Origin of the sequence: Colwellia sp. 5_MG-2023 (assembly GCF_030547795.1) — a bacterium.
In the GTDB taxonomy this organism is placed as follows: domain Bacteria; phylum Pseudomonadota; class Gammaproteobacteria; order Enterobacterales; family Alteromonadaceae; genus Colwellia.
The window spans coordinates 1-57,671 of sequence record NZ_JAUOPW010000013.1 but is presented as its reverse complement, the minus strand read 5'-3'; the positions used below and the strand labels follow the sequence as shown (position 1 = coordinate 57,671).

Below are 57,671 nucleotides of genomic sequence, written 5' to 3'. Positions count from 1 at the left end.
GCATTAATTGTGTTAATTCTTCATTTTTCTTACGATAGCGCATTCCTCCAATGTCAGCACTGGTAAGTAAATTTAAATCGTCAATTAATCGTTGAAGGTGTTTTACTTCATCATTTGCTGAAGCAATATTTTTTTTATTTAGTGGTCTAACTCCATCTAACATAGCTTCTAATTCACCACGTAAAATAGCTACAGGAGTACGCAATTCATGAGAAATATTAGCGAGCCAACGTTTTCGGGTAGTTTCATTCTCTGCCAAAGAATGTGCTAATTCATTATAGTCCCTACTTAATCTGCCAAGTTCATCTTCTCTGTTTAAGTTGATGGATTGCTGATAGTCACCTTGGGTGAGTTTATGCATACCTTGGGTAATTAATTTTAGAGGTTCAACTAAATGTCGCGTTAATGGTAGTGTTACTAAGGCAACTAGGCTCATAACAAATAATGCTATAATCCATAAGTAATATTGTTGCTGTTCAATAAAGTCGACTTCGTAACCTTGGGTAAGTTGATTACGTTTAGAAACAGCAAAATAGCCTACGATAGTATCATCAACGATTACTTCTGTTTTGCTGTATTCAATTTCCTCAATATATTTACCAACCACCAGGTTTTTATTATGATCAAGTAATGCATAAAATGCTTCATTTTCTCGGGGTGGTGGTGTTCTTCCCTCATGGAAGTCATTTCTAGGTGGCCGACCTTGTTCTTCTGCAGGACGCATTGGTGGCGGGCGACGAAAAGATAAATGTTCAGGTGAGCGACTTTTTTGTTTTGAGGTAAAGTTACTGTCAGCAAGTTGCTTGGAAACTAAGCGGATAAATTTACCATGACGTCCTTTCATGCTAAGCCAATTATTTTTTATCTGATATTCTTTAGCTAGCTCGATTACCACGGGCTCTAGCGCTTCTATTTCTTTGGTATTTACATAGTTAATCATGCCTTTACCAATGCTCCATTGCATCAGGAAGACTAATAAAGCGACGAGTAAAAAACTAAAGCTAAATAAAATCAAAAATAATTTATTTTGAATTTTCATTTGAAAATACGATCCTAGTCCAGTCGGGATAAATCAAGTGTAATATCGCAATATTCACACTTTTCAACAATGCTTAAGCATAACTAAACAATGTGCAAACTATGTGCATAAACCAGAAATAATGGAAGTAAAATAACAGAACCAATTTTTATGATTTTATTCGGCGCGTGTTACGTTATTTCTGCCATTGGATTTACCAAGATAAAGTGCTTTATCAGCACTTAACACGATTGAATCTACCGAGGTTTCTTGTGCTTGAGATACAGTGACAACACCTAATGTTAAGGTAATAAATGCGCTAGTTATTGATTTTTCGTGGACAATTTTCAGATTTTCTACTGCCGAGCATAAGCGCTCCGCAACAAGAGTTGATTCGGCTATTGAGGTATTTGGTAGAATAATGGCAAATTCTTCGCCACCATAACGGCAATTGGCGTCGGTAATACGGGCTACATTTTCAATAATGCATTGAGCTACTTGCTTAAGACACTCATCTCCTTTTTGATGTCCATAAAAATCATTAAAAAGTTTAAAGTGGTCTATATCAGCAATAATAAGCGAAAGCGGTTGTTTTTGACGGCGATGTCTACTTATCTCTTCAGTTAAGCGTTTATCAAAATACCGTCGATTATATAAACCGGTTAAGCCATCTTGATAGGTAAGTATTTCTAATTGCTTATTTACTGCTATAAGGTCTTTAGCTTGGGCATTCAATGACGCAGTTTTTTCCATGACTTGCTCCTCAAGTGCAACAACAAACTTTTTCTGTCTATCAATTTCTTTTTGTTGTAGTCGTGTTCTAAAATAAATAAAGATAAATATCGTTAGAATAGAAACTAATACGTATAGACTATAAGCCCACCACGTTTTCCAGGGAGGGGGAGATACAACGAGGTCAATGGACAATATTTTCTTGCCCCATTTACCGCTACTGTTTGTTGCTTTCACCAATAATTTATAGGTACCACCATCTAAATTGTTAAAAGAAACTACATTCCTATTGCCCATGTCAATCCAGTTTTCATCGTATCCTTCTAATTTATAGGCATACATATTTTTAGTGGGAGAAACAAAGTCTAATACCGAAAATTCAAAAGAGAAAAAATAATCAAGATAAGATAGTTGTATTTCACTGATATAAGCGTGAGGTGTATCAAGTTTGACAGGCTTACCCATTTTATTGAAACCAGTTAATACAATATTAAATTCATGATCATTTGTTTCAATAGGTGAGGTACTAAAAAATTCAACACCTCGTTGACTACTGGTAAAGAGAGTTTCATTAGCAGCTTTTACTAGACTACCAGGGTAATAATTTAGACCTAATAACCCACTATAGCGATCAAAGTTAGTTACCTCTTCGGTTTGCGGATTTAATTTTGAAATTCCTTTGTTAGTTGTTAGCCACAAATTGCCATTGTTATCGTCGGTAATTGCACGGATTAATGATGTGGGTAACCCATTTTTCTTACCAAAATGTTTAAACGTTTTAGTTTTAGAAGTATATAAATTAAGCCCTTTTTGTGTGGCAATCCACAATTTTCCATCTTGTGATTGATAGATATCTTGGACGATCTTCCCTAATAAACTACCTGTTTTATTTATATCATGCTTAAATATAGTAAACTTTTGATTCTCTTCATCCCAAAGGTTTAACCCATCACCAGTACCAACCCAGATCTTTTGTTCATTGTCTTTATATATTTTTAATACTTCTGGGTGAGATAGGCCCAAAGCGTCATCTAAGTGGGTGAAACTATTAGTTGATGGATTATAGTGATATATACCGTTTTTATATGTTCCTATCCAAATAATGCCATGGCGATCAATGTTAAGTGCTCGTATCTCTCGAAACTGTTTGTAATGTGGATCTGATGGAGGATATTTTACTAATTGAACTTGTTTAGTAATGAAGTTAAATTTAGCTAAGCCATCATCCTGTCCAAGCCATATACTGTTTACTCCATCTGAAACCATAATAGGCTTATCGAATAACCTATTTCCTTCATAGCTATTCTCATTACTAAAAATATTTGGTGATAATGTTTCTAACTTTTGTGATGATACGTGCCATTTATACAAGGCAGATAATGATGATGCAATTAACACATCGCCATTAGGATCAACAGTGATGCCATTAGGAGCTGTTAAATTATTACTATTAATATTTTTAAATTTTCGTTTTGGTATTATTTTGTAAATACCGTGATTCTCATTAGTAACCCATAATGTTCTGGAGCTATCTTCAAAAGCTATTCTTAAACCATGACTGTATTCAAGCTCAAATTTTTCAATGTGGGAACTTGAGTGTCGTTGATGAAATAAGCCTTTACTCGTCACAAACCAAATATTACCTTTATGGTCTTCAATCATTGAATTGACTTGACCTAAATTTTGATCGATTAACGTTTCTAATGAGCTAAAAGTACTATTTACTTTATCAAATATAAAGGGCCCTTTTTGAGTGCCAACATAAATTTTATTTTTTGACGTTTTTAAAATGCTTCTAATTTCGTTTGCGCCTGTAGGCGTTAAATTTTCTGGGTCTGGGAGGAAATGGGAAAAAGTATGGTTCCGCTTATTATATAAATTTAAGCCAAAGCTCGTCGCTATCCAAAGGCTATCACTATCGTTATCTTCAATATCCCATATTCTATTATGAGATAAACTTGATTCGGTGCCTTCAACTTTTTGAACGTGCTCAAAGCTATTACCGCCAAGATATTTATTCAAGCCATGTTCATAGGAGCCTAACCAAATAGTACCTTCTTGATCGTGATACAAGCTTTGTATGCGGTTAGATGAAATAGAATCAGCACGTTTTGCATCATGAATAAAATATTTAAATTCTCCGGTAGTAGGATCATACAGGTTAGCGCCACCTCCCCATGTACCGATCCATATCTTTCCTTCACGGTCTAACATCAGATTGCCAGCATAATTATGGGATAAACCAGTAGTACTAATACCGTCAGACTCAAAAAGAGTGACTTTACGGCCGTCGTAGCACATAACGCCATTTTCACCGGTACCAAACCAAAGTAACCCTTGAGTATCTTGAATAATGGAGTAGATTTCTGACGCAACAAAACCATCTTCTGCTGTTAACATTTCAACAGAGTATTCGTTAGTTAGTTGTGAAGGACGTTCATTACTGAAAGCAGGTAAAATAATGCCAGTAAGAAATATAATAAAACATGTAAATTTATTAAAAAACAATAAAATATATCCCCTAAACCTGAATGTGCTAACAATAAAGTGCGTTTAAAATATAATAATATTATCTTAGTGTATTTAACTGCGTATTTCTATCATCAATCAATATAAGGTTGCTGGTAAGTTAATATAATAATTGCTGATACTATTGTTAATGAGGAAACTTAGCTCTATTAATGTAGAGCTAAGCTTGCTTAGTAAAATAAACAGGAAATGATTAAACAGATAATTCTATACGCGGTTGTGCGTTTTCGCTACTGTCTATTTTAGGAGAACATAATAACAGCCTTGATGAAGCAATGCCGCCATGCTCTATAATATAATCTTTAAACGCGGCTTCTCGTTGCTCGGCAATTTCTTTGAGTTGATTAATATGTTTTGCATCTGTTATTTTGGTGCCAGCACTCAGATTAATATCGCCGGGGACACTAATACCACAAATATTTACTCGGGTTTTTTCTTTATCTTGCATTAAGGCGATAAAACCTTGTAAGTAGGCCTGTTGTGCTTCATTTGGTTCTATTTGTTTGGTTTGATATATTAAATCATCAAAACGTAATTTTAAGGCAAATTCACCTACGCTCATCGCAACAGAAACAACATTTGCATAAGGGACGAATGTCGTCATAACGTACTCTTTTGTAGCCATCCAAATAGCTTTTTGGGTTATTAAAGTGACGATACTACTCATACCAAAATTTGGATCTGAGGTTGAACCTGATAGCGGCACATCAAGCTCTACATCACCATGACCATCTTTAAGCATGCCAAGCGCCATATTAAAAGGTAATGCGCCTTGCTCAATCAGAGAGCCTGCTTCATCACTGCCTGCTACCGCTGTTTCTAAACTTCGTAATAGAATAAGGATCTTACCATTAAGCTCTTCCCCTGTTAGCGTCACATTAATATCAGTATTGAGTTGACCACTTTTTAGTTCCATATTTACTGCTTTTTTCATGTAGCGAGAAACTGCTGGTAATGAAAGTTCTTGTAAAGAGCCTTCTAAATGATGTTTTTGAGTTTGAGAAAAGGGCAGGGTGAACCCCTTAAAATCAAAGTGAGCATATTTATTAATGCGGCCTTTTAATTCGAATGGTGTTTGCTCTTCTTGTTTGCTAACTGCATTACTTAATGCACCTAGTGTTAGTGTGTCTATAATCACTTTACTTTGCATCATAGGTTCAACACTATTATCTAACAGTGTTAGCTGGTTATCATTTATTAATGAAAACTCGTTTAATGAAATAATAAAGGGAGCGTCTTGTGTTGGGTCTGCAACTTCAACAACGGCGACCATTTCTTCTTGCGCTTCATCTTTTTCAGATCCATCTTTTGCTATAGGTAATGACACTAAGTTAGCTAACGCACTTTCTTCATTTAAAATTAGGTTACTTTGTAAGCTATCTAAAATGATTGTATCGATAGAGAGTTGTTTGGCATTAGCAAATACATCTTTGACACTAAATTGTTTTAAAGTCACGATAGGGGGATGTACAGTATCTTCATTTTTTGACCCATAAATTTCGTCAACAATAAAATTTGCTATTTTTACTTGTGGCTCGCCGTTAGTTAAATAAAAGCTAATATCTTGTAATGCTAATTGCTTAATGTAAGCTAATTTTTGACTGGCTTTTTCATAATGCACCTCTGCATCATTCAGCGTTACTTGGCTCATACCACTTAACTCAGTAATTTCATCGCCACTGAGTGTCAGCAGTAGATCATCGATATTTGTTTCAAAGTTTTTAAGGGTAACAAATTGTTGTTGATAACCAACAATAAGGTCTGTGTTGCTAAGTTCAGCTTTATTCACATGTAATTTAACTATATCTGACGCGATAGTTAGCTTTTGCTGACTTGTAAAAGAAAGCAAACCACTTAATTCAGATAGTTCGGCGACGTAAGGTTGTACTTTTTGAATTGGGTAACCGTTGAGTGATAACTGACTATTTACTTCACCTTGTCCGTTATCAAACACTGCATCAGCTGTTAGTTCCAGTGCTGTGCCATCGACAACACTTTGCAGACTTAAGAGCGCCGTTTGAGATTTAAGATCAGCTTTTACTTGGCTAATTAATAGCTCATCGATGTTTATCTGGTGATTAATCTCGTTATTATTGAGTTCAATATTGACTGTATTTAATGATAATCGTGGCAATATTAGCTGAAATGGAAGTGGCTCTGATACAGTTTCAGGTGTTTTTTCTTCAGGTGTCGCATCACTTTCTTTATTTAAATCAATACCTGCAATGATTAGCTGAGAAGGCGTTTTTACAACGTTAAGATAAGCATCATTTAGTTCAAATTCACTAACGACAACCTCGTCGAATAATAAACGATATAAGGTTAAGCGAACGGTTAACTTATCTAAAGAAAATACTTTTTTTTCTTCATTACTAAATAATGCAAAATCTTTAATCGTTAATTGGCTTAAAAAGGGGTTGTAGTAAATGCTCGCTTCAGACGATAGTGTTAATCCCTGTTCTTGTAATACAGGTTCAATAAAATACTTACTAACAGGAGATGAAATACCCCAAATAATCAGATAGATACTTATAAAAATTGCGGGGATTATTTTTAGTGATTTATGTGAAAACAGTGATTTTTTTGGAGTAGAAGCAGGTGTGTTCATAGATAAGTAAATACGTCTTTGTTAATATATTTTTATTCAAAATAAGGAAGTTCAATAATAACAGATAAACCATTATCTGCGTTATTTTTAGCAAAAATTTCACCTTGATGTGTGATAATGGCTTGTTTCGCTATTGCTAAACCTAAGCCTGTTCCACCTGTCGCCCGATCTCTGGCAAGATTAACTCGATAAAATGGTGTGAACAGCTGCGTTAATGATTCTTCAGGTACACCATTACCCTTATCGCTAACGACTAAAATAACTTTTTGCTTTTCTATCGATAATTGAACGTTAATAGTACTTTGCTCTGGGCTATATTTCACCGCGTTGTTAAGTACGTTACTAATGGCACTTGTGAGTAAGGTTTGATCAGCTAATAACATTATTTTAGCGGGAGCATTATAGTTAATACTGATCGACTTTTTATCCGCAATAAATTGTTCATCGTTTATGATATTTTGTATTAGTGTTGAAAGGTTAACTTGTTCATACTCTGCTTTTTGCAAGGTATTCTCTAAGCGAGATAGCACTAATACATTTTCAATCATGTGATCTAATCTATCTATTTCTCGTTGACAACGTTGTAAATATTGCTCACGTGCTTGTGGCGTTGTTGATTCTTGTTGTGCTAACCCCAGAGCCATCTGAAGCCTTGTCATAGGTGATCGTAGTTCATGTGAAACATCACCTAATAAGCGTCTTTGTGAGCTTTGGTGTTGCTGTAATTGCTCTGCCATTTTATTAAAACTATTAGCTAATTGTTCTAACTCGCCGCTAAGCTGACCTACGCCTTCAACACGTGAATCAAAATCACCTTGGCCTAATCTTGTTGTCGCTTTTTTAATTAATCGAATAGGCTTACTAAATGAATGTGCTAGTAGCAAACAAAGTAAAAAGCTAATCAAGGTTGGCGTCACAATACGCAACCAGTAGGGAAGTGATTGAACAATTTGACTAATGTTTGGTTTGTGAACTTTACGCGAAATAAATAGTTGATAAGGTTGATTATTAATATTGATTAGTACGGGGCCTACTATTTCCGTATGCGAAAAAAAGCTAGTTGTGGGTTGCGTAAAAGTATTCTCGCTAAGGTAATCGGTTAATACGCGTTGAAAATTTTTCGGTAATGGGATAGCGCTAACAATCCTTGAATTACCATCGATACTTTTTAACCAAATATTAAATGGGGTTAGAGCAAGTCTTTTTTTTTGTAGCGTTAAGAATTGCTCAATATTTTCTGCTTTATTACGCTTGATACGTTTTGCCATTTTATTGAGCTGATAAAGTTCATCAGGTTTTGATTTATGACTAACTACTTCACGAATAACATCATTGGATAGCTGCTGTGAAATCCAGCGTGTGCTAATAATAGATGTAATTGCAATGAGCCAAAACCAGACAAATAGTTTAATGGTAAATGAAGATAATAAGGTTTTTATTTTAGAGGAGGCTTTGATTAGGGACATGTTAACTATCTTCACCTGTTAAGAATAAATACCCTGCACCGCGGACGGTTTTTATTTTTTCAGTGGTACAAAATGGTAGAAATTTTCTACGAATATTACCAATATGTACATCAATGCTACGATCAAATGGACTAAGCTTTCGGCTTAATACTTTTTCTGAAATAGTATCTTTAGAAATAATTTTGCCGTGATTTTCCAATAATAAGGTTAATATTTGGTATTCAGTACCTGTGAGTTCAATTGGGTTATCATGGCAAGAAGCTGCTCGGATCGCATGGTTTAGTGCTATATCATTTACGGTTAAAATAGATTTTTCTTGTTCGTGACCTGCTTCAAGGGGAGACTGGCCTTGTTGGCTCGCTAATTGAATCCGGCGTAAGATGGCATTTATACGTGCTAATAACTCTTGATGGTGAAAGGGCTTTGCTAGGTAATCATCAGCGCCTAATTCTAAGCCTCTAACTTTATCGTTATGATCGCCTTTAGCTGTTAACATTAAAACTGGCGTTTTATGCTCTTGACCCAGCGCCTTCAATACTTCAAAACCATTAAGTTTGGGCATCATTACATCAAGTAATATTAAATCGTATTGATTCGTGAATGCCTGCTCAAGTCCTGACTGACCGTCAAAGCAACAATGAACAAGGAAGTCCTGCTGAGCTAAATAATCGGCTAAAAGCTCTGCTAACTCATGATCATCATCAATTAATAATATGTGCTTTTTATTCAAGAGAATTTTTACCTTATGTTAGAAGTACAATCATTTTACCTTAATCATTATTAACTTGTACTTCATTGTGTAACCTTTACTTAATCTTTACATTGGCTTTGCGTTTCTTTGCATTGAATTACTTATACTAGCTTTCGTGAAATTTATTTAACCTTTGGAGCCAACAATGAATATTACTAAACCAATGAAAACTATTGTTTCTATTGCTGCAGTCTGTGCCGTATTAGCTTTTACCGGTATGTCTAACGCCAATGTATCATCAGAAGATAATGTGGAGACTAAATCACATAAACATTATCAAAAAAGTGAACGTCATCATAGAGGTAAAGATATGATGAAAAAAATGAGTAAATATCTTGGCCTTTCTGAAGAACAAAAAACTCAGATGAAAGCGATTAAAACTGCAGCTAAAGAGCAAGATGTTTCTTTACGAGCAGAAATAAAACAATTCAAAGAAGCTGAAAAACTATTGCTACAAGCAGAAAAATTTGATGAACAAACCTATATCGCTTTACATGACTCTTATAAAGAAACGTTTGCGCAAATGGCATTAGCCAAAGCAAAAACGAGAAATGCAATGTTTAATGTCTTAACGCCAGAGCAGCAAGTAAAGTGGGAGAGTAAGATGGAGCAAAGAAAAAGCAAGATGCAAAGAAAAGGAAAAAATAAAAAGGCAAAAAGTGAAGATGTTAGTGAAAGCTAACTATGTAAACTAAACGCAAACACCTTAGACATTTGGCTTTCTACCGGCTTCCCGTTAACTTTAGCGGGTAGAAATCGCCATTGTCTTATTGCTGAACGAATTGAATTTTTAAAATAACTGACTTTTTGTTGATTGATAAATTGAAGGTTTTTAACCTTACCATTAATGTCGATAGTAAAGTTCACTTCCACTTCAAGCTCAATACCTTTACGTTTGGCGATATTTGGATAAATAGGGTTTACAGATTTTAGTTTTTTCGCATTACGTCTAATTGGTGCAATAGTTATAACTTTATCTTCTGGTTCTATATGAGCACTAGCTGAAGTAACAGCTGTTTTACTGATAGCATGATTTAATAAGCTTGACTCTTTTGATGTCTCGTTCTTATCGGCATTAGTCGTAAACTCATTATTTAGCACCGAATTGTGCTGAGATTTTTTGCTGGCATGATTACTAATAAATGTATTCGATAAATGTGAGTCATCTCTTAATTGTATTAGCTCTTGTTGATAAGCGCTGTTAGACGTTGTTCGTTCAAATGCTTTTGTCACCATTAATGAATCATTGTTTACATTATTTTTACTTAATTGTTCAGGTTCAGTTGCAGTATTTTGCGATGAATTCTTTAGCTGAATAGGTTCATTGGAATTAGGCTGTAAATTATTTAAAGCTAATGAATTACGTTTAATAATATCCATGTCTGATTTTTTTTCTATTGGCCTATCCACAGATACTAAAGTCGTTAATATATTATTCGTTGATAGCTCTTTTTTACCTAATACCGTTTTAAAGGTGTTATCAGCAGGTTTATTAGGTGATGGTGTTGTAATACTAGGTAGATTTTCACTAAAAATAGGTGAGAGCAGTGTTACGTTATTGTTGAGCGTGTTTTGATTTTCTTCACTTTTGGTTGTTTGTTTCCACGGTGTTTCATCTGGCCAAAGGTCCAGCAGTGGCATAGTCAGTAATTGTTTGCTTGACAGCAATACTATCGAGAAAATAATGGTAGCACTAGCAAACCATTTACTGATGTTATTATTGGGAGCGCAATGATGGTCAACTAAACGAATAACACGTTGTTTTAAATCACCGCCTGACGCTGCCATGGCCATATTAGGTATCGTATTATTGTGAATTTTAGTACATAAAGAAGCGGTATCTGCTAATGTGTGTGCATAAGCTATTGCGTCACCGCAGTGTTGTACGGCAATATCATCGCTACAATATTCACGTTCGTTACGCATTTGTTTAGAAACCCATGATACCGCCGGGTGGAAAAACAATAATATCTCGACCAACGTCTGTAAAAAATTAACGAGGTAATCATGACGTCGAATATGGGCAAGTTCATGCAAAATCAACATTTCAAGTTGTGCATTATTTAAACCGCTGATCATTGAAGCAGGAATTAGTACAACAGGTTTAAGCCAGCCAATGGCCATTGGCACATCAACTTTTAATGAAATCAATAGTCGTGGCAATATGCGTAGACTGATTTGTTTTGCCAATTCATCAAAGCGCTTTTGTAACTTATCACTTGGCTCTACCGTACCTTGGAGCGGAAGTTTATTAACAGTAGATATTTCTATTAATAACTTACTTGCTAATAAGGTCACAGTTGCCAGCCATAAAATTGATAAATAAGGCAATAATATATTAAGGGTTTCTATTAACTCTTTATAATTAAATAGCGAATCAGGTTGTTCTAATTCTTGTATAAATTCATTTAACGCAAAAGAGTTAACAAAGAAGTGAGTTGACGAAACCTCTGTTTGATAAATAACAATAAAAGTTATCAGTGGTAGTAGTAAATTAATCAACATAGCAAATGCAGATAAGGCATAACGCAATTGAGGTTTACTATTATTGAAAATAAGTAATGCTGATTTTAGTACGATAGCCACTAATAACCCTTGCCACAAAAAGTGCAATAAGGTGAGTGCTAAACTAGTTAGCAATGGGCTAGTAAATACGTTATCTAACATTTTTATTGTTAAGCTATTACTGTTAAGTTTCTTTTTCTAAAGAATTTAGAAGTTGACGAATATCATTAATATCTTCTGCAGATGTTGATTCATCGATAGCGCGCATCACTAATTTAGAGGTTGAGCCGCCAAAAGCTTTGCTGATTAAGTCTTTTATTAACGATGATTGTGTATGCATTTCGCTATTTGCGGCAGCATAAACATGTGCTCTATTTGTTTCATCACGAGTTACTAATGATTTTTCATGCATTATTTGTAGTATTTTTAGTACGGTTGTATAACCAGTTTTATGTGTCTCAGTTACTTCTTCGTGAATTTGTCTGACGGTAGCAGGCCCCATTTGCCAAAGAATATTGAGTAATGATAACTCAGCTTCTGTTGGCTTCACTGCGGATTTTTCACGTGCCATGTTTCTTGCCCCAATTATTAATTTTATTTTATGCCCAGAGGGTTGGAATTTTAGTTGTAAAAGTGGTTACGAATATAATCGTAAAACTTGGTTGTTAATCCTATACTTTGTGGAATTAATGAGCAACCATTAATTTAAGCATCACTTTTTTCGACTAAATCTGCATAATGCTCACCTAATCTTGTCACGGTTTCAGGTCCAGCATTAGCGGCAAATTCAACCATGTTGGGGGCGAAGGTACTGACAACAGTAGAGCCTAACTTGAAACGGCCCATTTCATCACCTTTTTCAAAGGTAATTGCATCAATCCCTTTTGCTGGATATTGCCATCTGAAAATATCCTTTCCTGCTGGTGGTGTAATAGTGCCTGCCCACGTTGTTTCTATGCTTGCGACAATAGTTGCGCCTACCAGTACCATAGCGAAAGAACCATGCTCGGTATCAAATACTGTTACCACACGCTCATTGCGCGCGAATAAATCAGGAACGTTATTCGCAGTTAATGGATTCACTGAAAATAACTCACCAGGTACATAAATCATTTCACGTAATGTAGCCGCCATAGGCATGTGAATTCGATGGTAGTCTTTAGGTGCTAAATAAATACAAGAGAACTTACCTTTTTGAAAAGGAGCGGCCGTTCTAGCATCACCACCTAACAATGAGGTAAGGCTGTAATTAAAGCCTTTGGCTTGAATTAATCTTCCTTCAACAATATCTCCTTGCTGAGATATTGCGCCATCAACGGGATAACATAAAGTACTTGAGTCTGAATCAATAGTACGGGCACCTTCTTCTAATTCGCGCGTGAAAAAGTCATTAAAGGTGGCAAAATCTTTTGCATTTTTTAATTTTGCTTCATTCATGTTGATCTTGTATGCCTTGATGAACATATCAATGAGTTTAGTGGTTAACCAACCCATTTTAGCAGCAGCTAATTTTCCCACTAAACGAGAAATAGCATGCTTAGGCATGGAATATTGCAAGGCAATCTTAATTTTATCGCTGAACTTAGTCGTTGAAGATTGATTCTGTGAAGACACTTTTTTTCCTTTATTTACTTAGTTTTAATTTATTTGGTAATTAATCATTAAACCGTGAAGTTAATTTGTTGTCACCTAAGCTGGCGATAATACGGGTAAAGCTAGCAAGTCGTTTAGGGTGAATTTTATCCTCGGCAGCTGAGGTCAATGCACAACCAGGATCATTTTTATGTTTGCAATCTCGGAATTTACATAATCCTTGAAATTGCTCAAACTCTTTAAAGCCGTTAAAGACTTGATCAGGCGTTAAATGCCATAGGCCAAACTCTCTAATCCCTGGGGAGTCAATTAAGTCACCACCTTCTTCAAAATGATATAATCGAGCGACAGTTGTTGTATGTTGCCCTAACCCAGAGTTTTGTGAAACCTCTTGAGTAACTACGCCAAGCTCTGGCATTAAAGCATTCACTAATGTTGATTTTCCCACACCTGATTGACCAACAAAAATACTAATATGCTGGCTCAATTGAGTTTTTATTTCGCTAATACCTTCATTAGTTTGACTGCTACCATAAAGTATCTGATAGCCTATTTCTCTATAGATTTGTAATTGTTGTTCAATTTCATCTTGCTCGTTTTGGCTTAACTCGCTAAGTAGATCTATTTTGTTTAAGACAATAACTGGCGTTATGCCCGTTTGCTCAGCAGCAACTAAGTAGCGATCAATAATGTCACTGTTAAATGCCGGCAATACAGAAGAAACAATTAAAATTTGGCTAATATTAGCAGCAATAGGTTTTACGCCATCATAAACATCAGGTCTGCTTAATACAGTCTCACGATCATGCACGGCTTCAATAATGCCACAAATGCTATGTTGAGTTTCTTTGCCTAAACGCCAAAGTACTTTATCGCCACAGACTAAAGTTTTGATAGAACGGCGTAAATTACATCGGTATATTGCACCATCATCACCCTCTACATCCGCATGTTGACCAAATCTACTGATCACAATACCTTGTTGAGTAGCACCTAGCTCTTCATCTTCCCACTGAACTTTACCGCCACTAGCGTTTACTTTCGTGTGCAATTTTTTGTCGTGATTAGCTTTAATGCGTCTTTGCTGACCATTAGTTAATTTTTTCTTAGCCACAAGTCTTAATCATTTTGTTTAATCCTAGTTATTTGTTCGCTATTATACTGATAATTACTAGCTATTGCTTGTGCAATTTTTAAGGGATATTTATGACGTGTAACAATACCAATTTAATTTGGCTTGATTTAGAAATGACTGGGTTAGAGCCTGAAATTGATGTAGTGCTCGAAATTGCTACTATTATTACTGATAGTCAGTTAAATATTTTAGCTGAAGGCCCCGTTTTTGCCATTCATCAATCAGATGATGTGTTAGACAATATGAGTGAATGGTGTATTGAACATCATGGTCAGTCAGGTTTAACTAAACGATGCCGTGAGAGTAAGATTAGCCTAGCTGAAGCTACCGCTCAAACTATTGCCTTTGTTCAACAATATGTGCCGAAAGGTGTTTCACCAATGTGTGGTAATAGTATTGGTCAAGATCGACGTTTTATTAATAAGTATATGATTGAATTTGAAGAATATTTTCATTATCGTAATTTGGATGTAAGTACAGTGAAAGAGCTTGCTCGTCGCTGGAAACCTGAAGTATTAGATAAAGTAGTAAAAACGGGAGCTCATTTAGCTTTAGATGACATTAGAGAGTCTATCGCCGAGTTAAAAGTCTACCAAGAGCACTTTTTCAAAATTTAACTAATCATTTATCACTCTTTGGGCGTTAACTTAATATTGAATATAAGTGCCAGTGATAATATTGTAAAAGTCAGTTTATTTAATGCGCACATCAACTTGATGTGCGCTATGCTATCACTATATTTCGTCTGTAAATTAGTAAAAATATTCACTTAATCTTTATCAATCTATTATTATCATTGTAGTTTGGTATAAACTAACGTCATTAAGGGATGTAGAATAAAAAACCACTATGAGTAATATTGACGGCGTTGCAGAGCATATTGAAAATAACACTGAGCAGAAGCAACACCATAAGAAAATTAAATTAAAGCTTTTTTATCAAAAATTTAGGTTTAAATTTGTAGCATTATGTTTTTTAATCATCATTACGATAGGCTTAACCTCTGCCTTATTTTACCAAACTAATGTGCAGGACAATGCGACACTCAAAAATCAATTAATACCGATAAAACAAGCGTTAAAACAAATTAACGCGTTGCAAGCAGTCGAGCAATTAATTGAAGATATACTCCAACCGGATAATACTGGCAATTTGGTTAAGTTACATGATGAATTAATTATATTAAATCGTAACTTACTGCAAGCGCATAGCGACAATAAACAAGTTTTTCAGCAATGGCTAGATAAAAACTTACTTGCTGAAGATGTTGTTTCACGTGTGCAAGACAGCTATACCTATAATCAGCAGCTAAGGCAAAGCAGCATTATTCAATTGCAACTAGTGCTTTTTTCTATCCAGCAAGTTATCGATGAGCAATTTGCTAGCCAAAAAATACTAAATGAACAATTAGAAGTTGAGCAAGCAAAAAATAGAGTGACTTACAGTCGAGCTAATCTATATGTGCAACTGGCTCAAAAATCGAATGATTTACAACAATTAAAAACGTTATTAATTGATGTTTTAATGCGGTTTAAAGCATTGAATACCAATACATCGCTAACCGTTTTTGAGGAATTACGTCTTCAGATGCGGCAATTGTTTACTCAGCATCAACAAATTATAAGTGATGGGTTAATAAAGGGAATTCTTGATGTTAATCAGCAGTTTGATACGTTGGAAAAAATAGTATTAACAGAACAAAAATCAATACCTAAATGGCAAAGTTATATTCGTTTAGTTCAAGATTATCAAACTAATTTAAAAGAGCAACAAGAAGGTGTTAAGCGGCTATTATTAACCCCTTACAAGAATGATATTCAAACCGGTGACATCAGCGTTATAAAGGCTTTTTTGGCTAGTTATACTATAGAATTATCAGAAAAAAATATTGTTAATATTTTGTTGGCTAGTATTGCTCTGTCGCTACTTTGTTTTTTCTTTTTATTATGGCGATTACACAAGCAAATTAAGATTTCAGCGCAGCAAGGTGTTGAGAGCATTGTCAACACCATCAATAACGCACCAAATAAAAGTGTTGTTGCTAATTGCATTGAAACGCAAGTCATAATCGATCATTTAGAGAAAACTTCAGGTCATTTAGAAAGTCATGAAGAGCCGCAGCATAATGAAGATGAATGGCAGGTATTATTAAATAAATATCAAGCTATTGAACAAGTGTTATCACAACAAGAAAAAACTATTGAAGAGCTACATCAAAATGCAGAACAGCAAAAATTACGCTTAACCTTGCAAATATTTGATGAAATGCAACGTTATCAATTTTTAAAGAAATTAATAGTACAAGTCATACAACAACATCAAGAATATTACCTAAATGTTAATGTATTAAATGCCACCCCATTAACTACCAATAAGGAGCATTTAATAACGCAATTAATGTGTTTATATCAGCAATTTTCAGGTTTACATCTAGCGTTAGAAATGAAATCAGATAAATCACGTTTGACATTGACCGATGTGAATTTAATTGATGAGATATATGCTGCTTTATTTAACAAGCAACAAGAACAGCATAAATATGACAACAAATTGTTCGTACGTTGTGATGAGCGCTTACTCAGTAAGGTAAAAGTTGACGATAATGTATTTCAGCATTTTATCAGTTTACTTATTGATATCGTATTAACGAACTGTAGAGCAAGCCAATTATTATTACAGGCTCAATTACAAGATAAGAATGAAGGACAACAATTAGTAAACTTGTCGGTTATTGTCAACACAAGCCCTTTAAAAACGCTGCCTACCTTAATTATGCAGTTATTAAATTCTGAATCTGTTTCGCGCATAAACTCACCGTTAATTGATGCTTTTAATCTGCTACTTACTAAGCAGCATGGTGAAAATATTAGTGCGGAACTTGTTGATGATGGCTATCAACTCAGTTTTGATTTACCTTTAGCCGTTGCTGCGCCTGAAGATGTTAGCAAAAAAATCACCTTAAACGGCACTAACATCATGGTATTGTCAAATAATGTGGTGTTAGCTGAGTTGATTGCAACTATTGTTTTATCTGCCCATGGCAAACTTGAACGAATCACCCAGTTTGATAGTTTTAAAAGTCAGTTTATTGAAGAAAAGCTTAATCGCAAGAAATTTGATGTCGTCGTGGTCACAAGTGATATAGCAGTAACTCAGCTTGATTTCATTATTCAACAGATTAACTTATTACCTGAGTCTGTAAAACCTAAGTTGATGGTGCTTCAATCAAGTGAACTTAACTATGAGCGCTTCGGCTTTTATAATCAAGCAGAGCAAATATTTTGTAAAGATAGTTTTGTTGAAAATATCTTGAAGCTGCTAAAAGGCGACCGTTTAACGAATCAATTATTTCCTTATGAGTCTTTTGTCTCTCATGAAGCATTACCGGCCGAGTTGCCGTTATTACTTGCTGTGCAATCGCCACAAGCCTATCAAAACTTACAACGATTACTACATTGGCTTGGTTTTCATGTGAAAATCGTTGCTAATGAGTATGAACAAGCAATACTTTGGAAAACAGGTGTATACAACATACTGGTTACGGAATTTCCTGAATCAGCTTTAATTGAAAGAGCAACTACAGCAAATATTAGTATTGGGGTTTTATCCTTAACTGATATGTTACCTAAGGTTGGAAATAGAGCACCTTTCGCACAATGGCTTATTAATCAATTGAATTTTACCGATGAAATTACATTGGTAGAGTTAGCTGAAGCATTGGCACCGTGGCTAAAGAAAAAAAGAGATATAAAGGGAGAGCTTGCACTAAATAAATCGAGCAATCAAGATAAATTGGCTTTGCCAGAAGAAGGTTCTGATGATGTTGTTATTACTGAAGTTACGCAATTATTAACAGATAACGCTGCTGTTTTTGACTTTGCTCGCTATTTACAGCATCAAGGTACTGTTGAATTAGCATTGTTTATGCTTGACGAGTATACCCAAGATAATCACCAACAGCTTGATGCGTTAATTGAGGCGATAAAAGAAAAAGAGTTAGCGCAAGCACACGTTGCTATTGCGGCATTAGCGTTAAATGCTGCAATACTCTCAGCACCTCGGCTACAATTATTATGTACACAATGGTCAAAATTATTAAGCGGTGTCGAAATACCTAGTAGCCTAGAAAAGGTTAATGCCTTACTAAAAGAAACTCGAGTTGTATTAACTGAAATCGACGAATACGCAGAAACGCTTTAAATATTTAGCTAACAGTCATTTCATTAGGTATTGTAATCTACCTTGGACATTTTTAAACCTGTATAGTTGAACGATTATGCATCTCTAGGAAGCCCTTTTTCTACTGAACGAATTAATCTAGCATTAAGTCGTTCAATCGGGCTTTTATTCATAACGTCTTTATTTGGTTTACTTAGGTTTTGCTGTGCTATAGCCCAATGAATATGCTCAGCAACTAATTCGGAAGCAAGTGGTAACTTATCTTCCAATGCTTGAACAATTTCAGCATCCCAAGGAGCATTACCTAATGCTACGGCAATATTACGTTGCCAGCTTTGAAACCCTATTCGTCGTATCGGCGAACCTTGAAAAACATCTAAAAAGTAAGTTTCATTCCAAGAAAATAGCGTTAAAAGTGTTATTTCATCCAGTTGATTTCTCGCTTGAAAATCATCTTCTAAACTCAGCTTTGCGTATTTGTTCCAAGGACAAATAAGTTGGCAATCGTCACAACCATAAATTCGATTACCCATTAATGGTCTCAATTCTATTGGAATAGGATCAGGAGATTCAATGGTAAAATAAGAAATACAGCGTCTGGCATCAACGACATAAGGTTTTACGATAGCTTTGGTTGGGCATATTTTTATACAAGCAACACAACTGCCACAGTCATTGACCGATCTTTCTGTGTTTTTAGGTTTAATTGATGTTATTGGCAGTGGTATATCTATAAGCAGTTCACCAAGAAAAAACCACGAGCCAGCTTCTTTATTGAGTAATAAGGTATGCTTACCCACCCAACCTAAACCCGCTTTTTCAGCAAGGGGACGTTCTAATATGGGGGCTGAATCAACAAATGGACGAAAATTGAACTCTTCACAATGTTCAGCAATTTTTTTGCCTAATGACTGTAGCCGTTTTCGCATCAGTTTATGATAGTCTCGCCCCAATGCGTAGCGGCTAATATAAGCGTGATCTTTCGCTTTCAAAATACGAGCGCACTTGGCGTCAGTAGGCAAATAGTCTAATCGAACACTAATAACTCTAACCGTTCCTGGTACCAACTCTGCAGGACGTGCACGCATTAAACCATGACGCGCCATATATTCCATATTGCCGTGATAACCATTTGCTAACCACTTTTCAAGGCTTCTTTCATGTTGGGATAGGTCAATATCAGTAATACCTAATTGAGAAAAGCCTAATTCCTTACCCCAACACTGGATTTTTTCAGCCAATTGGGAATAGTTGATAGCATGAGTATCTGGGATTGTTTTTGTCATTTTTTAAATAAAATAACCAATACAAATAAAGTATGGTTTAGTATAGCTGCTAGGTGTAAATGATTGATGAGTTTACCACAACAATCTCGAGCAAAATATAAGTGTCAGAATACTTCACTTTACCGGTTAGTATTTTTGTGGTTGGTGACTTTATTCCATCGGCTAAATAACCAAATAATATTTACTTTTATAAGAGCATAAATATTTTATAGTTACCTCCGAGCCTGTCTATATTCATGGCGCATCAGATGATATTATTATCAGTTACTATGATTAATGTAATATCACCTATTCATACTATTGTAAGCTTTCTAGGCATAGAATAGCTAACCTAACGATTAATAGAAAATTTTGAGAAAAAATGAAAAAGTTAGAGTACCTTTTACCCGATGAAGCCGCGACAATTGCTATGGGCGATAGCTTAGCTAAAGTATTACAGTGGCAAAATGAACAACAACAAGCCCAACAATCACTGGTGGTTTTTTTAAATGGTGACTTGGGGGCTGGAAAAACAACACTTACACGTGGTTTTGTACGTGGAATGGGGCATAAAGGCAACGTTAAAAGCCCAACTTACACCTTAGTTGAACCGTATGAATTACCGCCGTGGCAAGTTTATCATTTTGACCTATATCGTCTAGGAGATCCTGAAGAATTAGAATATATGGGGATTCGCGATTATTTCGCTGATAATTGTTGTTGCTTTATTGAATGGCCAGAAAAAGGCGCTGGCCTCTTGGCTAATGAGGATATAATCATTAATATGGTTTATCAAAATGAGCAACGAGTGATCGATTTACAAGCTTGCTCTAAACGAGGTGAGGATGTTTTACAGCAATTGGCATTAACATATGGTTAATGTGATGATTGCTAAAGCAGTTTCTGATAGGTTTTGTGAGAATATCTTGAGCATTTATATCACTTAAGATTAGTAATTAAAAATTTTTAAGGTTGGTTATGCGTTTATTACCCTCCATAGCGTCTATTGTATTTTGGCTTTTATTAGCTGTAGTACTCTTATGTACAAATAATGCCTTAGCAAGCACTAATAGTATTGATGGTATTCGTGTTTGGCCGGCACCAGAAAATACGCGTATTGTTTTCGATCTGAAAAGTAAACCTGATTATAAATATTTTACTTTAAGTAAACCGGACCGCTTAGTTATTGATTTTAAAAACACCAAAAATAATGTTGCGCTCACAAAATTAGCTGAAAATGATCCACGAATTCAGGTATTTCGTACCAGTACTGCCAAATCAACAGGCAGTACTCGACTAGTATTAGAACTATCAAAAAAGTACCCATTAACTGTTTTTCCTTTGGCACCTGCAGGACAGTATGGAGACCGGTTAGTTATTGACTTACATGATAAAAATAAATCAACGCCTATTACTGAAAATAACAGTTCTAATGGTAAACGAGATATAGTTATTGCGATTGTCGCTGGGCATGGTGGTGAAGATCCTGGTTCTATTGGTGCTAAGGGTACATATGAAAAAAGGATAACGCTATCAATTGCTAAAAAGCTCGCTAAGATGATTGATCAACGAGATGGCTTTAAAGCGGCGATGATCAGAACCGGCGATTACTATGTAACACATAGTCGAAAAACAGAGCTAGCGAGAGAAAACAAAGCGGATTTACTTATTTCTATCCATGCTGATGCTTTTGTATCATCTAAACCGAGTGGTGCTTCAGTATTAGTACAATCATCTAGACGGGCTAATTCTGAATTTACTCGTTGGATTGCAAATAGGCAAGATGAGTCAGAATTATTAGGTGGAGCAGGCGATACCATTAAATTAACAAAAGATAAAAACTTAGCTTTTACGCTTGCTGATATGAAAAAAGAATACACTATGGCCAGTAGTTATGAATTTGCATTGCATGTTATTAAGGAATTAAAACAAGTAACTAAACTCCATAAAAAAGAACCTGAAGGTTTGAGTTTAGCCGTTTTGAAATCATCTGATATTCCCTCTGTATTGATAGAGACAGGCTTCATTTCTAACCCAACCGAAGAAAAAAATCTTAATAGTAGAACTCATCAAACAAAACTTGCGAATGCCATTTTTAAAGCGGTTGATAGTTATTTTACGAGCAATGCTCCTCAAGGTACCTTAATAGCAGCTACGACCATGCGAAAGCATAAAGTACGTAGTGGTGAGTCTTTGTCGGTACTCGCGCAACGTTATAAGATATCTGTGGCCAGAATTAAAGCGGTCAATAACTTAAAATCTAATGTACTTCGTATTGGTCAGACTTTAAAAATTCCCCGTGCAGGTTAGCACTGTATTGTAAATTTAAAACCTAAAAAATAAGAATAATCATGACAATAGCGATACTTCCAGCACGATTAGCGAACCAAATAGCGGCCGGAGAGGTCGTAGAACGACCTGCTTCAGTTATTAAAGAGCTTGTTGAAAATAGCTTAGATGCAGGCGCAACCAATATAAATATTGAGGTTGATAAAGGTGGTGTTAAACGTATTCGTATTAGTGATAATGGTGCTGGCATTGTCAAAGACGAATTAACATTAGCATTAAGTCGTCATGCAACAAGTAAGATAAAAGATCTAAGTGATTTAGAGGCGATAAACAGTCTCGGTTTTCGTGGTGAAGCATTAGCAAGTATCAGTTCAGTGGCAAGATTAACTTTAACGTCTAAGCCTAAAGCCCAAGCAACAGCATGGCAAGCGAGTGCTGAAGGTCGTGATATGGCTGTGAGTATACAGCCTGCCGCACATCCCGATGGTACAACTATCGAAGTATTAGATTTATTTTTTAATACACCTGCAAGGCGTAAGTTTTTACGTACTGAAAAAACAGAATTTAATCATATTGATGAAGTGATAAGGCGTATTGCATTGGCGTGTTTTGACGTTAGTTTTTCTTTAACACATAACGGAAAAATAATTCGTCAATATCGCGCTGCAATGACTAAAGCACAAAGTGCCAAGCGTGTTGCTATGGTATGTGGTCAAAAGTTTGTTGAACATGCGGTAGAAGTTCACTGTCAGCATGATGATATGTTGTTTTCTGGCTGGTTAGCAAAACCAAGCTTTGCACGTAATCAAAATGATCTTTGCTATAGCTATGTTAATGGCCGAATGATGCGTGACAAGTTAATTAATCATGCGATTCGTCAAGCCTATGCCGACTTATTACCACCAGATACTTATCCTGCATTTGTGTTGTTTCTAACTCTTGATCACCGTGAAGTTGATGTGAATGTACATCCAGCTAAACATGAAGTGCGTTTTCATCAAAGTCGCTATGTTCATGACTTTATTTACTCTGTGTGTCATAAAGCATTAATGGAAAATAATCAGCTGTTAGATTTTCAGGAAGAGCACCTGCCAGTAGAGAATCAAGTTGAACCGATACATGAAAGTGTGCAATATGATCGTCCTGATTATATAAAACCATTAGCTCAAATAAATGAAAAAGCATATAGTCCGCGTTCTGCGACAACCAATAATTATACTGCTAGTCCAAGAATAACTAAGTCTGCGGTAGAAAATTATCAAAAACTGATGACTCCAATAGTACATAATGAAAGTGAACCTACAAACAAGGTTGCAGAGGGAGAACTTTCTAACCCGATTACTGCTTTAAAAGTCCAACACCATGCTGAAACGTTCTTTATTGCTATTGAGCAAGGGCAATATGGTATTTTCAAACAAGACAGCAGTTTACGCTTACTTTCATTAGCCACCTTAGCGTACCAATTACACAAAAATAAAATTCTCTTACATTGGCAGTTAAGTGAAACAAAACCTAATAAAGGGTTAATTAGTCAACCTTTATTATTGCCTGTTGTGATAAAACTATCAGAGCAGCAAATGAGAGCAATACAACACTATCAGTCTGAATTAGCGTTAGCGGGCATTGTTGTGACTGTAAACGATAAAGGTAGTAAAGGGCGATTACAGATACGACAGTTTCCAGCTTTATTGCGAGAACAAGATGTAAGTACAAGTTTTATCAAAATTATTGAAAAATTATTATCATTTGACCACGGTGACAAACAACCAAAAGAGCGTGATAAAAGTATCATTGCTGCGCTAGCTAGTGTGATGGTTGCTCAACACTATAGTGAAGAACAAGCCCAAGCTTTATGGCTAGAAGCAAAAAAAACACTATCAACACAAAAAATAGATGCCGTACTCTTGAAATCTGTCCCGCTAGACCTTACATCTCAAGTTAAGCAATTAATATCTATTACTGAGTTGGACGTAACACATTAGTTAAGTTACCAGTATAGTTAACATGAGATTCCAATTTAGTGTCGACAAAAAATGTAGCCAAGCAACCACCTGTTATTTGTTTAATGGGGCCAACAGCATCGGGTAAAACCGCATTAGCTATGGCTTTGTCTGATGCTTTGCCTTGCGATATTATTAGCGTTGATTCAGCCTTAATCTATCGAGATATGGATATTGGCACAGCTAAACCTAGCGCGGATGAATTATCGAAATACCCTCATCGTTTAATTAACCTTCGTGATGCAGCGCAAAGCTACTCTGCTGCTGATTTCTGTCATGACGCATTAGCTGAAATAGCGAGTATCAGAGCTAATAATCGAATTCCTTTGTTAGTTGGGGGAACTATGATGTATTTTAAGAGTCTCATTGAAGGGATTTCACCACTACCTGCGGCAAGTAGTGAAGTGCGTCAACAGATAGAAAGGGAAGCTGTAGAGCATGGGTGGGAAGCAATGCATGCGCAATTAGCGCAAGTTGATTCCGTTTCGGCACAAAGAATTCATCCAAATGATCCTCAACGATTAATTCGTGCATTAGAAGTATTTCGCTTAACAGGTAATACTTTGACACAATTGACACAAATTAAAGGTAATAAGCTCGATGGCGATATATTACAATTCGCCATCACACCGAAAGAGCGCAGTACTTTGCATGAACGAATTGAGTTGCGATATCAACAAATGATAGAGCAAGGATTTGAAAAGGAAGTTATTGAGTTAAAAAAACGCAATGATTTACATGAAAATTTACCTTCAATCCGTTGTGTTGGTTATCGTCAAATGTGGCAATATTTGAACGGTGAATATGGTCATGAAGAAATGATTTTCAAAGGTGTGTGTGCTACAAGGCAATTGGCTAAGCGCCAATTAACCTGGCTTAGAAGTTGGCCTGAATTGCAGTGGTTAACAACAGATGATGAAATGAATTTGTCAAAAGTGTTAGCTGCCGTTGGTAAATGTGATTGATATAAAAAACCTAATAAACATGAAAATTTAATGACATTTTTATTAGGTTAAATAAAGGTGAAAACAGTTGTTGTATCACATTATTTAGCAATAATTGGTTAGTTAAAGCTATATTTTGTCTGTTTAGCGACAGTTTTCACTACGTAAATAGTTACAATAATATTCTCAATAAAGATAAATATACTGGTAATCATTAAGCAATATTAAAATATTGATGTATAATTAACTGGTTATGTATTGGGGAATAGCAAAAATTATCATTAATCAAAAATAATTTTGGTTAATAACTTTTATTTAATAATAAGAAAAAGGAGCCATAAAATGGCAAAAGGTCAATCTTTACAAGACCCATTTTTGAATGCGTTACGTCGTGATCGTATTCCAGTTGCAATCTATTTAGTCAACGGTATTAAACTACAAGGGCAAGTAGAATCATTTGATCAATTTGTGATTCTATTAAAGAATACCGTTAGTCAAATGGTATATAAACATGCTATTTCAACCGTAGTACCAGCACGTGCAGTAAACACAGCACCGGCGGCTAATCAGTCAGAGTCAGAAGAGTAAAAGTTACTTATATTTTGGTGCTAAATTTTACTCAGAACAACTTATCTTTTACGCATAGGTTGGTATTCGCGTTATTTGAATGTGACTTTTTAGAGAATTTTTTTATCCTGTCTCGACAGTCATTATTTCTAAGGTTTAATGCAGTTGTTTGACCGTTATCAAGCAGGTGAACAAGCAGTGCTTGTCCACCTCGACTTCCCAGATGAAAGTACCCGTGAAGATTTAACTGAATTTAAAATGTTAGTTTCTTCTGCAGGCGTAAGCGCGTTAACCGTTATTTCTGGTAAACGTAGTACTCCACACCCTAAATTTTTTGTTGGCTCAGGAAAAGCCGAAGAAATAGCAGAAGCTGTTCGTTTGTTTGACGCTAATGTTGTGCTATTTAATCATAGTTTATCGCCTTCCCAAGAAAAAAACATTGAAGCTTTATGCCAGTGCCGTGTAGTAGATAGAACTTCACTTATTCTTGATATTTTTGCGCAGCGAGCGCGTACACACGAAGGTAAGTTACAAGTTGAATTAGCACAATTACGACATATGAGTAGTCGATTAATTCGTGGCTGGACTCACTTAGAGCGTCAAAAGGGTGGTGTAGGTTTACGTGGACCAGGCGAAACGCAATTAGAAACCGATAGACGTTTATTAAGTGAACGTATGGTGATGATTGGTAAACGTTTAGAAAAGGTTGAACGACAAAGACAACAAGGCAGACGTTCAAGAACGCGTGCTGAATTGCCAACAATATCGTTAGTTGGCTACACTAATGCAGGAAAGTCTACGCTATTTAATCTATTAACGGCATCAGATGTTTATGCCGCTGATCAACTTTTTGCAACACTTGACCCAACCTTGCGACGAATTGAGCTTGAGGGTATTGGTGGTGTAATTTTAGCTGATACCGTTGGTTTTATTCGTCATTTACCTCATGATTTAGTTGCTGCATTTAAAGCGACATTAACAGAAACCCGTGAAGCTGAGCTATTAATTCATGTGGTGGATATTTCAGATGATAGGCGAAGTGAAAATATTGAACAGGTGGAGCATGTTTTATCTGAAATTGAAGCAGATGAAGTTCCACAGTTAATTATTTGTAATAAAATTGATAATTTAGATGATGTTGCTCCTAGAATAGACCGAGATTATCAAGGGCGGCCCATAAGAGTTTGGCTATCAGCTCAAGCTAATATTGGTATTGATTTATTTTTTACCGCACTGACTGAACGTCTAGGAAGTCAAATAGTTGAAACTATGTTAGTTATTCCGCCAACAGCGGGAAAACTTCGTGGAATATTATATCGATTAAACAGTATTCAAAATGAGCATTATGATGATGAAGGTAACTGTCATCTTAATTTAAAACTACCTAAACGAGAATGGAATCGACTAGTCAAACAAGAAGGCAATGACATTGAACAATATGTCCAATTAAAACCCTAATTTCAACTTCAATAGGGCATATATTGTAAATTAATGTGTTAATACTCATATTGAGTCTTATAAAAGCGATCGTTTTATCATAAACTTGAATTTATTTGATAGAATCATCAATAAATATTTTAATAATTACTAACCTAGCGGAGAAATACATGGCTTGGAATGAACCGGGGAATAATGATAAAGACCCCTGGAAAAATAAAGGTGGTAAGAACCAAGGCCCACCAGACTTAGATGAGTTACTTAATGATTTAGGTAAAAAAGTCAGTGGCATCTTTGGAGGCAAAGGTGGCGGAAATTCTTCAGGAGGGTCATCACCCTCAGGTAAAAGCATGTCTACTATTGGTATAAGTTTAGTACTTATTATTGCAATAGTTGTTTACGCATTTAGTGGTTTTTATACGATCAAAGAAGCAGAAAAAGGCATAGTACTGCGTTTTGGCCAGTATGCTGGCACAGTTGATCCAGGGATTAACTGGAAGTGGACTTTTGTTGACCGTATTATCCCTATCGATATGCAAAGTACGCGTGAAATGCAGTCATCAGGTTTTATGCTAACGCAAGATGAAAATGTTGTTCAAGTTGAAATGCAAATTCAATACCGTGTGATGGATGCACGTAATTATGTATTTAGTGTTACTAATGCTGACGATAGTTTGAATCAATCGCTTGATAGTGCGTTACGCTACGTTGTTGGCCATGCAAAAATGGATGACATTCTAACTAGTGGTCGAGAAATTATTCGCCAATCTGTGTGGAAAGAGCTTGAAGAAATTATAGAACCTTTTAATTTAGGTTTGATTATTGTTGATGTTAACTTTAAAGATGCTCGTCCGCCTAATGAAGTGAAAGATGCATTCGATGATGCTATTGCTGCACAAGAAGATGAAGTACGTTTTTTACGTGAAGCTGAAGCTTATGCGCGTGGCATTGAACCTCGTGCTCGTGGTCGTGTGAAACGTATGGAACAAGAAGCGCTTGCCTATAAAGGACAAATTGTATTAGATGCAGAAGGTGAAGTTGCTCGTTTTGAAAAAATTCTGCCTGAGTATCAAGCAGCACCAGAAGTGACTCGCCAGCGTTTATATATTGCAACGATGGAAAAAGTTTATAGTAATACCAGTAAGGTAATGGTTGATGTTGATGGTGGAAATAATATGATGTATTTACCACTTGATAAAATTATGCAGCAGCAATCTACTACTCAGCGCACAACGCCTCAACCATACTCACAGCCACAAGAGCAGCCAAGTGTGAACTCTTCACCATCAACTTCTGGTCGAAGTGATAGATTCAATAATGGGAGTAACTAGATTATGAAAAACTTTATTATTGCTATTGTCGCATTAGTATTTATCTTAGTTGTGTCTTCTATGTTTGTTATCTATGAAGGTCAACGTGGTATTGTGTTCCAGTTTTCAAAAATTAAACGTGATTCGGTATCGGATCAAATGTTGGTATTTGAACCAGGTTTACATTTTAAAATTCCATTTATTGAATCGGTACGTAAGCTAGATGCACGTATTCAGACGTTAGATGAAGCGCCAGATCGTTTCGTAACATCAGAGAAAAAAGATTTAATGGTTGACTCTTTTGTTAAGTGGCGCATTATTGATTTTTCTACTTATTACCTACGTACATCAGGTTCAGTTGAAAATGCTCGTGCCTTACTAAAGCAGAAAGTAAATAATGGTCTTCGTACTGAATTTGGTAATAGAACGATTAAAGAAATCGTGTCAGGTGATCGTGATGCAATAATGCAACAAGCATTAGAAAGTGCAGAAAGTAGCCGTGAAGATCTTGGTATTGAAGTGGTAGATGTACGTATTAAAGCTATTAATTTACCTACTGAGGTTAGCAACTCTATTTATGATCGTATGCGTGCTGAACGTACTGCTGTAGCAAAAGAACATAGATCACAAGGTCAAGAGCAGTCGGAAATAATTCGTGCCACGATTGATGCTAAAGTTACTCTTATGTTAGCTGAAGCGAAAAAGAATGCTTCAACTACACGTGGTGAGGGTGATGCAGAAGCATCTAAAATATATGCATCTGCTTATGGTAAAGATGCTGAGTTCTATCGTTTTTATCGTAGTTTAGAAGCTTATGAGAATAGCTTTAATAGCAAAAGTGATATCATGGTTGTTAAACCTGATAGTGACTTTTTCCACTATTTAAAAGACGGTTCAAACAAATAATCTGAGAGTAAAATTACTTTGAGTTTGTTTATCTATAAAGCCAGCATTTTTGCTGGCTTTTTTATATCCAGAACGAAAGTATGAGCAAAGGATAGACCAAGTAAAAGTAGTTGTTAGAGAAGAATATATTAAGCCGAGCTCAGGTTACTTGATTTATTATCAAATGTATAAAATGTTGCGGCTAAAATAGCGAGACACATTGATAAACAGCCGCAATATGATGTTAGCGTTTTTTATATTTACGATTTTTAAGCTATGTTTATCACAATAGTTCATAATATTAGTTAAAAAAGAATAAAGATAAGCCCTTAACATCAAAGGCTATTTTTATATTTATTAAATAAACAGTTATTTGTTCTTGGACTACAATTTGATTTTTGTTAGAATCCCCGCCTAATTTTCTTATGAAATAGTCAAAAATGGGCAAAAACGTAGTTGTTCTAGGTACCCAATGGGGTGACGAAGGTAAAGGTAAGATCGTTGACTTACTAACCGATAAAGCAAAATATGTTGTTCGCTATCAAGGCGGACATAATGCAGGCCATACTTTAGTGATAGACGGTGAAAAAACCGTACTTCATCTAATTCCATCAGGTGTATTACGTGATAACGTAAAATGTCTTATTGGTAACGGTGTAGTTTTATGTCCTAAAGCTTTAATGACAGAAATTACCATGTTGGAAGCTAAGGGCGTTCCAGTACGTGAACGTTTGCTAATTAGTGACGCATGTCCGCTAATTCTTCCATACCATAATGCTTTAGATGCTGCTCGTGAAGTTGCACGTGGTAATAAGCCTATTGGTACAACAGGGCGTGGTATTGGTCCAGCATACGAAGATAAAGTTGCACGACGCGGTTTACGTGTTGGTGATTTATTCTGTGCAGAGACTTTTGCAACTAAATTAAAAGAAATTGTTGAATATCACAACTTCTCATTGGTTAACTATTATAAAGTTGAACCAGTGAATTATGAAGAAGTACTTGCTGATGCACTTGCTGTTGCTGATACGATTAAAAAGATGACTGCTGATATTTCAGAAATCTTAGATCAAGCACGTATTGCAGGCGACTCTATTATGTTTGAAGGGGCTCAAGGAACATTACTTGATATTGATCATGGTACATATCCTTATGTAACATCTTCAAATACAACGGCTGGTGGCGTTGCTACTGGTTGTGGTTTTGGTCCACGTCACTTAGATTATATTCTTGGTATCACTAAAGCTTACACTACTCGTGTTGGTTCAGGCCCATTTCCTACAGAGTTAGATGATGAAATTGGTAATCATTTAGGTACTGTTGGCCATGAATTTGGAGCAACTACGGGCCGTGAACGCCGTTGTGGTTGGTTTGATGCTGTTGCAATGCATCGTGCAGTTCAAGTTAATAGTGTGACAGGCTTTTGTTTAACTAAACTTGATGTACTTGACGGTTTAACAACCTTAAAAATTTGTACTGGTTATAAAACTGAATCAGGCGATATTATCACTGTGCCGCCAACGGCTGCTGAAGGTTACGATAAGATCACACCGGTATATGAAGAAATGCCAGGTTGGACTGAAAATACAGTTGGTGCAACATCAGTTGATGATTTACCAGCTAATGCCCTTGCTTATATTAAGCGCATTGAAGAAGTTACTGGTATTCCTGTTGATATTATTTCAACTGGCCCAGATCGTAACGAAACTATTATTAAAGTTAATCCGTTCGTTTAATCACGAAACTTATTACTTTAATCGCATAAACCTTAGGGTTAAAACCTGTCAGTGAAATACTGACAGGTTTTTTTTTGTCTTTTTAAATTTTTAAAAATTGTAATGTAATTAGCTAGCTTGTTATTCCTTGCCAGCATTAGTGTTGTTTCATCGTACTTATCTACTTACTTATTTATAGCTAAAGTCAAGGCCAATGATATTGATTCGCATTTTGTTTTATGCTCTAATTGCGCTCATTTATTACAAGTATATTTAAATTTTTAGGGGATATTCATTATGCGGACCACAAAGTCATCGCTATCGCTAGCAATTACATTAGCTTTAGTATCATTAAATACAGTTGCTGAACAGCAAGGTGGTGGTGAAGAAAACGAAAGCCAAACAATTATGCCAGCAATGGAAGTTATTGATGTGGTAGGTAATGCCAATTCGGTAATATTAGATCATACCGGATCTGTTGTAGTGGTAAATCGTCAACAAATTGAGAAAATTCAACCACTATCTACTGAAGATATTTTACGTCGTATTCCGGGTATTAACACTAAAAGTGAAGAAGAAACCTCAATTGTGGCCAACTTTGGTATTCGTGGCTTATCTGCGAGTGAATCTAAATCTCTTATGTTAGAAGATGGTGTTCCTGTAGCACCTGGCTTATTTATTGGTAATGAGCGTTACTTCAATCCTCGTATTCAACGCATAGAGCAAGTTGAAGTATTGAAAGGCTCATCGTCACTTCGCTATGGTCCATCAACTATTGGTGGTGTAGTAAACTATCAAACAAAAACACCTGATGATGGTGTTATGCTGACAGGTCGAGCTGGTTCGTTTAATATGCAAGAAATCAGCTTAGAAGCTGGTGGCAAGAACGAATCAGGTGATGCTTTTGCTGGTGTTGTGGCAACACATGCTACCAGTGATGGTTTTATGGATAAAGGCTATGAAATGACTGATGTTATGGCTAAGGCTGGTGTTATTTTAGCTAATGGTCAAAAAATTGGTCTTAAAATTTCACGTTATGAAAATGATGCTGATATTTCTTATCGTGGTTTGTTAAAGGATGATTATTTAGCTGGTGCTGATTACAACCCAGGAGCAGATGATAAATTTTTAACAGATCGTACCGCGTTTGATATTAACCATGAGTTAGCTATTTCTGAGCAAGCTACTTTGAAAACGTTAGTGTATTGGAGTGAAGTAAGCCGTGATTATTGGCGTTATGATGTTGATACTGATGCTTCAAACGATGCTGGACGATGGGTTTATCAAGACACGTTAACGGGTAATAACCGTTCATTCGAACGTGTGGGTATAGAAACTCGCTTAACACTCGATCATCAGTTATTTGGTCTGACAGCAGATAGTGAGTTCGGCTTACGCTTTATGCAAGAAGAATCAAATGATACGCGCATCCGAGCTACACGCGCTGCTGATCGCACAGGTGTTAATGATCGACATAGAATTGATTCTGCAGACAGTTATGCTGCACATGCACAAACACGTATTGAAGTAAGTGAACGTTTTGCGATTACCCCAGGCTTACGAGTTGAATCATACGAGCAAAAGCGTCTGATATTAACTGAAGATAATAGCACAGCTAAAACGACCAATACTGAAGTTTTACCAGGTGTTGGGGTAACCTATAACCTAAGCGACTCAGCACAGGTTTATGGTGGCGTATATCGTGCATTTTCACCTGCTTCTAATGGTGTGGCACTTGATGGTCTTACCGATCAAGATTTAGATGGCGAACGTTCAACTAATTATGAATTAGGGCTTCGTGGTAATAAGGGCGATATCAATTATGAAGTTGCTGCCTTTGCTATGGATTTCAGTAATCAGGTAGTGACGGGTAACAGCGATCCAAACTTATCACAGTCTAACGGTGGTGAAACTGAGCATTTAGGTATGGAGTTCATGCTAGGCTATAACCTGGGTGGTGGTTTCAGTATTGATACTAACGCTACTTGGGTTCCTACTTCAGAGTTTAAAAGTGGTGAAAACCAAGGTAATCGATTACCGTATGCGCCAAAAATAGTCGCTAATCTTATATTGAACTACCAATATGAAAGCTTAAGCACAGCCTTAACTGTTCATCATCGAGGCGAACAATATGGTGATGCGAGTAATATTGAAGAGATCCCAACAGATGCGGCAGGCGGAATTTGGGGTGGTTTAATGCCATCTTATACGTTGTTAGATCTAACGGCACAATATAATTTAGCTAATAATTTACGTTTATTTGGCGCTGTAAAGAACTTGACAGATAAACGTTACATTACTGGTTTACGCCAAGGTATTTATGTTGGTCCAGAGCGCTCATTAGAAGTTGGCATAAGTTACAAGTTTTAAGTAAGTGACCTGAACTACAAAGTATTAATATTAAAATTTTTAGTGTTAGAAAATAAAGCATAGTCTGGGTAACCGGCTATGCTTTTTTTTTGCCAGCATAGTTTAGGTGTTCTAATGCTCTAAATCCAGGTGGTAATCGATGTCGTTATTAAGTTACTTTAACCTGAACTCGGTTTAAGATATTTTTAATTTATTAAACCGAGCTCAGGTTACTTTAGGTAAAGTGATTACAAATTTACATCCACCTAACGTCGAATCACTTAGCGTACAGCTTGCTTTATGCCATTCACAAATTCTTTGAACAATTGCAAGGCCTAAACCATAGCCCCCTTTTGTTTGGTTTTCACTGCGATTGCGGTGCGATTCTAATCGAAAGAAAGGTTTAAATATTTTGCTTCTATCTTCTTTAACAATTCCTGGTCCGTCATCCTCAACGATTATTTCTATGTGATGTTTGGATACTAATAAGCTTATTTCAATCGTACTTTTCGCATAACGTAGAGCGTTGGTTGATAAGTTTTGTAGTGCACGTTCAAGCAGGTGTTCATTACAATGATAATAACAAGGTTTAGGTGTTTGCCATTTTATTTGCAAATCATCAAGCCTATGCAACTTGTAGACTTGATGAGTTATTAACGCTGTTAATTCCACCGGTGACTTTTTAATATCTTGATTAATATTTTCTAAACGGGCGTAACTTAACATTTCATCAATCAGTGCTTCTATCTCACTAACATCTTGTGCCATATCTTTACGCTGCGCTTCGTTTGCCCCTTCAAGCATAGCGAGAGAGAATTTAAGTCTTGATAAGGGGGTACGTAATTCATGAGAAACTGCATTAACCAATTGCTTTTGATCCGATAATAGACGAATAATTCGATGAGCCATATCTTTAAAGGTGATGACAATTTGCTTGATCGGAGAGTGGTGATTTGTCGATACATCGACATCCAGCTTACCATTGGCAATATCTCCAGCCATATCGGTCAGTTGATTTAAGTCTCGCCATAAAGGTCTAGTCCATAAGGCAATAACACCGGCGAGTAATAAGTAAGAAATACATAAGAAAATCCACTTGAAGTGTTGATTATGAGTTTCTAGCTGGTTATTTCTAGTGAATGGTCCTAGTTGGTAAACAGTTGGGCTATCTAAAATTTTAACATAGAGAATAACGTTATCTTGTTCATCATAATTTAATACTATATTTCCTGATAATAATTTTTCTTCTTGTTCACTGAGCCAAGAAAAGTCACTCATGGGGGCTACTACTATTGGTACTTCAAGTGCTGTGCTAAGGAGTTTGATTGTTGAATCAGTTGATTGCGACTTTTCTTGATGTAATAAAGGTAAAAATTTTGCCACTTTTTCAAGGTGATGCCATTGTTGATTAGCGGGAGTTTCTGCATCAACAAAGTGCAACCAAAGTTGCTCAGATAGCCAATTAATTGATAATAAACCGATGATTATAACTAGGTATAAATTGATGAAAAGGCGATTCAAAATTATGCTACCAGCCTAGTGGTTATCATTGGGTTGTATGTTAGAAGCATGGTTTTCTTCCCAAGCACTACTACTAAACAAGTAACCTTTACCCCAAACAGTAATAATACGATATGGATTTTTAGTGCAATCACCTAGCTTTTTTCTTAAGCGCGAGACTCTAACATCAACACTTCTATCTAAACCATCATATTCTCGACCGATCATTTGCTTATGAATATACTCTCTACTTTGTGGTTCCCCCGCATTAATTGCCAATAACCAAAGTAGTTCAAATTCGTGGCTAGTCAACTCAATTGGCTCAGATGATAATGTTACTTGTCGCGATGTTTTAAATATACTCAATTGGCCAAAGGTTAAATTGTCTACTGACATTTTTTCACTGTGTTTTTTACGACGCATCAGCATGTTTATTCTGGCTAGAAGCACATGAGGTTCAACAGGTTTGATGATGTAATCGTCGGCACCTATTTCTAAACCCAGTACATGATCAAAATCGCTGTCTTTTGCAGTTAGAAATATTATTGGCTGAGCATAGCTATTACGAATTTTACGGCAAACAGAAAAACCATCTTCTTTGGGTAGCATGACATCTAAAATAATCAAATCTGGAGAGTGTTTTTGTAGAAAATTGACAACATTATCTCCTTGATGAAGCATCGATACTTGAAAACCATTTTGTTTCAAGAATTTAGCAATAAGATTAGCTAAACGTAAATCATCTTCGACAAGTAATATATGTCCCATTAGAAAAAGCTCCAATTTGCACGTAACCGACGACGATATTTATTCGGTATTGCCGTATTAATTTTTACGTTTTGGTTGGCAAATATTTGTTGATCGTTTTTTAAGGTAAATTGCATATTTTGATCAAGATAAATTTCGATATCTGTATTAATATCACGAGCATTTTGCCAACAAGTTAAACGTAAATCATTTTGAAACAGGCAAGCATCGATTAACTGCTCGCTTTGCCAGGCTACTTTTACTGTCATTTTACAGGTATCGCCAAGCTTTTTTACCATACAAACCGTAGGTTTAATGACTAATTTTGTGTCTGAATATGCGGCTACTGATTGTGACAAACTACTTAATATCAGAAAACCAAGAATATTTTTAACATTGCTAGAAGTCATAGGTGACTCCTGCAAAAATAGTATTAATATGATTATCTTTTACTAAAGGACTATCAGTCATATTACTATCTAAAAATACACGTTTAACATTAAATTTTGCGCTCCAATCTGCAGATATTTGATGTACTAGCGCTAAGCGGAAGTAAGGGTTAATACTTAATTTCCCTTGATAGGCTTGGGTTTTATTTTGTGCTTGTGCTGGTGGTACGCCATAGAAATAATCGACTAAGTTTTTACTGTTAACATTCGTACCAAAGCTATATGACATTCTTGTATTGGGTAACTGCTCAAATCTTAGCATCCGATTTAATTGAAATTGGCCATTAAACCCGTTATAGACATTATTTATATCGTGGAGAATTTGCACTTCAACATCAGTGCTTGAATCAATAAACCAATTTAACTGAATGCCACTATCTACAGCCCAGCGTTTACTTGAAACATCGTCAATAGTAATTTCTGGTATAATACTGTCATTGTCATTGTTGCCCTCAGCATTGTCTACTTCATCCTTATCAACAATATTACTTGGAGCACTACTGTCTAAAAAAATATTTTGAGGATGCCAGCGGGTAAAGTAAGCTTTTTCATGGTTTAGTTGGATAATTGTACTGACAACCAACTGTTGACCATTAAATAAGGTATAACCTAAGGTGTTATTTTCAAAAAATATTTTCTCACCATAGTAACTGATTTCAGGAATAAGGATTAAAGGAGTATTATCACCACCATTTAGAGGATTAGTATAGACACCAGCGCCTACTGAAACTGCAAAATTCCATTCTCCAACAATTGCACACTGGTCAGATTCTTGATTACAATCAGCTCGGCAATATTGGCTAAAGAGTAATAAGAGTAAAAAAAAATATTTCAAGTAATAAGCTACCTTTGGTTTAGAGTATATCCACTCAAGCTAGCCCTGGTAAACATTTGAATAAATCGATCCAAATATAAGTTTAAGGGGTATAACCAGTAATAAAAGATACGTTTTTATTCATGATTTATGAAAGAGGTATCTTGAGCGACATTACTGTATAATTTACCACGGTTTGACACTATTGCTAGCTTCAATTACATCCAATTACATTTGGTTGCATTTAATAACAATATAAAAAATCCAGTAAGTATTAATTACGTTATATAATGTTCATTAGTATAAATTATATATGAATTACATGGAGAACAAAATGTTGGATAAAAAGCTAATACTTCTCGGTTATTTTTTTCTGTTAGTCGGTTGTGGTAGCGATGAAAAAACAGAAGCACCTGTTGAAGAAAATATTCAAGTAGTTCCTTCGCTTAATGATATGTCTATAGCGTTAACTCCTTTGAAAGCTGCAAATCCAACAGATTTTGAGCACCATTTAAAAAATGGGGTTTATCTTAATAGTACTCAAAAAACTGGTTTTTTAGAGCCCATTAATGCTGATACTGCCAACGCTACTGAATCGATAAGTAATGAAGGCGGTCAACAAAGTAATTATTCATTGACGATCAACCAAGAAGCTGGGGTAGCTGAAGGTGACCGCTTAAAATATGACGGCGAATATATGTATATTGCCAATGATGACTCTTATCAACAGCAAGGAGCGACTCAAGAGACATCAAAAACATCAATACGCATTGTGCAACGCAATGAAGAAGGTGGCCTTAGGGAAATGTCCAACACTGTGGTAAGCAAAGCCGCTTCATCGATTAATAGCTTATATTTGAGAGAAAATACACTGGCTGTATTGTCGAATATTTATGATTACTCTATTGCTAATAGCATGCTAACTTCAACTATTGCTATTGATATGTTCTTTCCTACAGAACAAAATTTCAATTTGTCGTTATTAGATGTTAGCAATCAAGCAGCACCTAATATAACAACTTCTTATACTATGGATGGTTCTATCATTGATAGTCGACGTGTCGATAATGTGTTGTATATTGTGAGTAGTTTCTCACCTTATGTTTCAGGACTTCCTTATGCAACAACTGACGCTGAAAAACTGGAAAATTATCAACATGTATTTGCGTCTAATATTAGTGATTTTCTCCCACAGTTAACAGATTCAGAAGGTAATACCAGTAACTTAGTTGAACCAGAAAATTGTTATTTACCAGCAAACTCAACCGATAAAGACGGTTTTAATGGTATTGTAACCTTAACAACCGTTGATTTAACTCAACCTGATAGCATCTCTTCAGTTTGCATCAACACGCAAGTATCAGGGCTTTATGCTACGCCTACGTCTGTCTATTTATATGGCACGGATTATCAATATGAAAATAACCAAACGACAGAAACATCTATTATTCATAAATTTTCAATTGCGAAACAGGATATTGATTATGTTGCCTCTGGTACATTAGATGGTCGTTTTAATTGGGGGTTATCAAACCTTAGGTTTAGTGAAAAAGACAATAATTTAAGGGTTGTTACCACTAAAGGTAATCAAAGTGTTGGTTATGAGCATCGCCTAAATATTCTTAGTCCATCAGGCAACCAGTTAAAGCTTGTTGCGCAACTTCCGAATGACACCTACCCAAATAAGATAGGTAAAGTAAATAATGAGGGTATCGTACAAGAAGATATCAAAGCTGTTCGTTTTTTTGAAAACAAAGCCTTTGTTGTTACCTTTTTAGATACTGATCCACTATATGTACTTGATCTTAGTGACACAGAACAATTAAAGATAGCAGGTGCGCTCGAAATTCCAGGTTACTCTTCTTATTTACATCCGATCTCTGATAACTTGTTAGTGGGTATCGGGCAGAATGTTGATCCTAATAGAATGGTGTTCATTGATGCTATCGCGATTGATAGTGCAGAAAGTATCCCTATTATTGAAGGAGCTAAAATTAGTTTATTCGATGTTAGTAATATGAATAATCCTCTTGAGATTAATTCGATTGTTTATAAGGATGGTTATACGCCTGTTGAATATAATTATCATGCACTGACTTACTTAAAAATGCCAAATGGCACACATCGTTTTGGTTTACCCGTTGAAAAATGGTTGACAGAAACGGTAGTGAATCTTGAAACAGGTAATGAGATAGATATTTGGACTAGAGATAATGCGTTACAACTTATTGAGGTTACAGGTGATGATACCGATGCCTTATTAGTTGATAAGGGCAGTGTGAATGCTCTTATGGCATTAGAGCCAACATATATTTCTGGTTGGGATGACCGAGCAATATTCCATGGTGATGATATTTATTATTTGCATGGTAATAATATTTGGAAAAGTTTTTGGCAAACGCCGGAATTAACTACTGGCCCATTTTAAGCGCTAAACCTCGTTACTATGAGTTATATGAAGAGTAGCCACTATAATAATTAGTGGCTAATTTCTTTATATTCTAACCACAATAAAAATTCTTGGTATTGTGCAGTATTATTTTCTTTATGTTCTTTCCATTTTTTGAATAAAGCGAACTCAGCTTTCTTTGATAATGCCGGTGCAGTAGGGATGATATCTTCTACAGAAGTGTTGCCTTGTTGTTCAGCGTGCTTTTGAGGCTGTGCTTCAGCGGTAAGGTTATCAGTTTTTAGTATGGTAAATGCTCCTTTTTTACCGGTAAATAGTCCTGGCTCTTTTTCCATTTCATTATCAGCTAATGTAGCAGAACTTATAGTTAATAATGTAATAGCGATACCTAGCGTATGTTTCATCGTTTTTCTCCAAATAACGAGTAAAGGATAGCAGGTAAAATACCATGCTACCCTTTAATTAATAATGATTAAAACTTAACTAAACCACCTAAAACTAAAGCGTTAAAAGATTCTTGATCATCAGTATCGCCTTTTGTTGCTTGTGCCCATAATTGTACACCAGCTAAGGGTTTAAAGTTATACGCTAATGTTGTACGAGTATGGTCAGCACCAGATACGCCTGCAGCATCTTCAGAGCTGTAATTACCCATACTAATACTGACGGCATGTTTATCTTTGGTGTAGCCTAATTTCCAGTTGAGATACTCTCTTGTACTGTCATCAACCTGATCCGCTGTGCCATAAGTAGCAGTAAAGTTAACACCAGATGAATGTTTATAACCAGCAAGTATACCTCGGCCTTCTGTTGCGCCTAAGAAGCCTGCTGTAGTATTTTCATCTATATTTGCTTGTGGGTCATCATCACGATCAACATCACCGTAATCCACATTCCAAATATTTACTCGCCAGCCATTAGCGACATATTTAATTGCCACCTCGTAGCCGCTCGCTTCACTCATTTGGGCGTAGAATTTAGCACCGTCTAAAAAGGTTGGTGATTCATAAATAATACGCTCATTAAAAATAGACTGAGCTTGTACAAGTGGTGTTTGACTCTCAGCCGCTGGACCGCGACGACTTGCACCAAAACGCTGACTCATCCCTAATGGATCTGACCACCAAGTACCTGATTGATCAACATCAGAAATAATCCAAGTAATCCCCGCACCTGTACCTAATTTTACTTTACCAAAATCACCGGCTATAGATAGTTCTTGGATACGTGTACGTGAATTTCCCTCAGTGTGAAGGACATTAGAAACGCCTTCATCTAAACCAACCTCTAACTGAGCACCAAACTTTACATTACCGTAATCAAATGTGCCTTTAAGGCCAAAATTTGATTCTGCAAATTCATGACGACCAAAATATACATCCTTCGAGGTATCATCTTTTAGCATATTGTAAGTAATTCGTCCGTAAACTGATACATCAGCTATAGCTGAATTTGTCACCAATAAAGAACTGCCAATTGCTAAAAAGAGTGCTGTTTTTTTCATTATCATATCCCCAATTTTTTTTATGTTTTTTATTATGTTTTTCTTATGTGAAGATAAAGTATTCAGGCAAAAATAAGACCAGTGCTAGAACCATTATCTGCATTAGGATAAAAGGAATTACACCTTTATATATTGTTGTTGTTTTAAGTGAGGGCGGCGCTACACCTTTTAGATAGAAAAGGCTAAAGCCAAATGGTGGTGTTAAAAAGGATGTCTGTAAATTCATTGAAATTAAAATGGCAAACCACACCAAATCTATTTCTAACACCATAGCGACAGGTACCAAAATAGGTACAACTAAAAACGCTATTTCAATAAAATCGATAAAGAAACCTAAAATTAATATCGCTAACATAGACATCAATAAAAATGTCCACTTATCGCCAGGTAAGTCTAAGAAGAACTCTTCAACAATATATTCACTACCCGAGTAGCTAAATACCATAGAAAATGCAGTTGCACCAATTAGTACAGCGAAGATCATCGATGTTACTTTTACTGTTTCTTTAGATACATCGTTTAATTTCTTGAAAGAAAAACTACGATAGAAAACAGCCAAAACAACTGCGCCTAAAGCACCAATAGCAGAAGACTCTGTTGGCGTTGCAATACCTGAAAAAATAGATCCTAAAACCGTTACGATAAGTAATAATGGTGGAATAATATCTTTTGTCGCTTGCACTAAAAGTTCAGCTTTACTTTCAGTGATCTCCATAGGAGGACAATATTCAGGTTTAACTTTACCTAAAACTAAAATATAAATGGTGTAAACAACAATGAGTAACATACCTGGAAGTACAGCAGCTTTAAATAAGTCGCCAACAGGAACACCCATCACATCGCCAAGAATAATTAAAATAATTGAAGGTGGAATAATTTGACCCAAAGTACCTGAGGCGCAAATAACACCAGCCGCAGTAGGTTCATGATATTTATTCTTAAGCATTACTGGTAAAGATATAACCCCCATTGCCACAACACTCGCGCCAACAACACCGGTAGAAGCCGCTAATAAAGCACCAACAATAATAGTTGAAATAGCAACACCACCAGCAATACTACCAAACAGCTTCGCTGAAGATTCTAGTAAACGTTCAGCTAAGCCCGTTTTTTGCAAAACGATCCCCATGAAAACGAACATAGGAATTGCCATTAAGGTGGTATTCTCCATTACACTCATAATGCGGTATGGCATAAATGAAAAAAGATCTAAGCCTAAGGCAAGTACACCGACCAATACTGATACGCCAGCAAATGTAAAAGCAACTGAATAGCCAAAGAATAAAAATAGTAAAGCGACGACAAATAAAATTAAACCCGTCATTATTTCTCTCCTTTTTCTGGAACAAGAGTTGAAAGGCTTTTAATTTGAGTGAGCACTACATATAAAAGACAAACGAGTAAATAAATAGATGAAACAGGAATAACACTACGGATAATCCAGCGATGAGGTAATCCACCCGGATCTGCACTGCCTTCAGCCATAGTGTAGGCTTCTAGTGCATAGTCCCAGCTGAAATGTAAAATTAATAATGTAAATGGTAAGGCAAATAATAAAGAGCCGGCGATATTAATGATAGCTTGTGATTTTTTAGACAGTTGATCGTAAATAACATCAACTCTGACATGGCCATCTTCTTTCAATGTATAGCCAATACCGAACATAAACATAGCCGCATAAAGGTGCCATTCAAGCTCTTGCATTGCAATACTGACATCATTAAAGAAGTAACGCATTACCACATCGTAAAAGACGTTCAGAATCATCAAGATCATTAATACACTGCAGAGCGAGCCAACAGCGTTGATAAATTTTTCAAGGATATTTAATAAGGTTTTCATAATAATAACCTCCATAGTTACTTACTTAAGCAAAGTAAGTAACTATAGATTAGAGGGACGTTCTACTTAGCGCTAAAGCTGTCTAAGTAGGCACGGTCAGAGAAGTTTGTCCAAGCACGTACTTGTTCTTGGTAGCTTTTGATTGAGTCTAAAATTTCTTGAGTTTTTGGATCTTTACTTGCAAATTCAGCAAGTAATTCACTGTTAGCAACTTGGATTGCATCCATTACTGGTTTAGGGAATGTACGCATTTTCACATTAGGGAAATCTTTTTGGATTGTTGCTAAGTTTTTACCACTTTCATGCGTTGATTGGGTATACATGTCGTATGCCGCTAACTTCATTGCTGCAACTAATATTTTTTGTAAATCTTCAGGTAATTTATCATAAGCTTTTTGGTTTACCATAAACTGAAGTTCAGTTGCAGGCTCATGCCAGCCAGTGTAATAGTATGGTGCTATTTTATGGAAGCCCATACGTAAATCTAATGAAGGTCCAACCCATTCTAACGCGTCAATGGTATTACGTTCTAACGCTGTGTATAGCTCACCTGATGGAATATTAGTAGGTTTAGCACCTAACTTAGCTAATACTTCACCAGCAAAACCTGGAATACGCATTTTCAAACCTTGAAGATCTTCAACAGTGTTGATTTCTTTGCGGAACCAACCACCCATTTGGTTACCTGTGTTACCACCAGGGAACGACATAATGCCGTATTTGTCGTAAACCGACTTCATTAGCTCCATACCGCCACCATGGTAGAACCAGGCGTATTGTTCAGCCGTTGTCATACCAAAAGGAACCGTGGTAAAAAACATAGTGTTAAAGTCTTTACCTTTCCAATAATATGATGCTGAATGACCCATTTGGTATTGGCCATTTTTAACAAAATCGAATATACCAAAAGCAGCTTTATGCTTATTAGCAGAATCGATTCGAATAGTGAAACGACCGTTAGATAATTCTTTTACTAACTTCGCCATATTTTTTGGTGCATCACCGAAGATAGGGAAATTAGGCCCCCATGTTTCAGCTAATCGCCATCTAACTTTCTCATCGCCAGCAGCATTTACCAGTCCAGAAAATGCAACTGATGCAACTAACAACGCTTTTATAATCATTGATTTTGACATTGTAATCTTCCCCATTTTGCGTTTAATACGCTTATTAAAGTTCGTATACTCTCGCAAAAATGGGGCATGTTAACTATTCGTATAAACACTTACTTACCTACCTAGTTATACGATCTATACTAGGTATTAATACGTAGGTAATAGTACGTTTTCAGTATCAGTTGATAGTAAAGTCTTCTAATATTTGTGATGATAGTTGACCGGCCGAATACAAATGGTTATTTGCATTCTTTTATAATAATCAACAAGAAGATTCCTTGATTAAATAACAAAGGTAAATCATGACACTACCACTACGACTTTTATATATTGCTATTTTTCAGGTGATTTTGACCTCAATCATTACTTATTATTTGGTTTCTAATGAGTATCGAGAGCTTTCGGTGAAAACAGTAAAAGAGCTTGAAATCTTTTTAATAAAACAAAAAGAGCAAGAGCTAAAAAATTACACTTCTATTGCGCTTACTTCTGTAGAGCATATGTACCCTATAGACAAAAATAATGACGATAAAGTAAAAGGCGTAGTGGCGGATATTGTTGAAAATATGCTCTATAACGGAGACGATGGATACTTCTTTATTTATGATACCAATGGCAATAGTGTCGTTCATCCCAAACAGCCTAATCGAGTTGGTCAAAGCTGGTGGGATTTAAGAGATGACAACGGTGAAATGATCATTCAAGTATTAATAAAAAATGCGCAAAAAGGTGGCGACTTTTATCGCTACAACTGGTCAAAACCATCGGAAGGTCAACCTTCAGAAAAAATGGGTTATTCAACCATGATAGAGCGTTGGGATTGGATGATAGGAACAGGCGTTTATTTAGATGACGTATATAAACAACTCAATGAAACTAAAAATGAAATTAGCCGACATATCAACAGAACCAAAAAAATTATTTTAGTGGTCGCTCTATCCTCTATCTTCTTTATTTTTCTCTTTGGTATTGCGGTCAACCTTAGTCATAAGAAAAGGGCTGAAGAAAAAATAAATGAATTAGGGCAAAGAGTTATTGATGTTCAAGAAGAAGAAAATCGTCATATATCGAGAGAGTTACACGACGGTATTATTCAAATATTGGTTTCCATAAAATATTCTTTAGAAGCAACTCGGTTGACGCTACTTAAAAATAAACAAGAAAAACCAGAGCCGCTTACGCATGCGGAAAAAAATCTCGCTTTCGCTATTCAAGAAGTACGCAGAATTTCTCATCATATGCACCCGCAAGTACTTGACGAATTAGGCTTATCTGTTGCCATCGAGTCTATCGCGCAAGATTTTTCTAAACGGACTGGTGTAGCGATTCAAGTATTCAAACCTACATTAAGAAAATTATTACCTGACTTTATCAACACCACCCTTTTCAGAGTGGTGCAAGAAACCTTAACGAATATTCAAAAACACGCAGAGGCCAAAAGTGTTATTATAAGTTTATCAATACAGGATGACTGGCTAATATTAACAATAAAAGATGACGGTAAAGGCTTTGATATTGAAAATAATAATACTTCCTATGAAGGCATTGGCTTAAGAAATTTAGCTGAGAGAGTTCAATATCATAAAGGTGAGTTTGACATAAAATCATCGAAAAAAGGTACACTTATTACCGTCAAAATACCAATGGCTAGTTTTGTAAATCATTTCAACGCAGCAACAATAAGAACGAAAGACGATGATAGATAATAATAATAAGTCAAAAATTTCTGTCATGCTTGTTGATGATCACCCTATGGTACAAGGTGGTTTAACGGCATGTTTAGCATTTTATGATGATATTGAAATTGTGGGGGCAACAGATGACGGAGCTGAGGCTTTAAGTAAAGCAAAAGAGTTAAAGCCTGATGTTATTATCATGGATGTAAGTATGCCGAAAATGAACGGAATCGATGCGACTGAGATCATATCAGAGCAACTTCCAGAGACGCGTGTACTTATTTTTAGTATGCATGATAGACCAGAATTTGTTCGAAGTGCTATTGATGCTGGCGCTAGTGGTTATGTGCTCAAAGATACCTCGTCTGAAGAAGTTTACTTTGCGATCAAAGCGGTAGCTAAAGGTAATACTCATTTTAGTAGCTCTATCTCAAAAATGTTAATTGAAAATCCAATGCAAGCTGATAATGAAAGGTTAACCACACGTGAGCAAGTTATTCTTTCACATGTGGCGAGTGGCTTATCAAGCAAAGAAGTCGCCCGTAAGCTAGATATTAGCTTTAGAACCGTTGATGCGCATCGTCGAAATATAAAAACGAAATTAAAAGTCGAAACGCTAGCAGAATTAGTACGATACGCCGTTAACCATGGCTTGATTGAAAAAAACAAATAGCCCTAAAGTTTATTGATCTTATATTGTTAAGTGTTCTGTAAAAGGGCTATTTACAACGCTAACAGTATTTTATTGCTCATAAAAATACGTAATTATTCGAATGCTTGATTATAAAAAAGTTGTTCAGATAATGATATGTTTTCAGAGTCTATTTTTGCTTTATAGATCAATACTTCAACTCCTGATTCAATCGCTTCTTGTAGTAAGTCAGCATATTTTTGGTCAATATGTGCGGCAACTTTAAAACTTGTGATGCCTGTGTGTAATACGGTAAATAATAATACGGCTCGATGACCACTTTTTACAATACTCATTAGCTCTCTTAAATGTTTTTGTCCTCGAGCTGTAACGGCATCGGGAAAGTAGCCTTGATCGCCATCAAGTAGAGTAACACTTTTTACTTCAATATAGGTTTTCGCTTTTATAGTGCCAGTAATGTTAGCGTTATTAGGATTACTTAATAAAATATCTATACGACTATTTTCTTCCCCGTATTTCACTTCTCTTTCTAATTTTGTAAAGTCTTGTAATTCTGTAATCGTACCATTGAGAATTGCTTCTTCTGCTAGTTCATTTGCTCGAATCGTATTCACACAGATAAAGTGATTTTTTTTAGTTTGTGTTAGCTCCCAACTGTGGGGATATTTACGTTTAGGATTAGTAGATGTGCTATACCAAACCGTATCTTCAGGTTCAGCACAACCAGTCATCGCACCAGTATTGGCAACATGCATTGTAATAGGTGAGTTATCTGCTAATGTCACATCAGCAAGGAAACGCTTGTAGCGCTGAATTAAGGTAGCAGGTTGTAAGGATAATTGCATAGGTAAACGTTATCTAATAAATGGAATCAACTTAGTATAAAGCTTACGATAAAAAGTGCTGTTAACAAAGGTGAAGTCTTTAGTTTATAAAACTATTTAGCCAATTTCGAGCAGGCTTTATATCACTAAAAAAATTAAATTGAATAGAACAGCTTTGATATACGCGTTGTAATTGCATTTGTAAAATATCAGCATGTGCACTATTAATAATAACAGCAGCAATTGCAATCATGCCGTTATCAACACGATATTCTGTTGTTTCAACCAATTTTTGTTCTGCTTCTGGGGTAAAAAGGCTGTTATCTTGAAAAGAAATTAAAGAAGCCCAAGGCTCATCACTCATTTTTTCGGTAATAATTTTTATATCTTGGTGATACTGTTCAGAAACAGTGTCATTAAAAGCGCCTTGTATATCAATAAGTAAAATATTACTTTGCCGCTCAATAGTATAAACTCCGTCTTCCGGTAATTGCATTATAGTGTCTACTTTACGCTAATATTATTGTGCACTATTGATAGCAACTTTATCGCTATTTGCCAAGTAAGCATATTTTATTGCTATTGCAAGTTAATAGAGAATTTAGCTTGTTCCTCTTGAATATTTTTTCTGTTACATATCAAATGATATTCTCTGGTCGATCAGCCTTGTAAATATACAGAGTGTTATTACAATAGTTATTAGTATAATTATCGTGTATTTGTTTTTTAGATTAAGAGTATCTATTTAAATCACTTTAATTATTATGCTTTTTACTAAATAATAGCTTCATTAAATGCCAACATGTAAATTTAAATAAATTAGTATCAAATAAGGAATACAAATGTCTGCTCAAAATGCAAATTTCGAAAATAAAGAAGGTCAAAAAGTTCCTTCAGTAACATTTCCAATGTTCGTTAATGGCAGTTGGAGTGAACGCGATACCCAAGAAATTTTTGCTGGAAAAACCGTTGTTGTTTTTTCATTACCTGGCGCTTTTACACCAACTTGTTCGTCAACGCATTTACCGCGTTACAATGAGCTAGCAAGTAAATTTGCGCAAAATGGCGTAGATGAAATTATTTGTGTATCAGTCAATGATACCTTTGTGATGAACGCTTGGGCTGCAGATCAAGATGCTGAAAATGTTAGTTTTATCCCCGATGGCAATGGTGACTTTACTGATGGTATGGGTCTACTTGTTGCTAAAAATGCTATTGGTTTCGGTAATCGTAGCTGGCGCTATTCTATGCTAGTTAAAGACGGTGTTATTGAAAAAATGTTTATTGAACCTGATTTACCAGGCGACCCGTTTGAAGTTTCTGATGCTGACACTATGCTTGCTTACATTAACCCTGAAGCAGTTCAAACAACGAAAGTTAGTTTGTTTACAAAACCAGGTTGTCCACACTGTGCTAGAGCTAAAACATTATTAGCTAAACAAGGTTTAGCTTTTGATGAATTAACCTTAGGCGATGAAATTAGTATTTCAGCTATGCGAGCAATCACTAATGCTGACACTGTGCCACAAGTTTTCATTGACGGAAAACATATTGGCGGTGCAGATGATTTAGAGAAGTATTTCTCTTAAGCATTCATTGTTTGCAATACTAAGCTCTATAGTTTGAGCAATAAGCGTTAAATAACTCCTAGCTTGTTATTTCTGTTTATTCAGTCAACTAAAGGCATCATATCTTTTAACTTGTTTAAAAGTGTGGTGCCTTTTTTTGATGTATTTTTGTTATAATATTAATTATTGTTAGTTAGCAAGTATATTCAATCTAGTTTAAAGTTTTGACGTAAAACTCCTTGGGCAAGAGAGAGAATTGCGCAGCTTTATATTTTGAAAAGACATCATTTATCTAGTGAAGGAGCACAAGAATAAAAGATATAGCCAAAAAGACTATGAAAATACTGGAATAATTCATCAAAATAGCCAATTATATCGCTTCTTTTTATTTCAGTAGCAAAATATCATCATGACCACACCTAATCATTATATTCTTACTTGGCAATGTCCGGATAATACAGGCGTTTTAGCAAAAGTTTCACAAAGTTTATTTGAGCATGGCGCTTTTATTACTGAAACTTCGCAATATAGTGACCCTTATACAGAAACATTTTTTTCGCGTATCGCCTTCGATGATCGAAATTTAACGGTATCAGCAAATGAGTTTATAGAAGCTGTAGATGAGTTAGCTAAACCACTCAATATGGAATATAAGCTTCGTAATAAAAACGATGTACCTAACGTCGTTATTGCTGTTTCAAAGGATGATCACTGTTTAGTATCATTATTAACTAAATGGAAATCAGGTGTTTTACCCATTAATATTGTTGCCGTCATTTCTAATCACCAAGATTGCCAGCCACTTGCTAAATGGCATGGTGTTCCTTTCCATTATTTACCAATTACGAAAGAGACAAAAGTAGAGCAAGAAGCCGAAATACTCTCGTTAATGAATAAATGTGATGCGGATTTACTGGTACTTGCACGTTACATGCAAATTTTATCTGATGATTTATGTCGAGAATTAGCGGGTCGTGCTATTAATATTCATCATTCTTTTTTACCAAGCTTTAAAGGGGCTCGCCCATATCATCAAGCACATAAGCGTGGTGTAAAAGTTATTGGTGCAACAGCGCATTATGTAACAGCTAATTTAGACGAAGGACCTATTATTGCGCAAGAAGTGAAACCAATTAATCATACTTTCACTATCGAACAGATGGTTCATATGGGCCATGATTTAGAAGCAACAGCCTTAAGTCATGCGGTAAGGATCCATGCTGAGCAACGCGTCTGTTTGAATGGTGATAAAACAGTAATACTTGCCTAGCTCTAAAACTTAGCTATGGAATTTAGCTATTCGAGTCTAGATATTCAAATCGAACATAACTTAGCGTTGTAATAATTTCTATACAATCAAGCGTAGTGAATTGCTGACGTTTCATAAGTACTTAAATAGGGCTAAAATTAGCGAACTTAACTAAGGTGTGATTAAAATTAGATCATACTTTAGCTAAGTTTAAGAAGCCCTAATGATGATAAATATTGAAAAAATTCACCACGTCGCTTATCGTTGTAAAGATGCCAAAGAAACAACCGATTGGTATAAAGATAAGTTGAACATGGATTTAGTGTTAGCAATTGCTGAAGATGAAGTTCCTTCGACTAAAGCGCCTGATCCCTACATGCATATCTTTTTAGATGCTGGCAATGAAAACGTGCTCGCTTTTTTTGAAATTCCCAACTCGCCTGATATGGGACGAGATGAAAATACACCGGCTTGGGTACAACATTTAGCCTTACGTATTGAAAGTGTTGAAGCACTCATTTCAGCAAAAAAAACATTGGAAAGTAAAGGTGTCGATGTTTTAGGGCCAGTCAATCATGGGGTGTTTAAGTCAATTTATTTTTTTGATCCTAACGGGCATCGTTTAGAGTTAGCTGCTAACACAGGTACGCCAGAGCAATATAAAGAATTGAATCGTGTGGGGTATGATATGGTTGAAGAGTGGTCGAAAACCAAAAAAGCACCACGACATGCCGCTTGGTTGCATGAATAAAAGCAGTTAGAAAAGCACATTATTCAAAACCATTCATACGGTTATCCAAAACTAGAAACTATCCATTACTTTTTAACGGTTAATGGCGTAAAATAGCGCAATTAATCGTTAAAAAAGTATCATATTCATGTCTCGTACAAAAAAATCTAGAAAACCAGGTGGCGCGCCAACAGCGAAAGCCAAATTAAGTAAAGTTGAATTATCTAATATTGAAAAAAGAGTGCGTAAAAAAACAGGTAAAAAGCCGGGTAACCGCCAACAAGAAGCACAGCTAGATAATAATTTAGAGCAAAAGGCTAATCTGAATAAAGATCCTCGTATTGGCAGTAAAAAAGCTATCGATTTAGGCGCTCCTGTAAAGCCAGCTAAAAATGAGCCAGTTAAAGCTAAAGTAAAAACCAGTAAACCGAAACAAGATCCTATTGCCGCATTACGTTCTGTAAATGATGATACTGATGTGGAGCTTAGTTTAGCGCAAGAATTAGCTAATATTGAAGAAGATGAGCAGTTACAAGTTATTTTGGCTAAACAAGAAGATGGTATCGATTTAACGCACGAAGAAGTTAACTACTTTAACAACATGATGGAACGTCATGAAGAAATAAGCGCTGAATTAGATGATGAAGAAGACGAAATCATCAACACGAGCATTAGTTCTGAAGAAGATTTATGGGATAAGTTAGACAATTCCACTTTACCTGATTCAACTAAATAACATAATAGCTAAGGTTAATGAATATGAATCCATACTGGTTTATTGCCGTTGTTGTTGCGGTAATTATCGTTTTAAGCTTAGCATTTTATGCAGGTAAATTGTTGAAACAATTGAGTGTACAAAAACGCGCCCAACAGCAAAATGAACTACTGCGTCAGCAAGCCTTAGCTAAGCATGATGATAAAATACTTGCTAGTGTGCAAATCATTGTACGTGCTATGCAAGAAGAGCAGTGTGATTTTAGTGAGGGATGTTGGCGTTTGTCAGTATTACTTGATTCTTTAAAATTGAGCAGTGAATTATCCCAACAATTTCCTGCGATATTTCAACAATATGAAGAAATAAAGCATCTTTCAATTCTTGGTGATAGAAAAAAACTCGATAAAAAACAGCGGATGAAAGAAGATTATCAACGTATGACTAGTGAAGCAAAATTACATGATGATATTGTGACAGATCTTGGCTTATTGAAACAGTATGTCACAGAAAGAATCAGTGCCTTAAAGGCCACAAATTCAGTTACGTAACTACAGACATTAATGTGGGTTATTTAACATAAGAAGCAAGTTTAAATAACTTACACATTTCGATCATTGCTTGTGTTGAATCAATAAACTCGAAATTAATCTAAGTATAATACGCGTTATTAATCGCTTTAGCTTAGATAAATTACGGGTAACATCATGCAAGCAAGTCAATTTTTCGATCATCAATTACTCAGTAAATATAACACCAGCGGCCCTAGATATACTTCATATCCTACTGCGTTAGAGTTTAATGATGAGTTCAAGCATGATGACTTTATTCAAGCGGTAAAAGATTCACCTAACCGTGAATTATCGCTATATGTGCACATTCCTTTTTGTCATACCCTTTGTTATTACTGTGGTTGCAATAAAGTAATTACTCGCCACCGTGATAAAGCTGATATATACCTTGATTATTTAGCGCAAGAAATTGCCCTACAAGCCCCATTATTTACTGAGTATAAAGTTAAACAGCTACACTGGGGTGGTGGTACACCAAGCTTTTTAACACATAAACAAATTACAACCTTGGTGACACTATTAAAAGAAAAATTCGATTTTTCTGATGAATTAGAAATGAGTATTGAGATTGATCCTCGCGAAATTCAGATGGATTTAGCCGAACACTTATTTTCATTAGGATTCAACCGGTTAAGCTTAGGTGTACAAGATTTAGATTTAAAAGTACAAAAAGCAATAAACCGTGTGCAGTCAACCGAGTTTATTGGTGAATTTATTGGTCATGCAAAAGCGATAGGTTTTCAGTCTGTTAATGTCGATTTAATTTATGGTTTACCGCATCAAACCTTAGAAAACTTCAAAAATACTTTAGACAAAGTGCACGAGTGGAACGTTGATCGTATTTCATTGTTCAGCTATGCCCATTTACCAAGTCGCTTTGCTGCACAGCGTAAGTTACGTGATGAATGGCTGCCTGATGTAAAACTAAAATTTGCCTTAATGAAGTTATCAATAGAAACACTTTGTAGTTATGGCTACGATTTTATTGGTATGGATCATTTCGCTAAATCGAACGATGAGCTTTCTGTTGCTCAACGTGATGGTACTTTGCATCGTAATTTTCAAGGTTATACTACTAAAGGCGGTTGTGATTTACTGGGGCTTGGCGTGTCATCGATTAGCAATATTGGACGTTCGTTTGGTCAAAATACTAAAGACTTAAAAAGCTATTATAACGCGATTGAAAGCCAACAACATGCACTTGAGCGTGGCGTTAGTTTAACTGACGATGATATTTTACGTGGTGAAGTTATTCGAGAGTTAATGTGTAACCTTTATGTTAGCAAAGTAAAGATTAGTGAAAAATATAATATCAACTTTGATGACTATTTTGCTGAAGATTTACCGTTATTAACATCATTTATTGAAGACGGTTTAGTTGAAAATAATGTGAAAGAAATTAAAGTTGAGCAAAAAGCTCGATTACTTATCCGTAATATTTGTATGAGCTTTGATGCCTATATGAAAAAGCATATTAACCAACAACGTTTTTCTCGGGTTATTTAACTTAGCCAAGTATCATGTTTTAAAGTTAATACTTGTATAAAACTGAAAGAAAAAGCCTGATAAAGAATCAGGCTTTGCAATGAGAGTGCATATATAATCAAATGCTTGGTAACTAACGTTATCTATAATTCGCTTTATTTAGTTTCTAAGTTAGTTAATCGAAGTTAGTTAAGGAAAGCAGCTTTAAAGTGTTCCTATTACGCCTTCTCGTCGCTTGTCTGCTGCACCTTCGAGTGTGCCATCAGGCTTGCGCATAATCACACTTAATCCTGAATTTTCTCCTCGTGATGAATCAACATCAAAGCCCATGTCTTTCATTGCTGAAATTAATGACTCTGGAGCAGCATCTTTTTCTAAACGAACGGTTTTGCCTCGGGCAACCATATTGGGTAAGTCAACAGCAGCTTGTGGATCTAAACCCCATTCAAACACACCTACTAAGGTTTTAACGGTATAGGCGATAATGTTGTTACCACCTGGAGAGCCTGTTGCCATTAAGAATTCACCTTCTTTATCTAACACAATTGATGGCGACATTGACGAACGAGGTCGCTTGTTTGGCGCAACCGCATTTACAATGGCATTGCCGTCTTTATCATGATGTTGAAAAGAGAAGTCAGTAAGTTGATTGTTTAAAAACATACCGCCAACCATACGCGTAGTACCAAAAATGCTTTCAACCGTTGCTGTCATCGACACAACATCACCTTTTGTATCTACAATGACAAAATGAGTTGTACCATGTACATCTTGTGTAGCATCAATACCGGCCGTTGTTTGACTAGCTGAATCGTTGTATGCCCAAGGATTGCCTACCGCATATGTCAGGGGGGTGGCTTTATCTGAAATAAGTTGAGCGCGTTTCGCTAAATATTCTTTATTTAACATGCCCGTAATAGGCATATCGACAAAGTTAGGATCGGCAATAAATTGATCTCTGTCGGCATAGGCGAGTTGTTGTGCTTGCGCCATAACAGCCCAATTTTTTGGATCAGCAGGACCTGCCGCACTTGGGCGTGGACCATTTTCTAAAATGCCCATAATCATGCCAACAGCTAACCAAGATGACGGCGGCGGCGCGCCACATATTTGAGCATCTCGATAATCTTGACACAATGCAGTGCGCTTAACAGCTTTATAGGCGGCAATATCTTCAGCAGTTAAAGAACCCGCTCTAGGCTCTCGTTGAACCATAGCCGCTATTTTTTGAGCAATATCGCCATGGTAAAACTCCGTAGGGTCTTTAGAAATAATTGCTAGTGTTTTTGCGTACTCAGGATTTTTTAAGAGATAGCCAGTTGGGTGAGGAGCTCCCGCATCGTCATAAAAATATTCAAAAGCATCGGTAGGGCCTTCTTCAGGCGTACTTGGGATAAATTTGCCAAAACGCTCTAACATACCGTATAAACGTGGAGAAATTTCAAAGCCTTCAGTGGCTAGTTTACTTGCATAGCTAAATAAGCTGCCCCATTCTAATGTACCATGATCTTTATGAGCCATAGATAGCATAGCTACAACTCCTGGTGCACCGGTAGATAAACCACTGGTTTTCGCTTGAATAAATGGCATAGAATCACCATTTTCTAACATAAACATATCTGGTGTAGCGCCACTTGGTGCTGACTCACGGCCGTCATACACAGCTAATGTTTTTGTTTCATTGTCGTAATGCACCATAAATGCACCACCAGCTAAACCGGAGCTTTGAGGTTCAACAAGACTCAATACTGACTCAATAGCGATAGCTGCATCTACTGCCGAACCACCGCTTCTTAACACTTCTAGTCCAGCTGCTGTAGCATGAGGATTAGCTGTTACCACCATAGCTTGTGGCTTAGGTTGTTCTATTTTTTGCTCCGCTTTTTGTTCTGTTGGTATTTCAGCCGAACCGCACCCTAAAAGAGTGGTTGATAATACCGCTAACGCGAGCATGTGAAACTTCATAAGTTGTTCCTTATAGTTGAAACTTTACCATTAAGATCGGGTGTTTAAGACCTGATGGGCGAATAGTACATAAAAAAGGAGCAAGCCACGTTAAAAAAGTTAAAACGCACAAAAAGCCCTAAAATAATATATACCATTACTTTATTATCATATATATGTCTCTACTTACAATGAACTTATGTTAATAACGCATAATTTATCGTTTAATATCAATTACCTTATGTTAATAATCTCTAGAGATAGAATGTCAGCCTTAAAAGGGGATTACTTAGATAATGGTTGTTGTCCTTAAAGTAAGAAAAAACTATCCAACTAGCGTATGACTTAAAATAGAATAAAATATTAATTTAAGTCATATTAATTTAAGTTATATTATTTAAGTTATTCACGGTATCCTAAGCTGACGTCAGCTTAACTTAAGTCGCAATTTTAGTCGCAATTTTAAATTTTTCCCAAACTAAATTGATACCCAGCACTGTTAAAGATTAATTCAGTGTCTTTGCCTGTGTTAACTTCTTTGGCTAAGTCTACCCATTGGTAATAAACATTTCTATGTACCTTGGCCAACAATTCACGTCGAACAGTGACATAGAGTTCACCATTATCATTGCTTGTTATTGGATGGTTATCATCCAGTATAAATTCATTACCAACATTATTAGTTACTACCATGGTTGATTTGCTGTCATCTTGCCAGCGCCATTGCGTTAGTACAAAAGGAACATCTTCAACGGTAATTTTTATTTTTTCAACTGGTGTAACAAGGTAATAGTCGTTTTGCTCTTTTTTTAGCACAGAAGCTAATAATTTTACCAAGGCAGGACGTTTAAAAATGCTACCTGCATAAAACCAATCACCATTAGCTTTTATTTGTAGATCCATTTCACCACAATAATCAGGATTCCATAACTCAACAGGTGGAATTTTATCTCCCTGTGCTTTTATTTGTGCGGTAATTTTATCTAGTGACATAAGGTTTTCCTGCGGTTAGCCTGATATTAATCTTAGCAGTAATTTTGATAAATTGATAAAGGTGTAAGGTGATTTATCTGTTGTGTAAAATCATATCAATTCTATTGAATACTTATGCAAATTGAGGCACTATTTACCCACTTAAACAGAGCTCGCTGTGGTGCAGTTTATTTATATAAGCTACGTAGCGATAATGATCAATTGATCAAGGAACATTAATGAAACCGAACACTAAGCCGAACATTAAACCGGCCAACCCTAACTTTTCTTCAGGCCCATGTGCAAAACGTCCAGGTTATGATCTTGCTGCACTTAATACTGATAATTTAGGTCGTTCACATCGTAGTACTATCGGTAAAGCACGTTTACAAAAAGCGATTACTGAAACCTTACGTTTATTAAACTTACCAGAAGGTTATAAAGTGGGTATTGTCCCAGGCTCAGATACAGGAGCTATGGAAATGGCCATGTGGTCATTGCTAGGTCAGCGGCCAGTAGATGTTTTTGCATGGGAGTCATTTGGCTCGGGTTGGGGCACAGATATCGCTAAACAGCTGAAATTAGACGATACTCGTATCTTTACTGGTGAATATGGCGATTTACCTGATTTTTCGCAAGCCAATCCTGACCACGATATTATTTTTACTTGGAACGGAACAACGTCAGGCGTGAAAGTTGAAAATGCCGATTGGATCAGTGAGCAACGCACGGGATTAACCATTTGCGATGCCACTAGTGCTGTATTTGCTATGGATCTTGATTGGAACAAAATAGACGTGGCAACCTTTAGCTGGCAAAAAGTGCTCGGTGGTGAGGGGGCTCATGGCATGTTAATTTTAAGTCCTCGAGCGGTAGCAAGATTAGAGTCGTATACACCAGCTTGGCCAATCCCTAAGATCTTTGCTTTAACCAAAAATAATAAATTAATTGATGGCATTTTTAAAGGCGCCACCATTAATACACCGTCCATGTTATGCGTTGAAGATTACCTTGATGCATTAAATTGGGTTGATGAAATTGGCGGTTTGTCTGCAGCGGTTGCAAAAAGTGAAGCTAACCTAAAAGTACTATCGGATTTTGTGGCGCAGAATGACTGGATAAACTTCTTAGCTAAAAGACCTGAAATTTGTTCAAATACCAGTGTATGTTTTGAATTAAAAGCGAATGCTGAGCAAGTGAAAACAATTATTAACTTACTCGAGCATGAAGGTGTTGCTTTTGATATAGGTGCTTACCGTGATGCCCCTGCAGGTTTACGTATTTGGGCTGGTGCAACCGTTGAAAAATCTGATTTAGTTGCCTTACTACCTTGGTTAACGTGGGCGTATCAACAAGCAACAGCATAATATTATACCTGTATTTATCGTAATAAAAGCGCGAATAGGCCCTTATTTTTAGCAAGTAAGATTAATCGAAGAAAAATAATAGCAAATCTCTTCGATTAATTATTATTTTTACTTGCACAAAGCACGATAACTCATTAAAATCCGCGCATTGTTTCAAACCTAGAAACAATATTAGTAAAAATCAGTGGTGGCTATAGCTCAGTTGGTAGAGCCCCGGATTGTGATTCCGGTTGTCGAGGGTTCAAGTCCCTTTAGCCACCCC

The 57,671-nt window shown here is 36.0% G+C and carries 46 protein-coding genes and 1 tRNA gene (1 of these 47 running past the window's edge); 24 read left to right on the top strand and 23 right to left on the bottom strand.

All coding sequences use genetic code 11. The features are described from left to right. From Q4496_RS10485 to Q4496_RS10465, 5 genes are all read right to left on the bottom strand, one after another. A protein-coding gene (locus Q4496_RS10485) for an ATP-binding protein (protein WP_303610418.1) crosses the window boundary here: on the bottom strand, positions 1 to 1,039 show its 5' portion. 437 nt of this gene lie to the left of the window's left edge; the window shows 1,039 of its 1,476 coding nt (coding positions 1-1,039); its start codon is at positions 1,037 to 1,039; its stop codon lies beyond the left edge, outside the window. Between the two features lie 156 nt (positions 1,040 to 1,195). Beyond that, on the bottom strand, positions 1,196 to 4,258 hold the full coding sequence (locus Q4496_RS10480; RefSeq protein WP_303610417.1) for a diguanylate cyclase: 3,063 nt from the start codon (positions 4,256 to 4,258) through the stop codon (positions 1,196 to 1,198). 214 nt (positions 4,259 to 4,472) lie between these two features. Continuing rightward, positions 4,473 to 6,887: a DUF748 domain-containing protein gene (locus Q4496_RS10475; protein WP_303610416.1), complete on the bottom strand. Its 2,415-nt coding sequence runs from the start codon at positions 6,885 to 6,887 to the stop codon at positions 4,473 to 4,475. Positions 6,888 to 6,919: 32 nt separating this feature from the next. Then, a complete protein-coding gene (locus tag Q4496_RS10470; RefSeq protein ID WP_215973977.1) occupies positions 6,920 to 8,353 on the bottom strand; it encodes an ATP-binding protein in 1,434 nt (477 codons plus the stop codon). A 1-nt stretch (position 8,354) separates the two neighbouring features. Continuing rightward, positions 8,355 to 9,083 (bottom strand): response regulator transcription factor, encoded by a 729-nt coding sequence (locus tag Q4496_RS10465; RefSeq protein WP_215973976.1) that lies wholly within the window; start codon positions 9,081 to 9,083, stop codon positions 8,355 to 8,357. A 166-nt stretch (positions 9,084 to 9,249) separates the two neighbouring features. Between Q4496_RS10465 and Q4496_RS10460 the strand changes: the two genes are divergently transcribed. Next, positions 9,250 to 9,786: a Spy/CpxP family protein refolding chaperone gene (locus Q4496_RS10460; protein ID WP_303610415.1), complete on the top strand. Its 537-nt coding sequence runs from the start codon at positions 9,250 to 9,252 to the stop codon at positions 9,784 to 9,786. Here Q4496_RS10460 and Q4496_RS10455 read toward each other — a convergent pair. The 4 genes from Q4496_RS10455 to rsgA form a co-directional block, all read right to left on the bottom strand. Continuing rightward, positions 9,783 to 11,771 carry a M56 family metallopeptidase gene (locus tag Q4496_RS10455; RefSeq protein WP_303602456.1) on the bottom strand — a complete coding sequence of 663 codons (1,989 nt, stop codon included), beginning with the start codon at positions 11,769 to 11,771 and terminating at the stop codon, positions 9,783 to 9,785. The two genes, Q4496_RS10460 and Q4496_RS10455, sit on opposite strands and share 4 nt — an antisense overlap. A gap of 22 nt (positions 11,772 to 11,793) precedes the next feature. After that, on the bottom strand, positions 11,794 to 12,180 hold the full coding sequence (locus Q4496_RS10450; RefSeq protein WP_215973973.1) for a BlaI/MecI/CopY family transcriptional regulator: 387 nt from the start codon (positions 12,178 to 12,180) through the stop codon (positions 11,794 to 11,796). 134 nt (positions 12,181 to 12,314) lie between these two features. Continuing rightward, entirely contained in the window at positions 12,315 to 13,154 is an 840-nt protein-coding gene (gene asd, locus Q4496_RS10445; protein ID WP_215974029.1) for an archaetidylserine decarboxylase, read from the bottom strand. A 109-nt stretch (positions 13,155 to 13,263) separates the two neighbouring features. After that, a complete protein-coding gene (gene rsgA / locus Q4496_RS10440; RefSeq protein WP_215973972.1) occupies positions 13,264 to 14,316 on the bottom strand; it encodes a small ribosomal subunit biogenesis GTPase RsgA in 1,053 nt (350 codons plus the stop codon). 92 nt (positions 14,317 to 14,408) lie between these two features. On the opposite strand from rsgA, the gene orn reads away from it, so the two are divergent. Together orn and Q4496_RS10430 are read left to right on the top strand one after the other, a co-directional pair. Beyond that, a complete protein-coding gene (orn, locus tag Q4496_RS10435; RefSeq protein WP_215973971.1) occupies positions 14,409 to 14,954 on the top strand; it encodes an oligoribonuclease in 546 nt (181 codons plus the stop codon). Positions 14,955 to 15,186: 232 nt separating this feature from the next. Then, positions 15,187 to 18,537: a hypothetical protein gene (locus Q4496_RS10430; RefSeq protein WP_303610414.1), complete on the top strand. Its 3,351-nt coding sequence runs from the start codon at positions 15,187 to 15,189 to the stop codon at positions 18,535 to 18,537. A gap of 74 nt (positions 18,538 to 18,611) precedes the next feature. Here the strand turns inward: Q4496_RS10430 and queG are convergent, their stop codons facing one another. Beyond that, positions 18,612 to 19,802 (bottom strand): tRNA epoxyqueuosine(34) reductase QueG, encoded by a 1,191-nt coding sequence (gene queG / locus Q4496_RS10425; RefSeq protein WP_303610413.1) that lies wholly within the window; start codon positions 19,800 to 19,802, stop codon positions 18,612 to 18,614. A gap of 361 nt (positions 19,803 to 20,163) precedes the next feature. On the opposite strand from queG, the gene tsaE reads away from it, so the two are divergent. From tsaE to Q4496_RS10375, 10 genes are all read left to right on the top strand, one after another. After that, positions 20,164 to 20,661, top strand: coding sequence for a tRNA (adenosine(37)-N6)-threonylcarbamoyltransferase complex ATPase subunit type 1 TsaE (tsaE, locus tag Q4496_RS10420; protein WP_215973968.1), 498 nt, complete (start codon positions 20,164 to 20,166; stop codon positions 20,659 to 20,661). A gap of 98 nt (positions 20,662 to 20,759) precedes the next feature. Beyond that, on the top strand, positions 20,760 to 22,091 hold the full coding sequence (locus Q4496_RS10415; protein ID WP_215973967.1) for an N-acetylmuramoyl-L-alanine amidase: 1,332 nt from the start codon (positions 20,760 to 20,762) through the stop codon (positions 22,089 to 22,091). 41 nt (positions 22,092 to 22,132) lie between these two features. Next, positions 22,133 to 24,052, top strand: a complete 1,920-nt coding sequence (gene mutL / locus Q4496_RS10410; RefSeq protein WP_303610412.1) for a DNA mismatch repair endonuclease MutL — start codon at positions 22,133 to 22,135, stop codon at positions 24,050 to 24,052. A gap of 83 nt (positions 24,053 to 24,135) precedes the next feature. Beyond that, the gene (gene miaA, locus Q4496_RS10405; RefSeq protein ID WP_215974028.1) at positions 24,136 to 25,035 is read left to right on the top strand and encodes a tRNA (adenosine(37)-N6)-dimethylallyltransferase MiaA; all 900 of its coding nucleotides are present in this window, start codon (positions 24,136 to 24,138) and stop codon (positions 25,033 to 25,035) included. 321 nt (positions 25,036 to 25,356) lie between these two features. Beyond that, a complete protein-coding gene (gene hfq / locus Q4496_RS10400; protein WP_215973965.1) occupies positions 25,357 to 25,602 on the top strand; it encodes an RNA chaperone Hfq in 246 nt (81 codons plus the stop codon). Between the two features lie 144 nt (positions 25,603 to 25,746). Further along, positions 25,747 to 27,039, top strand: coding sequence for a ribosome rescue GTPase HflX (gene hflX, locus Q4496_RS10395; RefSeq protein ID WP_215974027.1), 1,293 nt, complete (start codon positions 25,747 to 25,749; stop codon positions 27,037 to 27,039). Positions 27,040 to 27,188: 149 nt separating this feature from the next. Next, the gene (gene hflK, locus Q4496_RS10390; RefSeq protein WP_215973964.1) at positions 27,189 to 28,349 is read left to right on the top strand and encodes an FtsH protease activity modulator HflK; all 1,161 of its coding nucleotides are present in this window, start codon (positions 27,189 to 27,191) and stop codon (positions 28,347 to 28,349) included. A gap of 3 nt (positions 28,350 to 28,352) precedes the next feature. Then, entirely contained in the window at positions 28,353 to 29,234 is an 882-nt protein-coding gene (gene hflC / locus Q4496_RS10385; protein WP_215973963.1) for a protease modulator HflC, read from the top strand. A 419-nt stretch (positions 29,235 to 29,653) separates the two neighbouring features. Continuing rightward, complete coding sequence (locus Q4496_RS10380) at positions 29,654 to 30,949, top strand: adenylosuccinate synthase (protein ID WP_215973962.1); 1,296 nt, start codon at positions 29,654 to 29,656, stop codon at positions 30,947 to 30,949. Between the two features lie 276 nt (positions 30,950 to 31,225). Further along, positions 31,226 to 33,298: a TonB-dependent siderophore receptor gene (locus Q4496_RS10375; RefSeq protein WP_303602462.1), complete on the top strand. Its 2,073-nt coding sequence runs from the start codon at positions 31,226 to 31,228 to the stop codon at positions 33,296 to 33,298. Between the two features lie 204 nt (positions 33,299 to 33,502). On the opposite strand, the gene Q4496_RS10370 is transcribed toward Q4496_RS10375, so the two are convergent. The 4 genes from Q4496_RS10370 to Q4496_RS10355 are packed head-to-tail and all read right to left on the bottom strand — an operon-like array spanning position 33,503 to position 36,808. Continuing rightward, positions 33,503 to 34,798: an ATP-binding protein gene (locus Q4496_RS10370; protein ID WP_215973960.1), complete on the bottom strand. Its 1,296-nt coding sequence runs from the start codon at positions 34,796 to 34,798 to the stop codon at positions 33,503 to 33,505. 15 nt (positions 34,799 to 34,813) lie between these two features. Further along, positions 34,814 to 35,545, bottom strand: coding sequence for a response regulator (locus Q4496_RS10365; protein ID WP_215973959.1), 732 nt, complete (start codon positions 35,543 to 35,545; stop codon positions 34,814 to 34,816). Then, positions 35,545 to 35,934 (bottom strand): DUF3019 domain-containing protein, encoded by a 390-nt coding sequence (locus Q4496_RS10360; RefSeq protein WP_215973958.1) that lies wholly within the window; start codon positions 35,932 to 35,934, stop codon positions 35,545 to 35,547. Before Q4496_RS10360 ends, Q4496_RS10365 begins: the two co-directional genes overlap by 1 nt. Next, positions 35,924 to 36,808: a MipA/OmpV family protein gene (locus Q4496_RS10355; protein WP_303610411.1), complete on the bottom strand. Its 885-nt coding sequence runs from the start codon at positions 36,806 to 36,808 to the stop codon at positions 35,924 to 35,926. Before Q4496_RS10355 ends, Q4496_RS10360 begins: the two co-directional genes overlap by 11 nt. Positions 36,809 to 37,121: 313 nt before the next feature. Here Q4496_RS10355 and Q4496_RS10350 point away from each other — a divergent pair, with 313 nt between their 5' ends. Then, complete coding sequence (locus Q4496_RS10350) at positions 37,122 to 39,215, top strand: beta-propeller domain-containing protein (protein WP_215973956.1); 2,094 nt, start codon at positions 37,122 to 37,124, stop codon at positions 39,213 to 39,215. 50 nt (positions 39,216 to 39,265) lie between these two features. Here the strand turns inward: Q4496_RS10350 and Q4496_RS10345 are convergent, their stop codons facing one another. From Q4496_RS10345 to Q4496_RS10325, 5 genes are all read right to left on the bottom strand, one after another. Beyond that, entirely contained in the window at positions 39,266 to 39,601 is a 336-nt protein-coding gene (locus tag Q4496_RS10345) for a hypothetical protein (RefSeq protein ID WP_215973955.1), read from the bottom strand. A gap of 68 nt (positions 39,602 to 39,669) precedes the next feature. Next, positions 39,670 to 40,701: a porin gene (locus Q4496_RS10340; protein WP_303610410.1), complete on the bottom strand. Its 1,032-nt coding sequence runs from the start codon at positions 40,699 to 40,701 to the stop codon at positions 39,670 to 39,672. Positions 40,702 to 40,744: 43 nt separating this feature from the next. Continuing rightward, positions 40,745 to 42,025, bottom strand: coding sequence for a TRAP transporter large permease subunit (locus tag Q4496_RS10335; protein WP_215973953.1), 1,281 nt, complete (start codon positions 42,023 to 42,025; stop codon positions 40,745 to 40,747). Continuing rightward, positions 42,025 to 42,543, bottom strand: coding sequence for a TRAP transporter small permease subunit (locus Q4496_RS10330; protein ID WP_215973952.1), 519 nt, complete (start codon positions 42,541 to 42,543; stop codon positions 42,025 to 42,027). The genes Q4496_RS10335 and Q4496_RS10330 overlap by 1 nt, the downstream gene beginning before the upstream one ends. Positions 42,544 to 42,605: 62 nt before the next feature. Next, positions 42,606 to 43,667: a TRAP transporter substrate-binding protein gene (locus Q4496_RS10325; RefSeq protein ID WP_252727613.1), complete on the bottom strand. Its 1,062-nt coding sequence runs from the start codon at positions 43,665 to 43,667 to the stop codon at positions 42,606 to 42,608. A gap of 293 nt (positions 43,668 to 43,960) precedes the next feature. Between Q4496_RS10325 and Q4496_RS10320 the strand changes: the two genes are divergently transcribed. Beyond that, positions 43,961 to 45,364, top strand: coding sequence for a cache domain-containing protein (locus tag Q4496_RS10320; protein WP_215973950.1), 1,404 nt, complete (start codon positions 43,961 to 43,963; stop codon positions 45,362 to 45,364). Then, positions 45,354 to 46,007: a response regulator transcription factor gene (locus Q4496_RS10315; protein ID WP_215973949.1), complete on the top strand. Its 654-nt coding sequence runs from the start codon at positions 45,354 to 45,356 to the stop codon at positions 46,005 to 46,007. Before Q4496_RS10320 ends, Q4496_RS10315 begins: the two co-directional genes overlap by 11 nt. Before the next feature lie 92 nt (positions 46,008 to 46,099). On the opposite strand, the gene sfsA is transcribed toward Q4496_RS10315, so the two are convergent. Both sfsA and Q4496_RS10305 read right to left on the bottom strand, forming a co-directional pair. Further along, positions 46,100 to 46,831, bottom strand: coding sequence for a DNA/RNA nuclease SfsA (gene sfsA, locus Q4496_RS10310; RefSeq protein WP_303610409.1), 732 nt, complete (start codon positions 46,829 to 46,831; stop codon positions 46,100 to 46,102). A 79-nt stretch (positions 46,832 to 46,910) separates the two neighbouring features. Beyond that, on the bottom strand, positions 46,911 to 47,306 hold the full coding sequence (locus tag Q4496_RS10305; RefSeq protein WP_215973947.1) for a hypothetical protein: 396 nt from the start codon (positions 47,304 to 47,306) through the stop codon (positions 46,911 to 46,913). Between the two features lie 346 nt (positions 47,307 to 47,652). Between Q4496_RS10305 and Q4496_RS10300 the strand changes: the two genes are divergently transcribed. From Q4496_RS10300 to hemN, 6 genes are all read left to right on the top strand, one after another. Then, a complete protein-coding gene (locus tag Q4496_RS10300) occupies positions 47,653 to 48,399 on the top strand; it encodes a glutathione peroxidase (protein ID WP_215973946.1) in 747 nt (248 codons plus the stop codon). Positions 48,400 to 48,787: 388 nt separating this feature from the next. Next, the gene (purU, locus tag Q4496_RS10295; protein WP_215973945.1) at positions 48,788 to 49,648 is read left to right on the top strand and encodes a formyltetrahydrofolate deformylase; all 861 of its coding nucleotides are present in this window, start codon (positions 48,788 to 48,790) and stop codon (positions 49,646 to 49,648) included. 205 nt (positions 49,649 to 49,853) lie between these two features. Beyond that, complete coding sequence (locus Q4496_RS10290; RefSeq protein WP_215974026.1) at positions 49,854 to 50,378, top strand: VOC family protein; 525 nt, start codon at positions 49,854 to 49,856, stop codon at positions 50,376 to 50,378. A 127-nt stretch (positions 50,379 to 50,505) separates the two neighbouring features. Next, positions 50,506 to 51,093 (top strand): Der GTPase-activating protein YihI, encoded by a 588-nt coding sequence (yihI, locus tag Q4496_RS10285; RefSeq protein WP_303602468.1) that lies wholly within the window; start codon positions 50,506 to 50,508, stop codon positions 51,091 to 51,093. A gap of 23 nt (positions 51,094 to 51,116) precedes the next feature. After that, on the top strand, positions 51,117 to 51,620 hold the full coding sequence (locus tag Q4496_RS10280) for a DUF2489 domain-containing protein (RefSeq protein ID WP_303610408.1): 504 nt from the start codon (positions 51,117 to 51,119) through the stop codon (positions 51,618 to 51,620). A gap of 156 nt (positions 51,621 to 51,776) precedes the next feature. Next, entirely contained in the window at positions 51,777 to 53,147 is a 1,371-nt protein-coding gene (hemN, locus tag Q4496_RS10275) for an oxygen-independent coproporphyrinogen III oxidase (protein ID WP_303610407.1), read from the top strand. A gap of 183 nt (positions 53,148 to 53,330) precedes the next feature. Here hemN and Q4496_RS10270 read toward each other — a convergent pair whose 3' ends face one another. Both Q4496_RS10270 and Q4496_RS10265 read right to left on the bottom strand, forming a co-directional pair. Then, positions 53,331 to 55,091, bottom strand: a complete 1,761-nt coding sequence (locus Q4496_RS10270; RefSeq protein ID WP_303610406.1) for a gamma-glutamyltransferase family protein — start codon at positions 55,089 to 55,091, stop codon at positions 53,331 to 53,333. A 441-nt stretch (positions 55,092 to 55,532) separates the two neighbouring features. Next, on the bottom strand, positions 55,533 to 56,063 hold the full coding sequence (locus Q4496_RS10265) for a DUF1285 domain-containing protein (RefSeq protein ID WP_215973940.1): 531 nt from the start codon (positions 56,061 to 56,063) through the stop codon (positions 55,533 to 55,535). Between the two features lie 218 nt (positions 56,064 to 56,281). Here Q4496_RS10265 and Q4496_RS10260 point away from each other — a divergent pair, with 218 nt between their 5' ends. Then, entirely contained in the window at positions 56,282 to 57,409 is a 1,128-nt protein-coding gene (locus Q4496_RS10260) for a phosphoserine transaminase (RefSeq protein ID WP_303610405.1), read from the top strand. A 187-nt stretch (positions 57,410 to 57,596) separates the two neighbouring features. Then, positions 57,597 to 57,669: transfer RNA gene (locus Q4496_RS10255), tRNA-His, on the top strand. Positions 57,670 to 57,671 lie beyond the last annotated feature (2 nt).

Excerpts from the sequence above, each read along its gene's own strand:
- Q4496_RS10330 (WP_215973952.1), bottom strand. The coding sequence starts at position 42,543 with ATGAAAACCTTATTAAATATCCTTGAAAAATTTATCAACGCTGTTGGC.
- Q4496_RS10460 (WP_303610415.1), top strand. The coding sequence starts at position 9,250 with ATGAATATTACTAAACCAATGAAAACTATTGTTTCTATTGCTGCAGTC.
- Q4496_RS10290 (WP_215974026.1), top strand. The coding sequence starts at position 49,854 with ATGATAAATATTGAAAAAATTCACCACGTCGCTTATCGTTGTAAAGAT.
- Q4496_RS10335 (WP_215973953.1), bottom strand. The coding sequence starts at position 42,025 with ATGACGGGTTTAATTTTATTTGTCGTCGCTTTACTATTTTTATTCTTT.
- miaA (WP_215974028.1), top strand. The coding sequence starts at position 24,136 with ATGGGGCCAACAGCATCGGGTAAAACCGCATTAGCTATGGCTTTGTCT.
- Q4496_RS10270 (WP_303610406.1), bottom strand. The coding sequence starts at position 55,091 with ATGAAGTTTCACATGCTCGCGTTAGCGGTATTATCAACCACTCTTTTA.
- Q4496_RS10380 (WP_215973962.1), top strand. The coding sequence starts at position 29,654 with ATGGGCAAAAACGTAGTTGTTCTAGGTACCCAATGGGGTGACGAAGGT.
- Q4496_RS10280 (WP_303610408.1), top strand. The coding sequence starts at position 51,117 with ATGAATCCATACTGGTTTATTGCCGTTGTTGTTGCGGTAATTATCGTT.
- mutL (WP_303610412.1), top strand. The coding sequence starts at position 22,133 with ATGACAATAGCGATACTTCCAGCACGATTAGCGAACCAAATAGCGGCC.
- Q4496_RS10475 (WP_303610416.1), bottom strand. The coding sequence starts at position 6,887 with ATGAACACACCTGCTTCTACTCCAAAAAAATCACTGTTTTCACATAAA.
- sfsA (WP_303610409.1), bottom strand. The coding sequence starts at position 46,831 with ATGCAATTATCCTTACAACCTGCTACCTTAATTCAGCGCTACAAGCGT.
- Q4496_RS10455 (WP_303602456.1), bottom strand. The coding sequence starts at position 11,771 with ATGTTAGATAACGTATTTACTAGCCCATTGCTAACTAGTTTAGCACTC.
- hfq (WP_215973965.1), top strand. The coding sequence starts at position 25,357 with ATGGCAAAAGGTCAATCTTTACAAGACCCATTTTTGAATGCGTTACGT.
- Q4496_RS10325 (WP_252727613.1), bottom strand. The coding sequence starts at position 43,667 with ATGATTATAAAAGCGTTGTTAGTTGCATCAGTTGCATTTTCTGGACTG.
- Q4496_RS10350 (WP_215973956.1), top strand. The coding sequence starts at position 37,122 with ATGTTGGATAAAAAGCTAATACTTCTCGGTTATTTTTTTCTGTTAGTC.
- queG (WP_303610413.1), bottom strand. The coding sequence starts at position 19,802 with ATGACAAAAACAATCCCAGATACTCATGCTATCAACTATTCCCAATTG.
- tsaE (WP_215973968.1), top strand. The coding sequence starts at position 20,164 with ATGAAAAAGTTAGAGTACCTTTTACCCGATGAAGCCGCGACAATTGCT.
- Q4496_RS10470 (WP_215973977.1), bottom strand. The coding sequence starts at position 8,353 with ATGTCCCTAATCAAAGCCTCCTCTAAAATAAAAACCTTATTATCTTCA.
- asd (WP_215974029.1), bottom strand. The coding sequence starts at position 13,154 with ATGCCTAAGCATGCTATTTCTCGTTTAGTGGGAAAATTAGCTGCTGCT.
- hemN (WP_303610407.1), top strand. The coding sequence starts at position 51,777 with ATGCAAGCAAGTCAATTTTTCGATCATCAATTACTCAGTAAATATAAC.
- Q4496_RS10320 (WP_215973950.1), top strand. The coding sequence starts at position 43,961 with ATGACACTACCACTACGACTTTTATATATTGCTATTTTTCAGGTGATT.
- yihI (WP_303602468.1), top strand. The coding sequence starts at position 50,506 with ATGTCTCGTACAAAAAAATCTAGAAAACCAGGTGGCGCGCCAACAGCG.
- Q4496_RS10300 (WP_215973946.1), top strand. The coding sequence starts at position 47,653 with ATGTCTGCTCAAAATGCAAATTTCGAAAATAAAGAAGGTCAAAAAGTT.
- hflC (WP_215973963.1), top strand. The coding sequence starts at position 28,353 with ATGAAAAACTTTATTATTGCTATTGTCGCATTAGTATTTATCTTAGTT.
- Q4496_RS10365 (WP_215973959.1), bottom strand. The coding sequence starts at position 35,545 with ATGGGACATATATTACTTGTCGAAGATGATTTACGTTTAGCTAATCTT.
- purU (WP_215973945.1), top strand. The coding sequence starts at position 48,788 with ATGACCACACCTAATCATTATATTCTTACTTGGCAATGTCCGGATAAT.
- Q4496_RS10345 (WP_215973955.1), bottom strand. The coding sequence starts at position 39,601 with ATGAAACATACGCTAGGTATCGCTATTACATTATTAACTATAAGTTCT.
- Q4496_RS10450 (WP_215973973.1), bottom strand. The coding sequence starts at position 12,180 with ATGGCACGTGAAAAATCCGCAGTGAAGCCAACAGAAGCTGAGTTATCA.
- hflK (WP_215973964.1), top strand. The coding sequence starts at position 27,189 with ATGGCTTGGAATGAACCGGGGAATAATGATAAAGACCCCTGGAAAAAT.
- Q4496_RS10340 (WP_303610410.1), bottom strand. The coding sequence starts at position 40,701 with ATGAAAAAAACAGCACTCTTTTTAGCAATTGGCAGTTCTTTATTGGTG.
- Q4496_RS10265 (WP_215973940.1), bottom strand. The coding sequence starts at position 56,063 with ATGTCACTAGATAAAATTACCGCACAAATAAAAGCACAGGGAGATAAA.
- Q4496_RS10360 (WP_215973958.1), bottom strand. The coding sequence starts at position 35,934 with ATGACTTCTAGCAATGTTAAAAATATTCTTGGTTTTCTGATATTAAGT.
- Q4496_RS10305 (WP_215973947.1), bottom strand. The coding sequence starts at position 47,306 with ATGCAATTACCGGAAGACGGAGTTTATACTATTGAGCGGCAAAGTAAT.
- Q4496_RS10415 (WP_215973967.1), top strand. The coding sequence starts at position 20,760 with ATGCGTTTATTACCCTCCATAGCGTCTATTGTATTTTGGCTTTTATTA.
- Q4496_RS10315 (WP_215973949.1), top strand. The coding sequence starts at position 45,354 with ATGATAGATAATAATAATAAGTCAAAAATTTCTGTCATGCTTGTTGAT.
- orn (WP_215973971.1), top strand. The coding sequence starts at position 14,409 with ATGACGTGTAACAATACCAATTTAATTTGGCTTGATTTAGAAATGACT.
- Q4496_RS10430 (WP_303610414.1), top strand. The coding sequence starts at position 15,187 with ATGAGTAATATTGACGGCGTTGCAGAGCATATTGAAAATAACACTGAG.
- Q4496_RS10375 (WP_303602462.1), top strand. The coding sequence starts at position 31,226 with ATGCGGACCACAAAGTCATCGCTATCGCTAGCAATTACATTAGCTTTA.
- Q4496_RS10260 (WP_303610405.1), top strand. The coding sequence starts at position 56,282 with ATGAAACCGAACACTAAGCCGAACATTAAACCGGCCAACCCTAACTTT.